43 protein-coding genes and 1 tRNA gene (1 of these 44 running past the window's edge) are annotated in these 57,671 nt (G+C 61.1%); 27 read left to right on the top strand and 17 right to left on the bottom strand.

Translation table 11 applies throughout. The annotated features are described in order from the left end of the window. Positions 1–525, top strand: partial view of an ABC transporter ATP-binding protein gene (locus ABD819_RS18100; RefSeq protein ID WP_345126533.1) — the 3' end only. The gene continues 1,359 nt to the left of window position 1, outside the view; 525 of the gene's 1,884 nt are visible here — the last part of the coding sequence; the start codon falls outside the window, past its left edge; its stop codon occupies positions 523–525. A gap of 264 nt (positions 526–789) precedes the next feature. On the opposite strand, the gene ABD819_RS18095 is transcribed toward ABD819_RS18100, so the two are convergent. Beyond that, positions 790–1,395, bottom strand: a complete 606-nt coding sequence (locus ABD819_RS18095; RefSeq protein ID WP_345126531.1) for a Uma2 family endonuclease — start codon at positions 1,393–1,395, stop codon at positions 790–792. 55 nt (positions 1,396–1,450) lie between these two features. Between ABD819_RS18095 and ABD819_RS18090 the strand changes: the two genes are divergently transcribed. Together ABD819_RS18090 and ABD819_RS18085 are read left to right on the top strand one after the other, a co-directional pair. After that, positions 1,451–1,573, top strand: coding sequence for a hypothetical protein (locus ABD819_RS18090; RefSeq protein ID WP_345126530.1), 123 nt, complete (start codon positions 1,451–1,453; stop codon positions 1,571–1,573). A 162-nt stretch (positions 1,574–1,735) separates the two neighbouring features. Continuing rightward, positions 1,736–2,350 carry a DUF4136 domain-containing protein gene (locus ABD819_RS18085; protein ID WP_345126529.1) on the top strand — a complete coding sequence of 205 codons (615 nt, stop codon included), beginning with the start codon at positions 1,736–1,738 and terminating at the stop codon, positions 2,348–2,350. A gap of 235 nt (positions 2,351–2,585) precedes the next feature. On the opposite strand, the gene ABD819_RS18080 is transcribed toward ABD819_RS18085, so the two are convergent. Both ABD819_RS18080 and pucL read right to left on the bottom strand, forming a co-directional pair. Continuing rightward, positions 2,586–3,626 carry an XdhC family protein gene (locus tag ABD819_RS18080; RefSeq protein ID WP_345126528.1) on the bottom strand — a complete coding sequence of 347 codons (1,041 nt, stop codon included), beginning with the start codon at positions 3,624–3,626 and terminating at the stop codon, positions 2,586–2,588. A gap of 8 nt (positions 3,627–3,634) precedes the next feature. Next, complete coding sequence (gene pucL, locus ABD819_RS18075; RefSeq protein ID WP_345126526.1) at positions 3,635–4,483, bottom strand: factor-independent urate hydroxylase; 849 nt, start codon at positions 4,481–4,483, stop codon at positions 3,635–3,637. 57 nt (positions 4,484–4,540) lie between these two features. On the opposite strand from pucL, the gene allB reads away from it, so the two are divergent. The 6 genes from allB to ABD819_RS18045 all read left to right on the top strand — a co-directional run bounded on the left by allB (position 4,541) and on the right by ABD819_RS18045 (position 10,537). After that, positions 4,541–5,875 carry an allantoinase AllB gene (allB, locus tag ABD819_RS18070; RefSeq protein ID WP_345126524.1) on the top strand — a complete coding sequence of 445 codons (1,335 nt, stop codon included), beginning with the start codon at positions 4,541–4,543 and terminating at the stop codon, positions 5,873–5,875. Positions 5,876–5,879: 4 nt separating this feature from the next. Next, positions 5,880–7,145 (top strand): Zn-dependent hydrolase, encoded by a 1,266-nt coding sequence (locus ABD819_RS18065; protein ID WP_345126523.1) that lies wholly within the window; start codon positions 5,880–5,882, stop codon positions 7,143–7,145. 65 nt (positions 7,146–7,210) lie between these two features. Beyond that, positions 7,211–7,957: a (S)-ureidoglycine aminohydrolase gene (allE, locus tag ABD819_RS18060; RefSeq protein ID WP_345126520.1), complete on the top strand. Its 747-nt coding sequence runs from the start codon at positions 7,211–7,213 to the stop codon at positions 7,955–7,957. Positions 7,958–8,092: 135 nt separating this feature from the next. Continuing rightward, a complete protein-coding gene (gene uraD, locus ABD819_RS18055; protein ID WP_345126518.1) occupies positions 8,093–8,602 on the top strand; it encodes a 2-oxo-4-hydroxy-4-carboxy-5-ureidoimidazoline decarboxylase in 510 nt (169 codons plus the stop codon). Next, on the top strand, positions 8,599–8,937 hold the full coding sequence (gene uraH, locus ABD819_RS18050) for a hydroxyisourate hydrolase (RefSeq protein WP_345126516.1): 339 nt from the start codon (positions 8,599–8,601) through the stop codon (positions 8,935–8,937). The genes uraD and uraH overlap by 4 nt, the downstream gene beginning before the upstream one ends. Before the next feature lie 169 nt (positions 8,938–9,106). Continuing rightward, positions 9,107–10,537 (top strand): DUF6986 family protein, encoded by a 1,431-nt coding sequence (locus ABD819_RS18045; protein WP_345126515.1) that lies wholly within the window; start codon positions 9,107–9,109, stop codon positions 10,535–10,537. Between the two features lie 121 nt (positions 10,538–10,658). Here the strand turns inward: ABD819_RS18045 and ABD819_RS18040 are convergent, their stop codons facing one another. The 4 genes from ABD819_RS18040 to ABD819_RS18025 all read right to left on the bottom strand — a co-directional run bounded on the left by ABD819_RS18040 (position 10,659) and on the right by ABD819_RS18025 (position 16,482). Continuing rightward, entirely contained in the window at positions 10,659–12,977 is a 2,319-nt protein-coding gene (locus tag ABD819_RS18040) for a xanthine dehydrogenase molybdopterin binding subunit (protein ID WP_345126514.1), read from the bottom strand. Between the two features lie 170 nt (positions 12,978–13,147). After that, positions 13,148–14,698, bottom strand: a complete 1,551-nt coding sequence (locus ABD819_RS18035; protein WP_345126512.1) for an FAD binding domain-containing protein — start codon at positions 14,696–14,698, stop codon at positions 13,148–13,150. 142 nt (positions 14,699–14,840) lie between these two features. Beyond that, positions 14,841–15,317 (bottom strand): nucleoside deaminase, encoded by a 477-nt coding sequence (locus ABD819_RS18030; RefSeq protein ID WP_345126511.1) that lies wholly within the window; start codon positions 15,315–15,317, stop codon positions 14,841–14,843. 232 nt (positions 15,318–15,549) lie between these two features. Then, entirely contained in the window at positions 15,550–16,482 is a 933-nt protein-coding gene (locus ABD819_RS18025) for a hypothetical protein (RefSeq protein ID WP_345126509.1), read from the bottom strand. A 228-nt stretch (positions 16,483–16,710) separates the two neighbouring features. Between ABD819_RS18025 and ABD819_RS18020 the strand changes: the two genes are divergently transcribed. Both ABD819_RS18020 and ABD819_RS18015 read left to right on the top strand, forming a co-directional pair. Beyond that, a complete protein-coding gene (locus tag ABD819_RS18020; protein ID WP_345126508.1) occupies positions 16,711–17,205 on the top strand; it encodes a redoxin domain-containing protein in 495 nt (164 codons plus the stop codon). Positions 17,206–17,430: 225 nt separating this feature from the next. Continuing rightward, complete coding sequence (locus ABD819_RS18015; RefSeq protein ID WP_345126505.1) at positions 17,431–19,008, top strand: T9SS type A sorting domain-containing protein; 1,578 nt, start codon at positions 17,431–17,433, stop codon at positions 19,006–19,008. Between the two features lie 10 nt (positions 19,009–19,018). Here ABD819_RS18015 and ABD819_RS18010 read toward each other — a convergent pair whose 3' ends face one another. Then, on the bottom strand, positions 19,019–19,396 hold the full coding sequence (locus ABD819_RS18010) for a hypothetical protein (RefSeq protein ID WP_345126504.1): 378 nt from the start codon (positions 19,394–19,396) through the stop codon (positions 19,019–19,021). A 22-nt stretch (positions 19,397–19,418) separates the two neighbouring features. Here ABD819_RS18010 and ABD819_RS18005 point away from each other — a divergent pair, with 22 nt between their 5' ends. The 4 genes from ABD819_RS18005 to ABD819_RS17990 all read left to right on the top strand — a co-directional run bounded on the left by ABD819_RS18005 (position 19,419) and on the right by ABD819_RS17990 (position 27,431). Continuing rightward, positions 19,419–20,528, top strand: a complete 1,110-nt coding sequence (locus tag ABD819_RS18005; RefSeq protein ID WP_345126503.1) for a glycosyltransferase family protein — start codon at positions 19,419–19,421, stop codon at positions 20,526–20,528. Positions 20,529–20,759: 231 nt separating this feature from the next. Beyond that, the gene (locus ABD819_RS18000) at positions 20,760–22,826 is read left to right on the top strand and encodes a peptidylprolyl isomerase (protein WP_345126501.1); all 2,067 of its coding nucleotides are present in this window, start codon (positions 20,760–20,762) and stop codon (positions 22,824–22,826) included. A gap of 392 nt (positions 22,827–23,218) precedes the next feature. Next, complete coding sequence (locus ABD819_RS17995) at positions 23,219–24,034, top strand: mechanosensitive ion channel family protein (protein ID WP_345126500.1); 816 nt, start codon at positions 23,219–23,221, stop codon at positions 24,032–24,034. Positions 24,035–24,236: 202 nt separating this feature from the next. Beyond that, on the top strand, positions 24,237–27,431 hold the full coding sequence (locus ABD819_RS17990) for a PAS domain S-box protein (protein WP_345126499.1): 3,195 nt from the start codon (positions 24,237–24,239) through the stop codon (positions 27,429–27,431). Between the two features lie 30 nt (positions 27,432–27,461). Here the strand turns inward: ABD819_RS17990 and ABD819_RS17985 are convergent, their stop codons facing one another. Together ABD819_RS17985 and ABD819_RS17980 are read right to left on the bottom strand one after the other, a co-directional pair. After that, positions 27,462–28,457: an aldo/keto reductase gene (locus ABD819_RS17985; protein ID WP_345126497.1), complete on the bottom strand. Its 996-nt coding sequence runs from the start codon at positions 28,455–28,457 to the stop codon at positions 27,462–27,464. A gap of 494 nt (positions 28,458–28,951) precedes the next feature. Continuing rightward, positions 28,952–29,293 carry a cupin domain-containing protein gene (locus ABD819_RS17980; RefSeq protein ID WP_345126496.1) on the bottom strand — a complete coding sequence of 114 codons (342 nt, stop codon included), beginning with the start codon at positions 29,291–29,293 and terminating at the stop codon, positions 28,952–28,954. A gap of 182 nt (positions 29,294–29,475) precedes the next feature. On the opposite strand from ABD819_RS17980, the gene ABD819_RS17975 reads away from it, so the two are divergent. Both ABD819_RS17975 and cysK read left to right on the top strand, forming a co-directional pair. Beyond that, positions 29,476–30,309, top strand: a complete 834-nt coding sequence (locus ABD819_RS17975; protein ID WP_345126495.1) for a serine O-acetyltransferase — start codon at positions 29,476–29,478, stop codon at positions 30,307–30,309. Between the two features lie 89 nt (positions 30,310–30,398). After that, on the top strand, positions 30,399–31,322 hold the full coding sequence (gene cysK, locus ABD819_RS17970; protein WP_345126492.1) for a cysteine synthase A: 924 nt from the start codon (positions 30,399–30,401) through the stop codon (positions 31,320–31,322). Between the two features lie 463 nt (positions 31,323–31,785). Here the strand turns inward: cysK and ABD819_RS17965 are convergent. The 5 genes from ABD819_RS17965 to ABD819_RS17945 form a co-directional block, all read right to left on the bottom strand. Continuing rightward, positions 31,786–31,859 (bottom strand) — tRNA-Ala (locus tag ABD819_RS17965). A gap of 185 nt (positions 31,860–32,044) precedes the next feature. Continuing rightward, positions 32,045–35,635, bottom strand: coding sequence for a TonB-dependent receptor (locus ABD819_RS17960; protein WP_345126490.1), 3,591 nt, complete (start codon positions 35,633–35,635; stop codon positions 32,045–32,047). Positions 35,636–35,857: 222 nt separating this feature from the next. Beyond that, positions 35,858–36,733: a hypothetical protein gene (locus tag ABD819_RS17955; protein WP_345126487.1), complete on the bottom strand. Its 876-nt coding sequence runs from the start codon at positions 36,731–36,733 to the stop codon at positions 35,858–35,860. 29 nt (positions 36,734–36,762) lie between these two features. Next, complete coding sequence (locus ABD819_RS17950) at positions 36,763–40,029, bottom strand: TonB-dependent receptor (RefSeq protein WP_345126486.1); 3,267 nt, start codon at positions 40,027–40,029, stop codon at positions 36,763–36,765. 148 nt (positions 40,030–40,177) lie between these two features. After that, positions 40,178–40,774: a C40 family peptidase gene (locus ABD819_RS17945; protein ID WP_345126484.1), complete on the bottom strand. Its 597-nt coding sequence runs from the start codon at positions 40,772–40,774 to the stop codon at positions 40,178–40,180. 82 nt (positions 40,775–40,856) lie between these two features. On the opposite strand from ABD819_RS17945, the gene ABD819_RS17940 reads away from it, so the two are divergent. Continuing rightward, positions 40,857–42,278, top strand: coding sequence for an FAD-binding oxidoreductase (locus ABD819_RS17940; RefSeq protein WP_345126483.1), 1,422 nt, complete (start codon positions 40,857–40,859; stop codon positions 42,276–42,278). Positions 42,279–42,499: 221 nt separating this feature from the next. Here the strand turns inward: ABD819_RS17940 and ABD819_RS17935 are convergent, their stop codons facing one another. Beyond that, positions 42,500–44,161: an amidase gene (locus tag ABD819_RS17935; protein WP_345126481.1), complete on the bottom strand. Its 1,662-nt coding sequence runs from the start codon at positions 44,159–44,161 to the stop codon at positions 42,500–42,502. 427 nt (positions 44,162–44,588) lie between these two features. Next, positions 44,589–45,020 (bottom strand): acyl-CoA-binding protein, encoded by a 432-nt coding sequence (locus tag ABD819_RS17930; protein ID WP_345126480.1) that lies wholly within the window; start codon positions 45,018–45,020, stop codon positions 44,589–44,591. Between the two features lie 189 nt (positions 45,021–45,209). Between ABD819_RS17930 and asnB the strand changes: the two genes are divergently transcribed. The 9 genes from asnB to ABD819_RS17885 all read left to right on the top strand — a co-directional run bounded on the left by asnB (position 45,210) and on the right by ABD819_RS17885 (position 57,552). Next, entirely contained in the window at positions 45,210–47,114 is a 1,905-nt protein-coding gene (asnB, locus tag ABD819_RS17925) for an asparagine synthase (glutamine-hydrolyzing) (protein WP_345126479.1), read from the top strand. A 95-nt stretch (positions 47,115–47,209) separates the two neighbouring features. Next, on the top strand, positions 47,210–48,760 hold the full coding sequence (locus tag ABD819_RS17920) for a glycosyltransferase family 39 protein (RefSeq protein ID WP_345126477.1): 1,551 nt from the start codon (positions 47,210–47,212) through the stop codon (positions 48,758–48,760). Positions 48,761–49,065: 305 nt separating this feature from the next. Next, positions 49,066–50,403: a UDP-glucose dehydrogenase family protein gene (locus ABD819_RS17915; RefSeq protein WP_345126476.1), complete on the top strand. Its 1,338-nt coding sequence runs from the start codon at positions 49,066–49,068 to the stop codon at positions 50,401–50,403. A gap of 133 nt (positions 50,404–50,536) precedes the next feature. Beyond that, complete coding sequence (locus tag ABD819_RS17910; protein WP_345126474.1) at positions 50,537–51,496, top strand: UDP-glucuronic acid decarboxylase family protein; 960 nt, start codon at positions 50,537–50,539, stop codon at positions 51,494–51,496. 740 nt (positions 51,497–52,236) lie between these two features. Continuing rightward, positions 52,237–52,644 (top strand): sugar 3,4-ketoisomerase, encoded by a 408-nt coding sequence (locus tag ABD819_RS17905; RefSeq protein WP_345126471.1) that lies wholly within the window; start codon positions 52,237–52,239, stop codon positions 52,642–52,644. Further along, positions 52,641–53,606 (top strand): hypothetical protein, encoded by a 966-nt coding sequence (locus ABD819_RS17900; RefSeq protein WP_345126470.1) that lies wholly within the window; start codon positions 52,641–52,643, stop codon positions 53,604–53,606. The genes ABD819_RS17905 and ABD819_RS17900 overlap by 4 nt, the downstream gene beginning before the upstream one ends. Positions 53,607–53,639: 33 nt before the next feature. Beyond that, on the top strand, positions 53,640–54,737 hold the full coding sequence (locus tag ABD819_RS17895; RefSeq protein ID WP_345126469.1) for a DegT/DnrJ/EryC1/StrS family aminotransferase: 1,098 nt from the start codon (positions 53,640–53,642) through the stop codon (positions 54,735–54,737). Positions 54,738–55,081: 344 nt separating this feature from the next. Then, the gene (locus tag ABD819_RS17890) at positions 55,082–56,011 is read left to right on the top strand and encodes a glycosyltransferase family 2 protein (RefSeq protein WP_345126467.1); all 930 of its coding nucleotides are present in this window, start codon (positions 55,082–55,084) and stop codon (positions 56,009–56,011) included. Then, positions 56,011–57,552: a DUF6056 family protein gene (locus tag ABD819_RS17885; RefSeq protein ID WP_345126466.1), complete on the top strand. Its 1,542-nt coding sequence runs from the start codon at positions 56,011–56,013 to the stop codon at positions 57,550–57,552. The genes ABD819_RS17890 and ABD819_RS17885 overlap by 1 nt, the downstream gene beginning before the upstream one ends. Positions 57,553–57,671 lie beyond the last annotated feature (119 nt).

Raw genomic sequence — 57,671 nt, 5'->3', positions numbered from 1 at the left:
CTGCGCCAGGAAATCGGCGTGATTTTCCAGGATTTCGTGCGCTTCCAGCTGCCGGCCGGCCAGAACCTGGCCGTGGGCCGCATCGAAGAGCGCCAGAACCAGCCCCGCATCGAAACCGCCGCCCACCAGAGCCTCGCCGACACGGTCATCGCCAAGCTGCCCGGCGGCTACGACCAGATGATTGGCCGCCGCTTCAACGGCGGCGTGGACCTGAGCGGCGGCGAGTGGCAGAAAATCGCCCTCGGCCGGGCCTACATGCGCGACGCCCAGCTGCTCATCCTCGACGAGCCCACGGCAGCACTAGACGCCCGCGCCGAGTACGAAGTCTTCCAGCGCTTCAAGGAGCTGACCCAGGGCAAAACCGCCGTCCTCATCAGCCACCGCTTCAGCACCGTGCGCATGGCCGACCGCATTCTGGTTATCGAAAACGGGCAGTTTGTGGAGATTGGCTCGCACGAGGCCCTGCTCGCCAATGGCGGCCGCTACGCCGAGCTGTTCGCCTTGCAGGCGGCGGGGTATCGGTAGGGAAAGAATAGGGGGAAAGAACGTCATGCTTCGGCAAGCGTCCGCTTGCCGAAGCATGACGTTCTTTATTCGATACGGTTACTGTTAAGTACTTGTGCAAAAATAATCGTATTCGAGTCGGGCCTGCCGGTCTGACCGCCCTAGGCGGTCTGACCGGTTGAAGCAACAACGATTTCGGTCCAACGACAACCGGTCAGACCGCCTAGGGCGGTCAGACCGGGGCATACGCTTACTTCTGCACGAGTACTTAACCGCCGGTAAACCCTATTCTGCTTCTCCCCAAAATCCGGCTTTCATGGGAGCCACGCCCACCTCCTCATAAATCTGCACCAAGGTCATCGTTAGATTGAGCTCCGGGATAACGACAGCGTCTTCTGCTTCGGCCAGGGCGGTGTGGCCCCACACGCCGTGCTCGCTCAGCTGGTACCACTCCACCAGCCAGGTTTTTTGCGACACCAGCAGGTAGTGCCGCAGCGAAGGTAGCTTCTTGTACTGGTTGAATTTCAGGCCCCGGTCGTAAGCTTCGGTGGAGGGCGAGAGCACTTCCACGATGAGTAGCGGGTGGTGCAGCCGCCGGCTCTCCTGCTGGTCCTGCGGGTCGCAGCTCACCACAATGTCGGGGTAGGTATAATGCCGGTTGGTTTCGACGGCCAGCTGGATGCCTTCTATCTGCACCCGGCACTGGTGGCCGCGCAATGCCTGGCGGCACGCCATTGCCACGTTCAGCGCAATGGTATTGTGCGCGATACTCTCGCCCGCCATAGCGAACACCTCGCCCTCAAAAAACTCGTGGCGCAAGTCACTTTGGGTTTCTAAAGCAAAATACTCCTCGGCCGTGTAGCGGCGCGGCGGTAGTTCAGGTTGTCCCATATAAGTCAAATATAGCAGCGTGGGAGGGAAGAAAATCACCGTTGGCCGGGCCTATATGCGCGCTGCCCAGCTGCTCATCTCCGACGAGCCCGCCGCCGCCCCCGATGCCCGCGCCGGGTACGAAGTCTTCCAGCGCTTCGCCGAACGGTTTGCCCTGCAAGCCGCCGGCTACCGGTAGCCGGCCCGTGCAAAACGCCCAAATGTGTGCCCAGCGGCCTCCTGAGCACCCTGGGCCGCAAGCCGTGAATTCACCATAATCTTTTCAGCACGTTTCAAGCCCTAAGTACCTTAGGTTTCGTAGATTAGTAATCCTGTTTCGCCCTGATAATTCCCCGCCGGTATGAAGTCCACGATTACGCTACTGCTGCTTGCCGGGCTGGCCCTGGCCGGTTGCATGACCACCCGCGAGGCCCGCGTGGACTCCGATTACAGCTACCGGGGCAATTTTCGGCATTACCGAACTTATGACTTCGTGACCGGCAGCGGCCTCACCGCCGACAGCAGCCGGCTGGGGCAGTCCCTGCGCGAAGCCATTCAGCAGCGCCTGCTGGCCCAGGGCTACCGCCTGGCCCGGCGGCGCCCCGATATGCTGGTCAACTTCCGGGTGTACGAGGGCGACATGAATTTCCACGGCTTTGCCCAGGAAGACCTCAGCGTGTGGATAAAGCGCAACATCGAGGAAAACGACGACACGCCTACCGACCAGCGCCAGGGCTACCAGCCCGTGCGCCTGCTGCTGGCCGAGGGCACACTGCTGGTCACGCTCATCGACGTGAAAACCAACCGCGCCGTCTGGAACGGCTACGCTTCGGGCGTGACCGTGCCCGAGGGCCCCATGGGCGAAATCGTGCTCCGGCGCTCCGTGCGCTCCATTCTGGACCGCTACCGCATTTTCACGGAGGAATTTGCCAAGGGCAATGTTCCGCAAAACGGAACCAGCGAAACGGAACGCTAGTCGGCAGTAGCGCGGACTTTTAGTCCGCGAGTGCGCAAAACGCCACGGATGACTCGCGGACCACTCTACCCTACTATTTTTTTGAGGCCCCTCGCGGCCGCTTATATCAACTTATATTTTCAGCCTTTAGAGGCATTTTTTGGGCGACCCGATGTCGAAGCACGAGTTGATTCAAAGTGGCTTCAGACGCTGCTGTGGCGCTCCCAAATTTTTAGTAGGGTAGAGTGCTCGCGGACTAAAAGTCCGCGCTACGCCGCACCTGAATCACTTCGGCGGCGATGCTGATGGCAATTTCCTCGGGGGTCTGGCTGTTGATGGGCAGGCCGATGGGGCCGCGTAGGGTGGCAATTTCTTCTGCTGAAAAACCGGCTTCCCGCAGGCCCCGGCGCAGCTCGGCTACTTTGGCCGCGCTGCCCATCACGCCCAGGTAGCGGTAGGGAAAGCCCTGCCGGGCACGGCCCTGCCGGGCACGGGCCTGCCGGGCACGGGCCAGCAGGAGGCGCAGCACCACGGCATCGGTGCGGTAGCCCACGGTCATCACCACCACGTACTGGTGCGGGGCGATGGGGATTTCGCTGGCCACATTTTCGTACTCGATGACGCGGCGATGGTGGGCGGCCTCGTTGGCCGTCAGCGTGGGCAGGTCGGGCCGGTCGTCGAGCACGGTCAGCTCGAAATCCAGCGCCGCCGCCACCTTCGATAACGCCAGGCTGACGTGCCCGCCGCCCACGATAAGGAGCTGGTCGCGAAAGCCCAGCCGTTCGCGGTAGAGCCATGCCGGTCCCGGCCGGTAGGTGTAAAAATCAGCTCCCGCGGCTTCTGAGGCAGCTTCGGTTTCGGCCGCATCAATCCGAAGCCCGGCGTCTGGGCTTAGTTCTAAAAAGCCACCGCTGAGCGTTTGCAAAGCATTTACGATGGCCGCCACGGTGGCCACATCAGCCGCCGTCAGGGGCCAGAGCAGCACGTCCTGCTCCCCCGAGCACATCATGCCGGAGCGGTCGGCCGGGGCTTCGCGCCGATGAACCTGGGGGCGCAGCAGGGGAGTGGGGTCGCCTTCGCGCAGGCGTTGCCGGGCCAGCTCCACGAATTTATGCTCCATGATGCCCCCGCCAATGGAGCCGGCCACTGCGGCTTCGGTCACGGCCATTTTGAAGCCCTGGCGGCCGGGGCTGCTGCCCGCACTGCGCAGCACGCACAGCAGGGCCACGGGCGTGCCGGCCCGCAGGCTGGTGGCCGCCAGGGTCCAGATGGGCAGGTCGCGGGGGGAGGCGGGCATGGCGGCGCTTATTCTTCCCGGGTCACGGTCCCGGTAATGTAGCCGAACGGGGCATCGGTAGCCACGAATATTTCGTTGGTATTGGCCATGCCGAAAGGCTCCAGATTAAATGGAATGTGGTGCTTGTTGGGCATTATCAGGCTGATTTCCTTCACCTCATCGTTTTCCTGAAGGATTTTCTCGCCGATGGCATACAGCGTGTGCTGCACCGAGAGGCTTTTGTGCTCCGAAAAAGTGCGCAGCAGCGACTGGCGGATTCGGTGGTGTAATACCTCAAAATCCAACCCGGCCGAAGTGTATTCCCAACTCGCCTCGCACTCCGTGGCCAGGATGCGGTCGGTGGTTTCGGGCAGCACCGTGAACTCGTCTTTGGGATAGCCCACGAAGGCCGAGTCGGTGGTTTTTAGCAGCATGAGCCCTTTCAGACCCGATACGACCGTGGTGCCGGCCGCCGTGCGCGTGACCACCGTGGTGCGCTTTTCGGAGCCCCCGCCGGTGAACGCGTGCGGGTGGGCCGCCCCATCGAAAGCCATGCGCTGCCAGAGGTGCTCCACCAGCTCGACGCGCACCTGGGAAACCTGCGGGTTGCGCGACAGAAAATGCTGGCTCAGCGTGAGCCCGAAGGCTTCGATGGGGCCCGTGAAATGCTCGCGGGCCAGGGCGTAAACCGTGTTTTTCTGGGTATCGGTGGGGAGGATGAGGGCATTGTCGCCCACGGTATGCGCGGTGTCGAAATCGCCCGTCAGGGCCACGCTCACCGATACTTGCCGAAATTCATGGTAATCTTCGTGGCGAATAATACGCGAGAGGTTGACCGCATTTTTGCCATACGTGTTGGCTCCTGGTTTTATACGCATCAGATTTAAAGAATTCCGGGCTGAAAAAGCCTCCAATTTAGCGCAAAATCCTGCCCCATGTTCGACCTCGCCCTGAGAAGCCGTCGCGTAGTCTGCCCCGATGGCATCCGCGAAGCTGTGGTAACCATCAAAAACGGCCAGATTGCCGACCTGCTGCCGTTTGACGCGCCGGTAGCTGGCCCCGTGCTCGACGTGGGTAACCACGCCGTTCTGCCCGGCGTGATTGACCCGCACGTCCACATCAACGAGCCCGGCCGCACCGACTGGGAGGGTTTCGACACCGCCACCCGGGCCGCGCTGGCGGGCGGCCTCACTTCACTGGTCGATATGCCGCTGAACTCGGCGCCCGTCACCACGTCGGTAGCCAACCTGGAGCTGAAGCGGGCCGCGACCAGGGGCCAGCTGCACACCAACATGGGTTTCTGGGGCGGCGTGGTGCCCGGCAACGCCGCCGAAATCGAGCCGCTGATTGCGGCCGGCGTGCTGGGTTTCAAAGCCTTTCTCACGCACTCCGGGATTGATGATTTTCCCAACTCCACGGAGGACGATTTGCGGCGGGTGATGCCGATACTGGCGCGGCACCGGTTGCCGCTGCTGGTGCATTGCGAATTATCCGAAGACAACGACGACTGGAAAAAAAACGACCACCGCTCGTACCCGAACTACCTGGCTTCGCGGCCCAAAAAGTGGGAGGATGATGCCATAGCCCTGATGATTCGCCTGTGCGAGGAGTTTGATTGCCCGGTGCACATCGTGCATCTGTCGTCGGCCAATTCCATCGCGCCCATCGCGGCTGCCAAGGCGAAAGGCCTGCCCCTGACCGTGGAAACCGGCCAGCATTATTTGTATTTCAATGCTGAAGATATTGCCGACGGCCAGACGCAGTTCAAGTGCGCGCCGCCCATCCGCGAGCGGGCCAATAACGACCAGCTGTGGGCCGCTTTGCAGGCCGGTATTATTGATTTCGTGGCCACCGACCACTCGCCCGCGCCGCCCGATTTGAAGCAGCTCGAAAGCGGCGACTTCACCACCGCCTGGGGCGGCATTGCCTCGCTGCAATTCGCGTTGCCGGTGCTGTGGACGGCCGCCCGCCAGCGCGGAGCTACCCTAAGCGACATCGTGAAATGGCTGAGCGAAAACCCCGCGAAGCTGGCGGGCCAGAGCCAGCGTAAAGGCCAAATCACGCCCGGCTTCGATGCCGACTTAATCGTATTCGATGCCGAAAGCACCTTCGTGGTGCAGGAAGACCTGATTCAGCATAAACACAAAGTGTCGCCTTACATTTGCCAGGAACTATGGGGAGTAGTGGAACAGACGTTTCTGCGGGGTGAACGGGTATATCAGCGCCCGAATTTCCTCCACCTCAACCACGGCCAACTCTTAACCCGGTAGCTGCATGCAGCAGGAATACACCATCCGCGCCGAGCGAATTATGCGGCGCATTCAGCAATTGGCGGCCATCAGCGAAGACGCGGATGGGGTGACGCGCACCTTCGGTACGCCGGCCTTTTTGCAGGGCCGCGCCCTCGTGCAGAGCTGGCTCGAAGCGGCCGGCTTGCCTATCCGCGTGGATGGCATCGGCAACCTGCGGGCCTGTCTGCTTAGTAAAAACCCCGAGGCCAAGACCTTCGTGCTGGCCTCGCACATCGACACGGTGGTGAACGCCGGCAAGTTCGACGGGCCGCTGGGCGTGCTCATGGGGCTCGATTTACTGGAGCATTTGCTGGCCCAGCAAGCCGAGCTACCCTTTCACATCGAGCTCATTGCCTTCAGCGATGAGGAAGGCGTGCGGTTTCATACCACGTACCTGGGCAGCGAGGTGGTGGCCGGCTCCTTCAACCCCAGCGTACTGGCGCGCACCGATGCCGGCGGCATCACCCTGGCCCGCGCCCTGGAAATAATGGAAGCCGACGCCACCCAGATTGCCGCCGATGCCATTCCGGCCGCCGACTGGCTGGGCTACTTCGAGATGCACATCGAGCAGGGCCCAGTGCTCTGGGAGCGGCAGATTCCGGTGGCGCTGGTCACGGCCATTGCCGGCCAGATGCGCGCCGAGCTCACGTTCCGGGGCATGGCCGGCCACGCCGGCACCGTGCCGATGGATATGCGCCAGGATGCGCTGTGCGCCGCCGCCGAGTTCGTCCTCATCGCCGAGCAGTTTGCCCTCCAGCACGACCAGGGCCTGGTAGCCACCGTGGGCAAGCTCAGTCTGAGCCACGCGGCCAGCAACGTCATTCCCGGCGAAGTAAGGTGCAGCCTCGACCTGCGCAGCCCCGATGCCATCCAACTGACCGACGCCTATCAGGCCCTGAAAACCTACACCGAAGCCCTGGCCATCCAGCGCAACGTGGCGCTGAGCTGGAACCTGATTCAGGAAACCGCGCCCGTAGCCTGCGCCGCCGAGCTGAACGAGTTGCTGGCCCAGGCCATCGCCGATGCCGGCCACGAAGTGCTGGCGCTGGTGAGCGGCGCGGGGCACGACGCCGTGCCAGTGTCGGCCGTGGCCCCGGCCACGATGCTGTTCATTCGGTGCTTCAAGGGTATCAGTCACAACCCGTTGGAGGACGTGGAGCTGGCTGATTTGGCCGCGGCGCTCGAAGTAGCCGACCGGTTTTTGATGGAATTAAAAATTAAGAATGAGGAATTGAAAATGCCCGCATAATCGCCGCATAATTAATTTCTCAAGCACCAATTTTTAATTCTTCATTTTTAATTTTTAATTCCAAAATGGAAATGTCCGCCCTGACCCGCTCGGTCGTGAAGCGTAATCACGCCATCATCGCCCCCGATGGCTACATCAACAGCAACGTGCCCGGCTGGACCGGCTGCACCACCAACGTCATCATCAACGAGCAGATGGGCGCGCGCCTGTGCCAGACACTTATCACCCTCACCGAGGCCGGTAATCTAAAGGGCGAAACCCAGGCTTCGCAGGTGTTTTTCTACGTGGTGCAGGGCGGCTGCACAGCCACGGTGGGCGGCGAAACCCGTGCGCTGACCGTGGGGCAGTACGTGTATATTCCAGTGGGTCAGGCATATGAATTCAGCCAGCCCGAAGCCGGCACGCAGCTGCTCACGTTTCATAAAGTGTATGAGCCGCTGGCGGACCACGCCACGCCGGGCATTTTCTGGGGCGAGCGCGACTACAGCAAAGCGCCCGTTTACATGAACGACGAGGCGCTGCGCATCCAGGAATTGCTGCCGAACGAGCCGGGCTTCGACATGGCCGTGAACATCTTCACCTACGGCATCGGCGGCAACCTGCCCATGGTGGAAACCCACATTATGGAGCATGGCCTGCTGTACCTCGAAGGCCAGGCCATCTATATGCTCGACCAGTGCTGGTACCCGGTGAAAAAAGGCGACTCTATCTGGATGGCCCCCTATTGCCAGCAGTGGGCCACGGCCATGGGCCAGGAGCCGTCGGTATACATCTATTACAAGAACGTGAACCGGTTTCCGACGGTGATATAACGCAAAACAGAAAAGAACGTCATGTCGAGCGCAGCCGAGACATCTCGCGTGCGGTAGTAAATCAATCGTAGGATTTAGTGAAGCGCGCGAGATGTCTCGGCTCCGCTCGACATGACGTTCGTTAATGTTTCTCAAATGACCCTGACCGAATTAAACAGCCTCTCCAAACCCGCCCTCGCCGAAGCCCTGCAAAAATGCTGCGGCTCCACGGCGTGGGTCGAAAATATGCTCACGGTATTCCCCACGGCCGACGTCGAAACCCTGATGGACGAGGCCAAAACCAACTGGAATAGCCTGCGCGAAGCCGACTGGCGCGAAGCTTTCACCCACCACCCCAAAATTGGGGGCGATGTGGACGCGTTGCGGGCGAAATTCGCCAGTACCAGCACCTGGGCCGAAGGGGAGCAGGCAGCCGTAAAAGAAGCCTCACAAGCCACATTAGAAGCTTTGGCGGCGGGCAATGAGGGCTACGAGCGCAAATTCGGCTGCATTTTTATCGTGTGCGCCACTGGCAAAACGGCCGAGCAAATGCTGGCTTTGCTGCAAGCACGCCTGCCGAATGAGCCGGAAGCGGAAATACTAATTGCTGCTGCCGAGCAGGATAAAATCACTCGAATTCGCCTCGAAAAATTACTTGCCACATGAGCCAGATAACCACCCATATTCTCGATACCACGAAGGGCAAGCCGGCGGCGAATGTCACTATTGCACTGTTACGGCAGGACGGTGATAATTGGCAGGAAATAGCGCGCGGCGCAACGAATTCTGACGGCCGAATCACAGATTTATTGCCCAAGGAAATGCAGGTGGAACTGGGCGTTTATAAAATGAAATTCTACACCCAGGAATATTTCGCGCAGGACGGCACGACTAATTTTTATCCCTTCGTAGAAATCGTGTTTAACGTGGCGGGTAATGAGCATTACCACGTCCCGCTGCTGCTGAATCCGTTCGGGTATTCCACCTATCGCGGCTCGTGATGAAGTAGTGATGGCAGAATCCAAGAACGTCATGCTGAGCTTGCCGAAGCATCTCTACCGCGTAAGTAATCAAGTTTACTATTGCGGTAGAGATGCTTCGGCAAGCTCAGCATGACGTTCTGGTTAAACCGTCTGACAACGAACAACCAATTCATCATCAATTCCCACCATGAAACTCAGCTTACCCGAATCCGACAAAGCCGCCCTGCTCGACCAACTGGGCGCGGCCAACCTCAAGTTCCAGCACACCTACCCCGGCGACCGGCCCGACCGCCAGCCCGTGCACACCGTGTACGGCGGAGCCAACCTCTTTAAGGCCGATACCTGCGTGCGGATGGGCGAAATAGCCCTGAACAACCTGCTCACCTACGCCCCCAACTTCGTGGAGCTGGCTCGGGCGCTGCAGTTCAAAAACCACGAGCACCTGCCGCACCTCGAAGCCGACGTGGCCGCCCTCACCGCCCGGCTCGATGCGATGAGTCCGGAGGACCGCAAGCAGGAGCCCGCCTGGCTGGCTTACTCGGTGTACAACAAAATCGTGGCGAAGCTGAAGCGCGAGGCCGTGGAAGACTTCCGCGTCGATTTCGAAGACGGCTTCGGCAACCGGCCCGATGCCGAGGAGGACGAAACCGCCGTGCGCGCCGCCAAGGAAGTAGCCAAAGGCATGCAGCAGGGCACGCTGTCGCCGTTTATCGGCATTCGCATCAAACCCTTCACCGAAGACCTGAAGCAGCGCGGCGTGCGCACGCTCGATATTTTCCTGACCGCGCTGCTGGCCGAAACCGGCGGCCAGCTGCCCGACAACTTCGTGGTGATGCTGCCCAAAGTGACTATCCCCGAGCAGATGACGACGATGGTGCGCCTGTTTGAGCTGCTGGAAAAGGCCAACGGTCTGGCCCCCGGCACCCTCAAAATGGAGACGATGGTGGAAGCCACCCAGATTATTATGGACGAGGAGGGACGTAATCCGCTCCTGCGCATTATCCGGGCCAGTGAGGGGCGCTGCGTCGCGGCCCACTTCGGCACCTACGACTACACCGCGAGCTGCGGCATCACGGCCAAGTATCAGACCATGGGCCACCCCGTGAACGATTTCGCCCACCACATGACCAAAGTGGCCCTGGGCGGCACCGGCATCTTCCTTTCGGATGGAGCCACCAACGTGATGCCCATTGGCCCGCACCGGGGCGACAACCTGAGCTTCGCCCAGCTGCGCGAAAACCGCGAGTCGGTGCATAATGCGTGGCGGCAAGCCTACCACCACAGCACCCACTCGCTCATCAACGGCTTCTACCAGGGCTGGGATTTGAACCCCGCGCAGCTGCCGATGCGCTACGCCGCCACCTACAACTTCTTCCTCGGGAGCTACGACGATGCCTTGCTCCGCCTGAAAACCTTCGTGGAGCGGGCGGCCATTTCCACCCTCACCGGCGATATTTTCGACGATGCCGCCACCGGCCAGGGCCTGCTCAATTTCTTCCTCAAAGCCCTGAACTGCGGCGCGATTTCGGAAGAGGAGATTCTGGCCACGGGTTTGACCTTGGAAGAGGTGCAGACTCGTTCGTTCTTCCGGATTTTGGAGGGACGGCGCGGACGGTAAACCTCACGGGACCCTTCCGGGGCGGCCCTTCTCCTGCGGAGAGGGGAGCCTGACGGATTTTAACGTAAAAAGAGCCCATTGCGCAAGACAGTGGGCTCTTTTTATTTTCGATAAACTGGTTTTAGCTCGGAACTGGCTCCTCTCTCCTCGGGAGAAGGGCCGCCCCGGAGGGGTCCCGTGAGGTTACGCCAGTCGGATACAAGCTCACCAGCACTTTCTCCGGCGTCATCGGAGCCGAGAAGGGCAGGGCCGTGTGGCCCTGAAACGCCCGCACCGCGTCGCGCAGGGCGAAGTAGGTGCCGATGCCGTACATCAGCGGCGGCTCGCCCACGGCCTTGGAGCGCAGGATGGCCCTGGGGTGGCCCGGCGTGTCGAGGAAATGCACGTCGAGCACGGCGGGCGCGGCGTAGATGTCTGGGATTTTGTAGCTGTTGAGCGAGTTGCTGAGCAGGCGACCTTCTTCGTTGTAGGCGATTTCTTCCATCGTCATCCAGCCGATGCCCTGCACCGCGCCGCCCTCAATCTGGCCCCGGTCGATGACGGGGTTGAAGCTCTGGCCGAAGTCGTGGGCGATTTGCAGGGCATCCACGGTGTAGGTGCCGCGCAGGCAGTCCACCGTCACGCTGGTCAGGGCCGTGCCGTAGACGTGGTAGGCAAAGGGGTGGCCTTGGTTGACACTGGCATCGAAATGCAGGCCGGGTGTGGCGTAGTGGGCGTTTTCGGTGAGGGCCACGCGCTTCCAGAACGCTGATGACACCAGTTTTTCCCAGTCGGTTTCGGCGGGCACGCCGGCGGCCAGCACTTGCTCGTCGTGGATTTCGAGACCCTCGTAATTCAGCGTGTATTCGAGGCAGGCATGCCGAAGCAGGCGCTCGCGCAGGGCGGCGCAGGCCATTTCGGTGGCCTTGCCGTTGAGGTCGGCGGTGGCGCTGGCGGCGCTGGGGGAAGTATTGGCGACGCGGGTGGTGTTGGTGGTTTCGATTTTGATGCGCGAAATCGAAATGCCCAGCGTGCGGGCCGCTACCTGCGCGATTTTCGTGTTCACGCCCTGGCCCATTTCCACCGCGCCGGTGCTGATGCCCACCGAGCCGTCGGAGTAGATGTGCACCAGCGCGCGGGTCTGGTTCATGGGCGTTTTGGTGAACGAGATGCCGAAGCAGATTGGCATCACCGCGAAGCCCTTTTTCTTCAGCTTGTTGGTCTGGTTAAACTGCTCGACTTCGGCCCGAATCCCGGCCAAATCGAACTCCTGCGCGGCCGTATCCCAGGCCTGCTCAGCGTGGCACATTTCGGCCGGCTGCCGGTAGGAAAACAGGTCGCCCTCACGCAGCAGATTTCGGCGCTGAATCTCGGAAGTTGGTACGCCCAATTCCTCGGCTGCTTTGGCAATGGCTGATTCTACTACAAACATGCCCTGCGGCCCACCAAAGCCCCGGAAGGCCGTATTCGGTGGTAGGTTCGTGCGACACGAAAAGGCCGTAGCCGTCACGTTGGGGATGAAATACGCGTTGGTGGCGTGGAAAAGCGTGCGCTCCAGCACGGCCGGCGAGAGGTCGGCGGCCGCGCCGGCATTCTGGAAGAACGTGACTTCGTAAGCCGTGATTTTCAGGTTCGCGTCAAGGCCGATTTTGAAGTCGGACGAGTAGGGGTGGCGCTTGCCGGTCATGCGCATATCGGCCATGCGGTCGAGCACCAGCTTCACCGGCTTTTTGGTGAGGAACGCGCCCAGCGCGGCCAGTGCGGCCCAGGGCGTGGCCTGGTCCTCTTTGCCGCCAAACCCGCCGCCCAGGCGCGTCACGTCCACTTCTATTTGGTGCATTCCCAGGCCCAGCACATGCGCCGTGTGGCGCTGCACGGCCGTGGGGCCCTGCGTGGACGAAATCAGCCGTACGCCGCCCATCTCCGTGGGGAAGGCGTACGCACCCTGCGTTTCGATGTACAGATGCTCCTGCCCGCCGCTCTCGGCCACGCCCTCAAAAACGTGCGCGCACGAAGCCCAGGTGTCAGCCGAGTCGCCGATTTTGAAGGTGCGCGGCGGCACAATCAGCTCGCCCTGCGCGGCCGCCACCCGTGGGTCGGTGATGATGGGCAACGGGTCGATTTCGACTTTGATGAGCTTGAGCGCGGCGTGGGCCTGCGCCTCGGTGCGGGCCAGCACCAGCGCCACCGGCTGCCCCCGGAAATGCACGTGCCCCTCGGCCAGCAGCGGCTCATCGGCCACGATGCCACCAATCTGGTTGTGCCCCGGAATATCGGTCGCCGTGAATATGCGCGCCACGCCGGGCGCGGCCAGGGCGGCGCTGAAATCCAGGCTTTTGAGCACGCCGTGGGCCAGCGGGCTTTCAAACACGGCCGCGTACAGCGTGCCTTGCTGCGTGGGCACGTCGTCGAGATACTGCGATTCGCCGCGCACGTGGCGGTGGGGGTCGAGGTGGTTCATGGGAAATTGTTTTTTCAAGAGAACGTCATGCCGAGCATTCTGCGCATCAAGCAGAGACCGAGGCATCTCGCGTGCTGCACTAACTCAATCGTTGAACGATGCGAGCGAGATGCCTCGGTCTCTGCTTGATGCGCAGAATGCTCGGCATGACGTTCTATTCTCTCCGTTTCTTAAATCAATGCATCCACCATCAGCTCCGGCGCAAACTCCAAAAAATGCGCCCACAGCAGCTGTCGCAGCAATAGCCGCTTGTAGTCACTTGTGCCACGCACGTCCGAAATCGGGCTGATTTCCGCCTGCATCACCTCATTCGCCGCACTTACGGTTTCTGGCGACAGCTCGCGACCGGCCAGGAACTCACTGGTGCGGGCCAGGTACAACGGTACCGGCCCCACGCCGCCCGCCGAAACGCGGGCCGCCTGAATAACGCCGTTTTCGACCCGCAGCCAGGCGGCGGAGTTCACGCTGGCAATGTCGAGGTGGGTGCGTTTAGATACTTTCTCGAAGTGGAAGAAGTCGCCGGCCAGCGGGGCGGGGAAGCTGATTTCGACCACCTGCTCATCGGCCGCTTTCGCCAGCTTTTTATAGCCGAGGTAGAGGTCGGGCAGGGTCAGCTCGCGGGTGCGGCCGGCCACGTCGAGCAGCGTGATGGACGCGCCCAGGGCCAGGAACATAATGGTCAAATCGCCAATCGGCGAGCCGTTGATGAAGTTGCCGGCCACCGTGCCCATGTTGCGGATGGGCGTGCTCGACACCAGCTTCAGGTACTGCGGCAGCCGAGGAATCAGGCTTCGCATGAGGTCCGATTCGAGCAGGTGGCTGGCCGTGGTAGCGGCCCCGAGCACCACGCGGCCGGCAGGCTCCTGGCGGATGCCGCGCCGGCCGGTTTGGTCGAATAACAGGCGCACGCCCGGCTGCTCGCGCAGCTCTTCGAGGCGCTGCACCAGCAGGTCGGTGCCTCCTCCAAGGAGTGAATGGGCGAATGGGTGACTGAGTGAATGGTGGCCGTGGTCGTTCTGGCTCTGGGCGTGGCCGTTGGGCGAGGTCGAAACGGCCATGCCGCCGTTGGCGTGGGGCGTGGCGGCAGCGGCTACTGAAGCGGCTGAAGAAGCTTCGGTTGCTTTTATTTCGGCGGGCCGCAGACTTGCCAGTTTGGCCGGAATCCCGGCGAAATAGCCGGGTACGAACTGCTGCTCGCTGAGCCAGGCCAGCGCGTTTTCGGCGGGACGCTGGGCCAGCTGCGCGGTGAGGGTGGCAGCGGCGCGCTCCAGCGATTTGTAGCCCGTGCAGCGGCAAATATTGCCGTCAATGGCCGCAATCGTGCTTTTATCCGTAGCGGGCTCCCCGCTTAGGCTGTGGCCCGTCAGCGACATCACGAAGCCCACCGTGCAGAAGCCGCACTGCGAGCCGCCCTCGTCCACGATGGCCTGCTGCACGGGCGTGAGCTGGCTGCCGGCCGCGTTGATGCCTTCCACCGTCACGATGTGCTTGCCGTGGGCGTTGCCCAGCGGCGTGATGCAGCTGGTCATGCTCTGGTAGCGCACGGTCTGGCCGTCGGCGTTCAGCTCGCCCACCAGCACGGTGCAGGCCCCGCAGTCGCCCTCGCGGCAGCCGATTTTGGTGCCCTTCAGCTGCTCGTGGTAGCGCACGAAATCGAGCAGGGCGCTGGCCGGGGCCTCGCCGGTGCGAATGGGCTGGTCGTTGAGGTAAAATTCTATCATTGGGGGACCTCCTGCATTAAAAAGAACGTCATGTCGAGCGCAGCCGAGACATCTCGCGCGCAGCAGTAACTAAATCGTTCAACAAGACGGGCGAGATGTCTCGGCTGCGCTCGACATGACGTGCTGAATTTGTAGCTCACAGCTAATAATCCATTCGGCCTTCTTTCTGTTCCCAGGCTTTAAACCCGGCCAGCGCCTCGTCGCGCAGCAGCTGCGTCATGGGCAATTTACGGCCTTCCATGGGCCGGTCCAACTCTTCGTAGATGAATTGGTCATCGAAGCCGATGGCGGCCGCGTCGGCCTTGGTGTTACCGTAAAAAACCCGCGCCGGGCGGGCCCAGTAAATAGCTCCCAGGCACATGGGGCAGGGCTCGCAGCTGGTGTAGAGGTCGCAGCCGTCGAGCTGGAAAGTGCCGAGCTCCTTGCAGGCTTTGCGGATGGCATCGACCTCGGCGTGGCAGGTGGGGTCGTGGGTGCTGGTTACCTGGTTGAAGCCGCGGGCAATGATGTGGCCGTCCTTCACCACCACCGCGCCGAAGGGGCCGCCGTGGCCCGCCTGCATTTTTTCGATGGACAGGCGAATGGCTTCGCGCATGAATTCGGGGTTGGGGGCTTCCATGGGTGGGGCGGGAAAATGAGGCGACGGGGGGCGCGTAAAGTTTTGAAAAACGGGCAACAAAGAAAGTCATTTAAGCACGAAGCACCAGGGCGCGTACTCTCAGCGTTGGAGCTGAGAGAGAAGAGTTAAAAGTTGAGAGTTAAGAGTTGAGAGTTAAAAATCCTGTCAGACGATTCAGACAGGATTTTTAACTCTCAACTCTTAACTCTCAACTCTCAACTCAATCCCCGCGCTACTTCGTGAAATTGGGAATTCGCAGCTGGAAACCCAGCGAAGGCACCACCGTGATGCCGCTCAGCGACGTGCTCTGGCCGTTCAGCAGGGCGTAATTGCCATAGTTCTGGTAGAAGAGCGACACGGCCGGGATGACGTAGAAGTAGCGGTAGCCCAGCTTGAGGTTGACGAAGCCGCCGAACGAGGAGAAGTTGCGCGACTGCAGCGGCAGCTCCGGCACTTTCACCGCGCCGTTATAGATTTTTTCGGGCGCAAAACCGTAGCTCACCCAGCTGTGGGCATACACGAGGCCGTAGCTGATGGCCCCGATTTCCTCCTCCGGCCCAAACGACTGGCTGAAGGTGAGCGGAATGAGCAGGTCGTTGCGGTTGGCCCGGAAATTCAGCACCGAGTTGATGTCCGACAGGAAGGGGATGCTGGGCAGCTTGGCCCGCTGGGTGGCAAACTGCAGGCCGATGCTGGCGTAGGTAGTGCCCGACGCCGCGCCCTGGCCGGGGTTTTCGGGCGTGCCGGTGGGGCCCAGCAGCTGGTACTGGGCATCGAAAACGTGCGAGCCGAAGGCGTATTTGTAGCCGGCATCGAGGCGCGGCACGATGCCGTAGCGGATGCTCAGGTCGGCGGTGGGCTGCACCGGGTCGAGGATGTAGGCCAGGGCGGCGGCCTGCAGCTGAGTGGTGGCTTCGGAGTAGTCTACCCGGTCTTGGCTGGCGGCCTGGCTGGCGGCGGCTTTCACGGCGCTGCCGGCTTTGTCGAGGGGCGCGGTGGCCAGGTTGAAGCCCTGGTTGTAGCCCACCCGGAACTCGCCCTGAGGCGTGACTTTGCCCGTGGCCACAATGGCGCGCGGAGCCGTGCATGAGCCAGCCAGCAGCGCCGAAGCGGCCAAAAAAGCCAGCAATGGCCGGCGGAAAGTGCGAGAAGAAAGAAAAGTCATAAGCACAAAGCAAGAGGTTTTGAAGCAAGCAAACGAAAACCGGGCCGAAAAACCGTCCTTGGATTGGGCCCGCGCTGCGCTGTCGGACCCCGAGTTAGAACATTGCCAGCAGGAAATGTAAACTTTGGGATGAGTCGGCAATCCAACGGTCCTAACCGGAACGAACCGGCGGCCAGTTTCCTTACGGTCACTACAGAAAACACGTCGAACAACCTCCCTGCCCCCTTTATGCCGCTATTGCTACTCTTGTTGCTTCGGCTATTCAGTGCCGGCCCGGCCATGGCGCCCCGGGCCACGGTGTACGTGTTTCTGGCCGATACCTGCCCCATCAGCCAGGCCGCCACGCTGCCGCTGCGGGCGTTGCAGGCGCAATATGCCGCGCAGGGCGTGCGCTTCGTGGGCGTATTTCCGGCCAGGGAAACCACGCCGGCCAGCCTGGCCGCTTTCGCCAAAACTTACCAATTGACCTTTGCGCTGCAGGCTGATAAAGGCCACCGGCTCACCCGGCGGCTACACGCCCGCGTCACGCCCGAGGCGGTGGTGGTGGGGGCCGACGGCCGCACCACGCTCTACCAGGGGCGTCTGAACGATGCTTACGCCGGCCTGGGCCAGCACCGCCCCGTGGTGCGCCACCACGAGCTGGCCGATGCCCTGGCCGATGTTGTGGCCGGCCGGCCCGTAGCCGTGTCACGCACCGAGCCCGTGGGCTGTTTTATTGAGTAAATTTGAAAACTGCCCTGCGGCTTTCAGTAACGAAAGAACGTCATGCCTCATCTGGCGTCCGCGCAGCCGAAGCATCTCTACCTCAGTAGTAAATCAACCGTTGCGACGAAGCGGTAGAGATGCTTCGACTGCGCGGACGCCAGATGAGGCATGACAGGCGAAACGTTCAGCTGCGCGGACGCCAGATGAGCACAATGCTCTAAATTGCCTGTAAATCCATTCCATATGAAACACTACTTCTCCTCACTTCTCCTGTTGCTCGCCTTGCTGCTGGTACCCCGCGCCCAGGCCCAAACCGGGCAGCAGGTTACGTTCAGCCAGCACATTGCGCCGCTGGTGTTCCAGCACTGCACTAGCTGCCACCGGGTGGGGGAGGTGGCCCCGTTTCCGCTCACGACCTATGCCGAGGTGGCGAGCCACGGCCAAACCATTAAGTACGTGACTGGTACGCGCTACATGCCGCCGTGGAAGGCCGACCCCAGCTACCGCCACTACCTCGACGAAAACACGCTGAGCACCGCCGAAATCCAGCAGCTCAAGGACTGGGTGGACAACGGCATGCCGCAGGGCAACCCCGCGCTCACGCCGCCGGTGCCCACGTTCCCCAGCGGCTCGCAGCTGGGCACCCCCGATTTGGTGATACCCATGGCTCAGGCCTTCACCCACCAGGGCAATGGCCAGGATTTGTACCGCGTGTTTGTGCTGCCGGTGAATATCCCGGCCAACCGCGACATCGCGGCCATCGAATTCCGGGCCGGCAACAAGCGCATCGTGCACCACGCCATCATCGGCCTCGACACCACGCAGCAGGCCCAGGCCCTCGACGCGGCCGACCCCGGCTACGGCTACACGCAGTTTGGCGGCTTTGGCTTCAACCCCATCGAGGCCATGTGGGCGGGCTGGGTGTCGGGCACGCAGTCCCGGTTTTTTCCGGCCGGCATGGGCAAGAAGCTCTACCGCCGGGCCAGCATCCTGCTCCAGCTGCACTACGGCCCCAGCTTCACCACCCAGAAAGACTCTTCGGTCGTCAATATTTTCTACGCCCGGCAGCCGGTGACCCGCTACGTGCAAACCGTGCCCGTGATTTCGCCCGCCACGCTCAGCAATGGCCCGTTTGTGATTCCGGCCAATCAGGTCAAAACCTTCCACGCCCAGCTCACGGTACCCGTTGATGTGACGCTGCTCAGCGTGGTGCCGCACGCGCACTTCATCAACAAAAACTGGAAAATATGGGCCGTAAAGCCCAACGGTGACACCATCCGGCTGGTAAAAATCAACGACTGGGACTTCCGCTGGCAGGGCACTTACCGCTTCACCAGCCTGCAGCGGGTGCCGGCCGGCTCGCGCATCATGGCCGATGTCACGTACGACAACACGGCCGGCAACCCGCGCAACCCCTTCAGCCCGCCCCAGCAGATGCAGTGGGGCGAAAGCACACTGGCCGAAATGCTGCTGGCCTACTTCGAGGTGCTGCCCTACCAGGCCGGCGACGAAAACGTGGTGCTGAGCACCGTGCCGGGCACGGCCACCGCGCCGGGCACCGTGCAAATGGCCGTGTACCCCAATCCCGCCGGCATGAGCGGCTCCAGCGTCAACTTCCAGCTGGAGCGGCCCGGCCCCGTCACGGTGTCGCTGCTCGACGAAACCGGCCGTTTGGTGCGCGCCGTGGTGCGCGATAAGATGTACCCGGCGGGCCCGCAGCAACTGCCGCTGCCGCTGACGGGCGTGAGCCCCGGCCTGTATTTCGTGCGGCTGCAATCGAACGAAGGCACCCGCCACGAAAAGCTGGTGCTGAATCGCTGATTACTACTGATTAACCGTGATTTCGCTGATTACAAAAGCCCTGAACTCGTTGAGTCAGGGCTTTTCTCAAATCTGCGGTCGTTGCTCCGGCCTGACCGCCCTGGGCGGTCTGACCGGTTGCAGAACCACCGATTTCGCCCTCACGACAACCGGTCAGACCGCCTAGAGCGGTCAGACCGGAGCAACGGCTCCATATTTGGGTAAGGGCAAAAACTCTCATAGTCAGGGCTTTTTGTTGGCGCAAGTTCACTTCCTCAACAGCATCTTTGCTTCTGGTTGTCATTTCCATAGTGCCCCAGCTACGGCCGATAGCGGCGAAAAACGCAGGAATGATGGTTATTTGCCAACCAATCGACCCATTCGCTTCATCCACAATCAGCGAAATCACGGTTAATCAGCCCTAATCAGCGATGAATATTTTATACGGAGTGCCCGGCGAGGGCTTGGGGCACGCCACCCGCAGCAAGGTGGTCATCGGCCACTTGCTGGCGCAGGGCCACGAGGTGTGCGTGGTGAGCAGCAGCCGCGCCTACACCATGCTGGCGGCGGCCTTTCCCGGCCGGGTACACGAAATTCGGGGCTTCCACTTGGCCTATAATGGTCTGGCGGTGAGCAAGCTGCGCACGGCCGCCCTCACCCTGCGCACCGCCCCGGCCGACCTGCGCATCAACTTCGCCAAGTACCGCGAAATGCTCTGCGATTTTGAGCCGGAAATCGTTATTTCTGATTTTGAGTCGTTCAGCTATTTGTTTGCGAAAGTGCGGCGGCTGCCCATTATCAGCATTGATAACATGCAGATTATCAGCCGGGCCAGGCTGAACGTGCCGGTGCCCGGCGCCGAGCGCGGAAATTACACGCTCGCCAAAAGCATTGTGCGCGCCAAGCTACCGCACAGCCGGCATTACTTCGTCACCACGTTCTTCGACCTGCCGCTGGCCAAGGACGATACCACGCTGGTGCCGCCCATCATTAGGCCCGAAATTGTGGCGGCCCGGCCCACCAAAGGTTCGCACGTTCTGGTGTATCAGTCGGCCACTACGCAGCAGAATCTGGTGCCGCTGCTGCAGCAGCTGCCCGACCAGGAGTTCCGCGTCTACGGCTTCAACAAGCAGGAAAACCACGGTAACGTGCAGCTCTGCGCTTTCTCCGAAGCGGGCTTCATCGCCGACCTGGCCAGCTGCCGGGCGGTGGTCACCAACGGCGGCTTCTCGCTGATTTCGGAGGCGGTATTTCTGCACAAGCCCATTTGCGCCATTCCCATTCCGGCGCAGTTTGAGCAATGGCTGAACGCCGCCGAAGTAGAAAAAATGGGCTACGGCCGGCATTTTGAAGCCATCACGGCCGATAATCTGCGGGCGTTTTTGTACGGGTTGGTAACTTTCGAAACCACGCTGGCCAGCTACCGGCAGCAGGGCAACGACGTGCTGTTTGCCCAGCTCGACCAAATGCTGAAGGAAATCGGCACGGCGTATTTGCCGGGCGAGGTGGTGCCGCAGGAGGCTTCATGGGGCGGCGAGTAGCCGGGCGGTAGCGCCAGATTTGGTTGGGGCCGGGCAGCAGCCAAATTAGCCATTGATACGTAAGGGCCAAAATAAAACAGTTTCCAAGTTCATTTGAACAGTTAAAAGTTGAGAGTTAAAAGTTAAAATTCAAGATGTCTGATTTTTAACTTTTAACTCTCAACTTTTAACTGTTTTCAAAAACATACACTGATTCGGAAACTGCGCTAAAGTCCGCGCTACATTTACCTTATGCCCATCCGTTCCTTTCGTTTCTGGCCGTTGCTGCTGTTGCTGGGTGCCTGTGCCCGCACCCCGCGCCCCAGCGCCGGCCCCGCCAATAAGTACGCCGACGCCACCATTCGCCAAATAGGTACCGCGCAGGACGAGCGCAACACGGCCGCCATCCTGCCCTTTCTCACCAACGCCAATGCAATCTACCGGCGCGAGGCGGCTCTGGCCCTGGCCTCGGTGCAGGCCCCGGCTGCCGTGCCCGGCCTGCTGCCGCTGCTGCGCGACCCGGAACCCAGCGTGCGCCGCGCCGCCGCCTACGCCCTGGGCCAAACCGGCGACAGCACCGCCGTGGACAGCCTGCGCGTGCGCGTCCTAAAGGAAAACGACGACCAGGTGCGCCGCTATGTTCACGAGGCCCTGGGCCGCACCGTGACCCGCCACAGCCTGCCCGAGCTCTGGCGCGTGGAAACCCTGACCGATACGGCCCGCGCCGCCGCCCTGGCCTGGGGCCTGAGCCGCGCCGCCCTGCGCGGCTTCACCTCGCCCGAAAGCATCCGGCGCACGGTGCTGGTGCTGAACTCGCCCAAGCTGCCCACGCGGGGCCGGCTGGCAGCCGTAACCGGCCTCTCGCGCACCCGGGGGCTCGACGCTGACCTGGCCCGCCTGGCCGAAACCACCTTGCTGCGCGTGGCGGTGAAGGACCGTTCCTACGCCGTGCGGGCGGCGGCGGCCGCCACGCTCGGCAAGCTGGCCGCCCTGGCCCCGGCCACGCCCGCGAGCCCGCCACTTACTGCCACCGCCACCACTGCGCCCGCGCCGGCCACCCGGAAAGTCACCACCGGCCCGGCCGCCGTACTGGCCCGCTTAGCTACCAAAGACCCCGATTATCGGGTGCGGCTCAGCGCCATTCGGGCGTTGCCGTTTGGGCTTGAAACCTACGCGGCCAGCCGCAAGGCCGTGTTCTACGCTTTGAGCCACGACCGGGCCCCGGTAGCCCTCACGGCAGCCGAGTGGCTGCTGGCCCACGCCAGGGGCGAGTCGGGCGCGTCGCTCGCCGCGCTGGCCGATGGCAACAAGCAAGCCTCGGTGCGGGTGCGGGCGGCGCTGCTGCGGGCGGCCGTGCGCCACGCCAGCCCGGCCGCCCGGCCCAGCCTGGTCGAGACCATTGAGAAACGCTACCCCACCGCGCCCACGGTGTACGAAAAAGGCTTTTTGCTGGAAGCATTGAGCGAAGACCCCACTGCGTTCGACTTTGTGCGCACCGAGGCGTTTGCGGCGGGCCAGTCGCCGGTGGTGGCTGGCTACGCATTGGCCGCGCTGCTGACAATGCGCCGCGAGGCCGATTTCCCGGTAGCCCGGCAGGCCGATTTTGCCGCCGCCATGCGCCAGGCGCTGGCTGGTGGTGACGTGGCCCAGCTCGGAATCGCCGCCGAGGCCCTGGCCGATGCCAAGCTCTATCCCGAAACTCAGGCTGCTGACGTGGCCGCTTTGCGTCAGGCGCAGGCCAAGCTGCAGCTGCCGCGGGAAATTGAGGCCTGGCAGGGGATTCAACAGGCGCTGGATAAGCTGGAGAAAGCGCCCAAGCCGACGCCCACGCCCCTGGCTAGGGCTCAGCAGCACCCCATCGACTGGGCCGTGGTGCAGGGCGTGCCGCTGGGCCAGCAGGTGCGGTTGCGAACCTCCAAGGGGATTATTCTGCTGGAGCTGAAGCCCAACGAAGCGCCCGGCGCGGTGGCCAGCTTCGTCACGCTTATCAACCAGAGATTCTACGATAAGCTGTATTTCCACCGCGTGGTGCCCAACTTTGTGGCCCAGGGCGGCGACCCGCGCGGCGATGGCAACGGCAGCGTCCCCTATAACCTGCGCTCCGAATTCGGCGACCTGCGCTACGAGGAAGGCAGCGTGGGTCTGGCCTCGGCCGGGAAAGACACCGAGAGCTGTCAGTTCTTCATTACCCACACGGCCACCCCGCACCTGGATGGCCGCTACCCCATCTTCGCCCAGGTAGTGGGCGGCATGGACGTGGTGCACAAGCTCGAAATCGGGGACCAGATTCTGAGCGTGGAGCTGGTGCCGGTACTGTAACGAAAAGAGCTATTCCTGAATTAAGAAGAACGTCATGCAGAGCGCAGCGAAGCATCTTTACCGGGGAAGTAAGTAGGTCCTGGGAATTAGTTTGATTTATCAGCACGTCATGCTGAGCCCGTCGAAGCATCTCTACCGCTTCGCTGAACGGCCCTGCTGAAGCGGTAGAGATGCTTCGACTGCGCGGACGCCAGATAGGCATGACGTTCTTTTTTATTGCAAAGTGATTCCTCCGACCTACTTACCTCATTTACTATTGCGGTAAAGATGCTTCGCTGCGCTCTGCATGACGTTCTTTTATACTAAGCTTCGTTTAGGAATAAGTCTAAACATCCCATAACCAGCGCGAAATTACCTTTCTGTTGCAAACCCTTTCCAGTCAATCCTTATCGATGAATCAGATTACCACCTACGGCCAGCAGTTTCAGGCGCTGGCGATGCTTTATCTGCCCCGGGTGCTCATGGCCGGGCTGGCGCTAATGGTGGGGTGGTGGGCAGTTGGGTGGGTTAGCCGGCTGATTGCGGCGGCGGCCCGACGGCTTGATGTCTCGCTGGCCTCGTTCCTGACCAGCGTGGTCAACATCGTGCTCAAAGTGCTGCTGCTGATAACCGTGGCCGGCATGATAGGCTTCGAAACCACGTCGTTTGTAGCAATTCTGGGGGCGGCGGGCCTGGCGGTGGGCCTGGCGTTGCAGGGTACGCTGGCCAACTTCGCGGGCGGGGTGCTCATCCTCATTTTCAAGCCCTACATAGTGGGTGATACCATCGAATCGCAGGGTAAAACGGGCGAAGTACGGGATATTCAAATTTTCAATACCATCCTCGTTACGCCCCAGGGCGATACCGTTATTCTGCCCAACGGGGCTACGTCCAACAACGTCATCGTTAATAAGACAGCCCAAAACAAAGCTGTGGTTGAGATTCCGGCCGAATTGGACAACCGCACCGACCTGAGCGCCCTGCGCGGCTGGGCGATTCCGCTGATGCAAGCCGATGCCGACGTGCTGGCCACGCCCGCGCCGCAGGTGATAGTTACGGCCCTGCGGCCGGGCGGCATGGCGGTGGTTTTCCGGGCCTATACCCTGGCCGGCCTCAATGTGCCCGCGCAGGCCCGGCTCATCGAGCAGCTGCAGCAGGCGCTGGCCCAGCACGGCGTGGCTGGCCCGGTGCCGGTGTCGCACAGCTATGTGCGCACGCTGCCTGATTAGCAACTGACTAGGGGGTGGCATACGCGGGCCATTATCCGGTCTGCTAAGTCCGGATTATAGAAATTTTCGTAATCTTTGTCCGCGGCATGCCAGTCTTTTTGCCGAATTGTCTGACAATTAGCGGCGGTGGCTGGCCTGCCTAAGGCGGACATGACCGGAACAATACCGGTACCAATAAACAGAAAATACACCCAAAGATGCTATGACCCGTGCGGAGCTAGAAGCGGCCCTGGAACAGCAGCGCACTGAAAATGCCACGCTACGGGCCGAACTGGCCGAGCAACGCCGTTCCGACGGAGTGCCTGTAGCGCAGGTGCCCGCCAGCCTGTGGACTTACCTGCTGGAGGAAACCCATACGGCGGTAATCCTGTGCGGCCCCGATGGCTCCGTGCAATGGATAAACAAGGGCTTTACCGCGCTGTGCGGGCTGGAACTCGCCGAGGTACAGGGGCGTAATCCGGCCTCGTTTCTGCGGCCCAACCTGCGCGACCCGGTCATTCTGGCCCTCATTCAGGACGGCATAGACCGGAAGGTGCCCTTTCAGTACGAGGTGCGCAACCCGCGGCCGGGTTCCGAGGGCTGGCTGCGGGTGCGGGTGCAGCCCGTGGCCGCCGCGGCTGGTGGGCCGGCGAGCTTCGTGGGCCTGCTGGAGGATATTACGGGGTGGAAGCAGGCGCAAATTGGGCTGGTTGAAAGCGAACAGCGCTTCCGCGACCTTACTGAAAATGTGCCCGGCGTGCTCTACGAATGGCGGATGAACGACGATGGGACATTCCATTTCGACTACGCGAGCCCGAAACTGGTGGAGCTGTTCGGCATTCACCCCCGGACGCTGGACCGCATGATGGAGTTTATTCATCCCGACGACCTGGCGGGCTTCAGGCAGTCGTTGGATACGGCGACCAGCAACCGGGCACCCTGGCTACACGAATTCCGCATTGTGGCCCCAGGCCAGCCCGTGCGCTGGATGCGCGGCAGCTCCATCCTGACCAGCTCCGGGCCGTCGTGGCTGGGGTATAGTGGCATTCTTCTCGATATCACGCCGCTCAGGCAAGCGCAGGCCGCGATGCGAGAGAGCGACATCCGCTGGCGCCTGGCCGTGGATGGTTTTGGCGACGGTGCCTGGGAACTCAACCTGCAGACGAAGGATATCTACTATTCGGCCGACTACAAGGCCATGCTCGGGTATCAGGATGATGAGTTTTCGAATGACTACGGTACCTGGCTGGGGCATGTGCACCCCGATGATTTGAGGCCGGTGCTGGCCATTGCGCGGGCTTACCTGCGAGGGAAGTCGCCGCAGGCAGCGGCCGAATACCGCATTCAATGCAAAGACGGGACGTATAAGTGGGTAATGGGCCGGGGCCAGGTTACGGCCCGCGATACCGCCGGGGAGCCCCTCATCCTCACGGGACTACAAACCGACATCACCGAGCTGAAAAAAGCCAAAGAGGCCCTCGACGCTTCCAGCCAGCGCCTGTCCACGGTCATTGCCAACTTCCAGGAAGGCCTGGTGCTCGAAGATGAAAACCGCAGCATCGTGCTGGCCAACGAAGCCTTCAGCCGCCTGCTGGAGGTGCCTTTGGCCCCCGCGCAGCTCATTGGCAAAGCCGGAGCCGCGCTGGCCGAGGGCTCCCGGAAATTTGTCAAAAACCCCACCCAATACGTGGCGCGCATCAATGCGCTGCTGCAACGCCGCCTGCCCGTGGCAGGCGACCGCGTGAGCCTGCGCGACGGGCGCATTCTGCAGCGGGACTTCGTGCCGATATTCGACCAGGACCGCCACCTCGGCCACCTCTGGAAGTACGCCGACATCACGGCCCGCACCAAGGCCGAGGCCGACCTGCGCCAGCGCGAAGAAAAATACCGCGGCATCATCGAGAACATGTCGCTCGGCCTGGTGGAAGCCGACCTGAACGACCACCTGCTCTACGCCAACCAAAGCTTTTGCGATATGACCGGCTTCTCCAGCACTGAGCTGGCTGGCCAGCGCCTCTCGCCATTGCTGCTCACCGGCGACGACCTGGAACTTGTAGAAACCAAGCTGCACAGCCGACAGCAAGGCATTGCCGACTCCTACGAAATTGCCGTAACCACCAAAACCGGGGCCCTGAAGTGGCTGCTGGTGAGCGGGGCCCCGCTCTACGACGACCACCGCCAGCACGTGGGCTCCATCGGCATTTTCCTTGACGTGACGCCCCAGAAACTGCTCGAGGCCAGCCTGCGCGAGGCCAAGGGCCTGGCCGAAATCAGCACCCGGACCAAGCAGGATTTTCTGGCCAATATGAGCCATGAGATTCGCACGCCCATGAATGCCATTCTGGGCATGAGCCAGCTGCTGTCCAAAACCAGCCTCATCGGCCCCCAGACCAGCTACCTGCACGCCATTACCTCATCGGCCGAAAACCTGCTCGTTATCATCAACGACATTCTCGACCTGTCGAAAATCGAAGCCGGGCACCTGGCCGTTGAGCACATTGGCTTCAGTCCCGCCCAGGTGTGCGGCCAGGTCGAAAAAACCCTGCATTTCAAAGCCGAAGAGAAGGGCCTGAACTTCGTGACCCACTTGGGCCCCGGCCTGCCCGACGTGTTGCTCGGCGACCCCTACCGCATTACCCAAGTGCTGCTTAATCTGGCGGGTAATGCAGTGAAATTCACTGAGAAAGGAACGGTGGACGTGCGCTGCACGCTGGTGGCCGAGACGCACGAGGCCGGCCTGGTCGTGGTAGAGTTTGCCATCCAGGACACGGGCATCGGCATTGAGGCGGGGTTTCTGGCCCAGGTTTTCGACGATTTCAGTCAGGAAGATTCTTCCGTTACCCGGCAGTTTGGCGGCACGGGCCTGGGCCTGGGCATCAGCAAAAAGCTGGTGGAGCTGATGGGCGGTGAACTGCGGATTGAAAGCCAGAAAAATCAGGGCACCACCAGTCGCTTCACCCTGCGTCTGCCCATCGGCACGGGACAGGATGTGCCCCACAGGGAAGGCTCCGACTTTACCGGCCTGCCCCATCTGCTGCGCGGTAAACGCATTCTGCTGGTAGAGGATAATGCGTTCAACCGCATGCTGGCCGCCATCTTTCTAACCAATTCGGAGTTGGTGGTCACGGAAGCCCTCAACGGACAAGTAGCCGTGGAGCTGGCCCGGGCGCAGGAGTTCGACCTGATTCTGATGGACGTGCAAATGCCCGTGATGAACGGCTACCAGGCCACGGCCGTGCTCCGCGAGCAGCTGGGGCTGGCCGTGCCCATCATCGCCCTCACGGCCAATGCCATTACCGGCGAGCGCGAAAAGTGCCTGGCCGCGGGCATGAACGACTATTTGACCAAGCCATTTGAGGAAGCCTCGCTGATGAAAATGGTGTACGACTGGGTTACCGTAGCCCAGGCTGCCGGATAACAGGCCGCCTGCCTGGCCGCGTCAACGACGCTAGCGGTTCACGAGGCGCAGGGCTCCTTCGCCGTAGCGGGCCCCGGCCACGGGGTGGGCCGCCAGCAGCTCCTGCAGCTGCTGCGTTTCGGCACCCGTCAGCGCTACCCCGGCCGCGCCGGCATTTTCCTCCAGGTATTTCCGGCGCTTGGTGCCCGGTATCGGGATGAGGTGCTCATCCTGCCGCAGCAGCCAGGCCAGCGCCAACTGCGCCGTGCTGATGCCTTTAGCCTGCGCCAGCGCATGCAGGCCCGCTACCAGCGGCGCGTTGGCATCGCCCACTTCCTCCCCAAAGCGGGGCATGGTGCGCCGCAAATCCTGCTCGGCCAGCTGGGGGCCGGGGTTGGTAAGCAACCCCCGGCCGAGGGGCGAAAATGCGACCAGACTGACACCCAATTCGCGGCAGGCGGGCAGGATTTCCGCCTCCACGTCGCGGGTAAACAGGGAGTATTCTGATTGCAGCGCCGCTATCGGGTGCGTGGCCGCCGCTCGCCGCAGCGACGCCGCCGATGCCTCCGAAAGGCCCAGAAACCGCACTTTGCCGGCCGTTACCAGGTCGGCCATCGCGCCCACCATTTCTTCCACGGGCACGGCCGGGTCGATGCGGTGGGCGTAATACAGGTCGATGGTGTCGATGCCCAGCCGTTGCAGGCTGGCGTCGCAGGCGGCGGCCACGCGCTCGGGGCGCACATCCAGGCGGGTGCCGCCCTGCCCATCGGCCACGAAGCCGAACTTGGTAGCCAGAAACACCCGCTGACGCTGCGTGGCCAGCACCGGCCGCAGCAGGGTTTCGTTGGCCCCGAAGCCATATACATCGGCCGTATCCCAGAACGTGATGCCCAGGTCCAGCGCACGGTGCAGGGTGGCCACGGCTTCGCGCTCATCGCTGGGCCCATAGGCGTAGTCCGAGGCCATCGACATGCAGCCCAGCCCCAGGGCCGAAACCTGCTGGCCGGTGTGGCCCAATTCACGGGTGTTCATCAAGTAGTCGTTCAAAAGTAAACGAGTTGTCAGTTGCTCGTTGTTGGTTGTCAGTCAGGTGATTGTCGTCCTGAAAACAACTGACAGCTACTGACTAATAAGTAGGTCGGGTAAATTACTTTGCAATAAAAAAGAACGTCATGCCTATCTGGCGTCCGCGCAGTCGAAGCATCTCTACCGCTTCAGCAGGGCCGTTCAGTGAAGCGGTAGAGATGCTTCGACGGGCTCAGCATGACGTGCTGATAAGTCAAACTAATTCCCACGACCTACTTAACGTAGAGCAATTTTCAAGTTAGTGTACGGGCTTCGCAGTAGCGCCCTTACACCAACCCGAGAACTGCCCTAGAGGCTATCCGAATAGGCCGTCATGCCGAGCGCAGCCGAGGCATCTCACCCGCTTTGTTGAGGTGGCGGCTGCTTACTGCTGCACGCAAGATGCCTCGGCTGCGCTCGGCATGACCGTTCTTTTCTTGCCTTTTCGGATAGCCCCTTAGTAGGCAACTACTGTTTTATTCGCCATCGCGCCCGTGTACCTGCGCCGGGGGCGAAGTCGCTTCCACTGCCGAGAAGCTTTCCAGAATCTTGTAGGTATGCTCCGCGTTCTGAGGCACTACCCACGAATTGCCGGCTTCCAGAATAACGACCTGGCCGGCCAGGTGCAGCTCGGCGCGGCCGCTGAGCACGTAGCCCACCGTTTCGTAGGGCCGCGTAGCGGGCGTTTTGGGCTCACCGGGCTGCTCGTTTTCCCACATGCGCATGGCTACGTGCTTGCCCGAGGCCAGGTATTTCTCGCCATCGGGGCCGGTAGGAGAGTAGTGCGAATCAACTTTGGTGATGGTGGTATCAGACATGATGAAGGAGTTGGAGAAAGTGAAATATGGAAGTACCTTGTTCGTCAGGGCCTGTAGTAATGCCCCTTTTGGCTTTTGCTAAACGACGAAAGCCACCGGGGCGTTGCCGCCGATATCCGAAACCTTTGGGCAGCGGAGTGGTTACAGGCCCCGGTTATTTCGGCTACCTTTTTCCCGCTTTCGTGTCTCCACATTCTTTTATTGAACAGCTGGCCCAGGCCCATGCCGTAGCCCCGGACGCCCTGCCCGGTGCCGCTTTCTGCGCCCTCGCCGATGGCCTGCTGGCCCTGCTTTTCCCCCAGCGCGCCGAACGGCCCCTGCCTACGGCCGACGCCGTGGCCGCCGAGCTGCACCACTTCCGGGCCGAGCTGGCCGTGCTGCTGGCCCAGGTGCCGGCCCTGCCCGCCCCGGCCGCCGAGCTGGCCGGGGAGTTTACCGCGCAGTTACCAGTCCTGCGGGCCGCCCTGCTGCGCGATGCCTCCGCCATCCTGGCCAGCGACCCGGCCGCGCAGGGCCTGGCCGAAATCATCAGCTCGTACCCCGGCTTCTACGCCACGGCGCTGTATCGGCTGGCGCACGCCCTGTACCAGCGCGGCCTGCCCCGCCTGCCGCGCCTGCTCAGCGAATACGCCCACCAGCGTACGGGCATCGATATTCACCCCGGCGCGCAGATTGGCCCGGCCTTTTGCATCGACCACGGCACGGGCATCGTCATCGGCGAAACGGCCGTTATCGGGGCCAACGTGCAGATATACCAGGGCGTCACGTTGGGGGCGCTTAGCGTCACCAAGGGCCTGCAGGGCACCAAGCGCCACCCCACTATCGAAGACTACGCCGTGATTTATGCCGGTGCCACCATTCTGGGGGGCAGCACGGTAATCGGAGCCTACAGCATCATCGGGGGCAACGTCTGGCTGACCGAAAGCGTACCCTCGCATTCGCGCGTATACCACCGCGCCCACATCAACATCTCCCGCAGCGTGGACCCGGCCGCCGAGCTGGTTTTTTCAATTTGAATGTAGCGCGGACTCTGTAGTCCGCGTGCGAACGATGCAAACGCGGACTACAAAGCCCGCGCTACAACCCCGAAAACCAATCAACTCTCATGAAAGCCAATTCCATTCTTGAAACCATTGGCAGCACGCCGCTGGTACGTATCAACCGCCTGTTTGCCGCTACCCGCCCCGATGTGGAGGTGTGGATGAAGCTGGAACGCGCCAACCCCGGCGGCTCCATCAAGGACCGGATTGCCCTATCCATGGTAGAGCAGGCCGAGCAGGATGGCCTCATCACGAAGAGCAGCCTGATTGTGGAGCCCACCTCCGGCAACACGGGCGTGGGCCTGGCCCTGGTGGCCGCCGTGAAGGGCTACAAGCTCACCCTCGTCATGCCCGAGAGCATGAGCATCGAGCGCCGCCGCCTGATGGCAGCCTACGGAGCCAACCTGGAACTCACGCCCCGCGAAAAAGGCATGAAAGGAGCCATCGAGAAGGCTCAGGAAATTGTGAAGAACACGCCCGGCGCCTGGATGCCTATGCAGTTTTCCAACCCCGCCAACCCGCGTATTCACGCCGAGACTACGGCCCAGGAAATTCTGCGCGATGCCCCCGAGGGCTTCGATTTCCACATCACCGGCGTGGGCACCGGCGGCCACATCACGGCCGTTACCGAAGTGCTGAAGCCGCATTTTCCCAACATGAAAACCTTTGCCGTGGAGCCGGAGGCCTCGCCCGTTATCAGCGGTGGCGCACCGGGGCCGCACCCCATCCAAGGCATCGGAGCCGGCTTCATTCCCGAGAACCTGCACGTCAACATCCTCGACGGCGTGATTCAGGTGTCGCAGGCAGAGGCGTACGAAATGACCCGCCGCGCCGCTCGCGAAGAAGGCATTTTCGTGGGCGTATCGTCGGGAGCTTCCCTGGCCGCCATTGCCAAGAAGCTGGTCGACGTGCCGCAGAATGCCCGCATCCTCACCTTCTGCTACGATACCGGCGAGCGGTACCTGTCAGTCGACGGCCTGTTCGTGTAGGGCGCGGGACCAGGAAATCAGTGAACGGAAAACTCCTCTCCTTGGAAAAGGAGGGGAGTTTTTGCGTAGCAAAAACGGGGGTGGTTCGATTCGTTGCACGACACCCGAACGATAATTACCGCGTCGGTCTGGTCCAATTGCCCGGATGCCGTGCAATGCCCTCCTCCGGTGGCACCACCCCCGTTTCAGCGAAGCTGAAACATCCCCTCCTTGGTAAGGGAGGGGAGTTGGTTGTTTTGGTAACTGCTGTTACGCACTCTCCTTGTTAAAGCGCCTCGGGGGATGTAGCGCGGACTTTGTAGTCCGCAAGTCTGCGCCGCTACAACCACTACACGGCGCAGACTCGCGGACTACAAAGTCCGCGCTACATTCTGCTGCGTAACAGCAGCTGGTAAATTCCAATTCAAACAAAAAGCCCGACCAGTTTCCTGGTCGGGCTTTTTATCTTCATTCACATCTTCAGTGGAGAATATCGGAGTCGAACCGATGACCTCTTGCATGCCATGCAAGCGCTCTAGCCAACTGAGCTAATCCCCCTGATTTGTTGTTTACCGCCGTGCCATTTGCGCTTTGGTTCGACAAAAGTACAGCCGTTTTGCGGTTTGGCAAGCCGTGGGCATACTTTTTTTGCTGAAATGCCGCAATTGCCAAGCAATCAGCCACAAAAAAAGCGGGCAGGAATTGCTTCCTGCCCGCTTCGAGGCTTCAGTTAGCCGAAAGACTTAGTTGAAGATGTAGCGAATGCCAACCTGCGCCTGCCACCGCGAACCAAGGCCGCCGGTCTCATTGCGGAAGGTTTGGGTGAGCGGAACGCCGGGCGCGAGCACTGCCGGCACGGCGGGGTCGCTACCGGTGGCCGGAATGGCCGGGGTAACGATGCGCTGATTGGTCAGGTAAGGGAAGGTGAAATTGGGCCGGCCCTGCAGGTCGTAGCCGGCAAAAGACAACGGGTTGGACACGTTGGCCGTGCGGAAGGTGCCCCAGCTGCTGTTGAGCAGGTTGCCGATATTGAACACGTCGATGCTCAGCTGCAAGGTGTTCTTGTTATCGCCGATGGAAGTGAAAAGGTCCTGCAGCAGGCGCACGTCCAGGCGGTTCTGCCAGGGACGTACGGCCCCGTTGCGCTCGGCATACTCACCGCGCCGCGTTTTCAGGTAGTCGTCCTGGTCAATATACTTGTTGAGGTCCGTCCACTGCTGGGCGGCCGAGTAGGTACCGCCGCCCTGCGCGCTTGAAATGGTGATGTCGCGCAGCATAATCTCGCTTTGATTCCGGGGAATGTACATCAGGTCATTGCCCGCGCCACCTGAGTTGTCGCCGTTCATGTCGCCGGCGTAGGTGTAGGAGAAGCGGCCCGCCGGAGCGGCCTCGTAAAACAGCGAGAACGTGGTGCCGAGGTGATTGAGGTATTCGCGGCGGTACGAGAGCGAGGCAATGACGCGGTGCTGCTGCAGGAAGTTAGAATAGCTCAGCACGTTGGCGTTCGGGTCGCCCGACACCTGGCGGTCGCGCCAGTTGGTCTGGGCAATGCTGCCGCCGTCGTTCACCGAGCGGGAATCGGTGTAGGTGTAGGCCGCCATGGCGTAGAGGCCATTGCTGAAGGATTTCTGGAGCTGCCCCGTTACCGAGTAGGAGTATCCCTTGTTGGTATTCTTCATCAGGATGGCATCGGTGATGACGGGATTGGTGGCCGACGCGCCGCCCTGACCGTTGTAGAGACGGTTATTCTGAATCAGGCTGGGCTGGGTGTTGGGGGCAGTGCCCACCGGGGCCAGCGTGTAGAGGCCCGCGTTTGGCCCCGTGGTATTGGGCACGCCAAAGGAGTAGAAAATGGGTCGGGTGTCAGGACCATTGGCGCGGCCAATGGGCTGGGGCAGGTTCACATTCTGGAAGTACACGGCATTCAGGTCCTTCGTGTAGAGGGCCTCCAGGGTGGCTATCACGCCGCCGGGCAGCTCCTGGTCTACGGCCAGGTTGGTGCGCCACACCTGCGGAAACTTAAAGTCGCGGGCTGTGACGGCCAGGTTGTACTGGGTGTTGGCGGCCGCGCCGGCGGGACGGTAGCGGTCTGGGTTCGGGTCGAAGTAGTTGCCTGCCGGACCCGTCGGGTCATTTGGGTTCACCGCCGCCGACACCTGCGGCCCGGTGCGCGAGAACGAGCCAAACTGCACGCCGTTGTTGCCGGCCTGGTTCGACAGCCACACGAACGGAATGCGGCCCGTGAACACGCCCGTGCCGCCGCGCAACTGGGTTTTGCGGTCGTCGTTCACGTCCCAGTTGAAACCGATGCGCGGCGAGAGCAGCACTTTGGTGTCGGGCAGCTTGTTGGTTTCCAGCTTCACGCCGTTGCGGAAGGTCAGGTTGGCCGCGTTTTCGTTGCGGGCAATTTCCGAGAAAATAATCGGCACATCGCCGCGCAGGCCCACGGTCACTTTCAGGTTGCTCCGGGGGCTCCATTCATCCTGCGCGTACAGGCCAATCTGCGCGGCCTCGGTTACGGCAAAGGGAAACGAGCCATCGGGGAGCGCCGAGTAGGAGAGGTTGTAGCGCTGCGGAAAGGCCAGCGTGCCCGTGGTGTTAGCCGTGAGCACCCCGGTAGCACCGTTGCGGGTGTAGCCCAGGGGCGCGGCGGTGGTGCGGGCAGCGGCGTAAAAATCGTCGAGCCCGTTGAAGGTGTACGCACCGTTGTAGTTGGGGGAGAAGCCGTTGGTGAACTTATACAGCTCGTTATAGGTGCCCAACGTCAGGTTGTGCTTGCCCAGAAAGGCCGTGAAGTTGTTGCCCAGCTGGTACACGTCCGAGTTCAGCACGTTGAAAGCCGTGAAGGGCTCGTAGCCGAAGGTCGTGTAGCTGTTGGCGGCGGAAACCCCGCCGCCGGCCGCCGTGCGTGCGGTAGCCGTTCCGATATCAACCAACGGAAACCGGCTGCCGCCCAGGCTCTCGCGCTCGTCGCGGAAGGCGGAATAACCGGCGGTCAGGTTGTTGGCAAACCGGCTGCCAAAGGTGCTGTTCAACTCGGCAATGACGGAGTTGAGGTTGTTGTTGATGACGTAGTACGAAGAGGCGAAAGGCAGACCAAACTGCGACTGCGAACGGCCAATGTTGGCCGGCCCGATGGCTCCCGAGCCGCTGGGCGGCACATCGCGGTACGAGCGCAGGTAGTTGTACTTCACGCTGAAGCGGTGGTTGCTGCTGATGTTCCAGTCGAGCTTGGCAGTGGCTTTGCGGCTGAACGAGCGCAGGTCATAATCCTGGTACGCCCCGGCATCGTAGCCGTAGTTGTCCTTGAGGAAGTTTTTCAGAATATCAAGGTCGCGTACCGAAGCCGCCGAGGTGGTGGAGTTCGGGCCGGGGGCCGGGGCCCCGTCGCGGTTGGCGATGTAGCTGCCCGCGGGCGGGTCGATGCGGTCTTCCTGCTCGGCATTGACAAAAAAGAACAGCTTGTCTTTGATGATGGGGCCGCCGGCGCGAAAACCGAAGTTCTTCAGGTTGAAGTTGGGGAAGTCGCGCTCAAAGTCGCCTACCTTACTGCCCACGAAGTTCTGGTTGCGGTAGAAGCCGTAGACCGAACCCGTGAACTTGTTCGAGCCCGAGCGGGTCACGGCGTTGATGCCGGCCCCCGTAAACGAGCCCTGGCGCACGTCGTAAGGGGCGATGCTCACCTGAATCTGGTCGATGGCATCGAGCGAAATCGGCTGGGCGTTGGCCTGGCCACCCACCGTCGGAGACAGGCCGAAGGAGTTGTTGAAGATGGCTCCGTCGATGGTGATGTTGTTGTAGCCGCCGCTCCGCCCGCCGAAGCTCTGGCCATTGGCCTGGGGCGTGAGGCGGGTGAAGTCATCGAATGAGCGGCTGATAGTGGGCAGACGCTCAATGGTTTCGCGCTGAATCGTGGTACTGGCCCCGGTGTGGTCGGCGTTCATCACCGGGTCGCGGCGGCCGCTCACGGTCACTTCCGTCAGCTCGGTGCTGGCGTCGTTCAGCTTCTGGTCGAAGCGCAGGTTCTGGCCCAGCGTCAGGTTGATGTCGTTGCGAACTACGTCTTTGTAGCCCACAAAAGTCACCTTCACCGTGTAGGGTCCCACCCGCATGTTCTGGATGTTGAAGCGGCCTTCCGAGTTGGTGGGCACTACGTACTGCGTGTTGGTTGGCGTATGAACGGCAATAACGGTGGCCCCGGGCAGGCCCGCGCCGGTCTTGTCGGCGATGGTGCCACTCATGGCAGCCGTAGTAGCGCCCTGGCTCCAGCCCAAACGGGCGGTGAAGAGCATCAGCGTCAACAGAAACAGGTGGCGTAAACGTTTATTATTCATACAGAAGAAATTGGTGAGAGTTGAAAAAGCACCTGCCAAAAATCGAGCACAAAAGTACGGCTAATACACGTGGGCCTGTGTTATGGAATAATTACGATTGCTGCTGCCCGACTACTCAGCTGCATTGCTAAGCCCGCTCACGTTGAATGACAGTGCTATGGCACAAAAAAAGACGGCTGGATTTACATCCAGCCGTCTTCTAAAACTCAGCGCCTGAGCTGATTAATTGTGCGTGACCACCGAAATACCCAACGGGGTAGTCGTATTGCCGGCTATACCTCGGGTGTACAAGGTGTATATTTTACCGGCCACGAAAGTAGTTGGGAACAGCGTACCGGGGAGTGGGGTAGTAGCGACGCTGCGAACATCCAGCGTGTAAGTGCCAGCCGCTACCTCGGTGAAGTTGGCGAAGGTGGTCGTAACGGGTGGGGTAGCCGTCGACGTGTTGGTGGTTGCCCGATAGGCACGGATAGGCACTGCCGAGAACAGCGGAGCTTGCGTCAGGGAGTTGAAAATGCCGTAAGTGGTACTACCGCCCGTGGCTGTCGGTGCCAGGTTCACAAAGCGAATCTTGGCATTCGTCGCCACTGCGGGCGGGGCCAGGTTATCGGTCAGCGTCACGAGCCGGATGCCGCCCTGGTCGGAAGTAGCCGTCACGGGGGCGGCATAGGCCCGGGTGGGCAGGTCGGTAATAAAAGTGGTGTAGTTGGTACCACCCAAAAAGGCAGCGCGCGACACGACGGGCCGCGCCACCGTTACGACGGGCAGCGGGATAGTGGGCGGGGGCGTAACCACCGGCGTAGCCGGAATATTGGTCGGCTCATTGTAGATGAACAGGCGCAGGCCGGCCGCCACCGAAGTTGCCGTCGAAACCCCCAGATAGGGCAGGGCGGAGCCAAAGGCAGCGTTGTCGAGGGTAATGCTGGTGCCCGTAGTGCCCGGCGCGGCGTTCACGACCAACACCTGGGCCTGGCCCACGCTGGACGTGGTAACGGGAGTCGGAGTAGGATAAGTAGGGTCATCGCAGCCAACCAGCGCGCCGGCTACTGAGGTAGCCAGCGTGAGTTTGGTGACAAGCGAAACAAAAGAAAATTTCATACGAAAGTGCGATTAGCTAAACTGACTGATTAAAACAAGTAACGAGCGCCAAACTGGGCCTGCCAGCGCGAAGCCAGCTGGCTAATCTGGTAGGCCTCAGTGGGGGTAGCAGCGGTACCCGTGCCGTAGCTGAACGTGGGGCGGCCGGTGGTGCCGTTTTCGAGCCCCTGGTAGCGCAGCAGGCCAAAGTTCTGGTTGGCTACGAAGTAGTCGCGGCCCCACTCATTGTTCAGCAGGTTGCCAAAGTTGGTGACGTCAGCCGTGAGCTGGAAGGTGTGGGTTTTGCTGCCTACCTGCACGTAGATGTCCTGCATCAAGCGCACATCGACGCGGTGCTGCCAGGGGGTGCGGGCTCCGTTGCGGGCCGCGTACTCGCCGCGGTGCTTGCTGAGGTAGTCATCGTTCTCGATGAAGGCGTTCAGCTCGCTCCACGCCTGGGCCGGCGTGCGGCGGTCGTTGTTGCTGGCCGTTACCAGCACAATTTCGTTCTGGCTGCGCGGGATGTAAATCAGGTCATTCGAGTTGCTCTGGAACGCGCCGCCGTCGCCGTTGATGTCGCCGCCAAAGTAGCTGTAGGAGAAAGGCGAGCCCGACTGGCCATTGTAGAAGGCCGAAAACGTGGTAGCAAAGTGCTTCGCATACGCCTTGCGGTAGGAGAGCGAGCCAATCACGCGGTGGCGCAGGTCGAAGTTGGAGTATGACAGGGGCAGGTTATTCGGGTCGGCCGCGTGGGGGTTAAACTCCCAAATCGATACGGCCGTGGAGCTGGAGCCCGAGTACAGGTCGCGCGACTGGCCGTAGGTGTAGGCCGTGGAGGCAAACAGGCCGTTGTTCAGCTGCTTCTTCAATTCGCCGGTTACGCTGTACTGGTAGCCCTGGCTGGTGTTGGAAAGCAGAATTACGTTGTTGAAGTCGGCGCTGTTGCGGAAGCGGCCGGCACCCGTCGCGTACACGGGGCGGCCATCGCCCTGCAGCGTGCGCGGCGTTCCATCAGCGTTGGTAAGAGGGGCTGCCAGGTTGATATCCAGCGGCAGCACGTCGTTCAGCGTCTTGGAGTAGATACCTTCGGCCGTGGCCACGATGCCGTAAGGCAGGAGGTAATCAAACGCGATGTTGGTACGAAGCAGCTGCGGGTTGCGGAAGTCTTTATCCGTGACGGCAATGCTGCCGCGGGCGGCGGTGGCCGGCGTATTGCGAACTTGGTCGCGCGTAACGGTGTAGTTCGAGTTCAGAGCCAGGCCGTTGGCAGGCAGGGGGCTGGACGTATTGTTCGAGTCGAAGGTGGCGAAGTCGACGCCGGTGTTGCCGTACTGGTTAGAAATCCACACGTAGGCCGGGCGGCCGGTGAAGACGCCTACCCCACCGCGAACCTGAAAGGACTGGTCTTTGCGCACGTCCCAGTTGAAGCCGATACGCGGCGACACCTGCAGGCGGCTCTTGGGGGTTCGGTCGGTTTGCACGTCGTAGGCGGGGCCCTGGGCGTTCGCATCGGCGAAGGCCGCCTGCACCTTGGGATTGCTCGAAGGCTTGTCGAAGTACACCGGCAGGTCGAAGCGCAGCCCACCCGTTACGCGCAGGTTGTCGAGCAAGCTGAATTCGTCCTGGGCGTAGAGGCCGAACTGGGCCGCGCCAAACTTCGCCGTGGGCTTGCCGCTGGGCAGGGCAAAGTTCTGGCGGTAGCGGAAGCCGGTGCCCGACACCGTGTTGGCCAGGAAGGCATCAACACTGGGGAAATCGTAGCGGCCTTCGGTGCTTTGTACGAACAGGTTATCGAAACGGAAAATTTCGTTGTTCGTGCCGATGGTGATGACGTGCTTACCGGCGAAGATGTTGAAGTTGTCGTTGATTTCCAGAATGTCCTGGTCGAGGCGGTTGGCCACCGAGCTGAATTCCGAGCCGGCGTTGATGGTGCCGTTGCCCGCCGTGATGGTGATGGAGGGAAACAGGCCGCCCCGCGTGGTGCGGCTATCGCGGATAGTAGAGTAGCCCACCAGCAGGTTGTTGGCGAAGCGGTTGCCGAAGCGGCTCTTCAATTCCGCTACCGTCGAGTTGGTCTTGCTCAGGAACTGGTAGCCGTTGTTGCCGAAGCGGAAGTTGGTCTGGCTCCGGCTGATGTTGTCGTCCGATGCATCCACGAAGTTGTGGCGCAGTGTGAGCTGGTGGTTCTGGTTGATGTTCCAGTCCAGGCGGGCAAAGGCCTTGTTGCTACGGGTCTCCGCGTTGATTTCACCAAACGAGCCGGCGTCGTAGCCGTAGTCGCGCAGCTTGTTCGAAATCGACTGCAATTGGTCATTGTTCACGAAGCCCACAACGTTCGAGCCTGTTTCGCCAACACCACCGGCGCGGAAGAGCAGCGGCGCGCTGCGGCGGGTAACTTCCCCGTTCACGAAGAAGAACAGCTTATCCTTAATGACCGGGCCACCGAGGCGGAAACCCGTCTGATAATCATAGAACTCGGCCAGTTTGCTGCGCTCCCCGGTTACGGGGTCAGCCGTGGGGCTTTTGCCCGCCGTGTTCTGGTTGCGGCCGAAAACGAAGGCCGAGCCCGAGAATTCGTTGGTGCCGGAACGGGTCACGGCATTCACGCCGCCGCCGCTGAAACGGCCCTGCCGCACGTCGTACGGGGCAATAACTACCTGAAGCTCCTGGATGGCGTCGAGCGAGATAGGGTTGGTGCCCGCCTGGCCGCCCGGCGCGCCCGAGCCCCCGAGGCCGAACAAGTCGTTGTTGGAAGCGCCGTCAATCTGAATGTTATTGAAGCGGCCGTTACGGCCGGACAGCGAGTTGCCGTTGGCCTGGGGCGTGAGGCGGGTAAAGTCCTGAAAGCTACGCGAGATAGTGGGCAGGCGTTCAATTTGTTCGCGCTGCACGGTGGTAGCAGCCCCGGTGCGGCCGGCGTTCATCACCGGGTCGCGGCGGCCGCTCACGGACACTTCCGCCAGCTCGGTGCTGCTGTCATCCAGCTTCTGGTCGACGCGCAGGTTCTGGCCCAGCGTCAGGTTGATGCCTTCGCGCGTGACATCCTTAAAGCCGACGAAGGTGATTTTAACCGTGTAAGGCCCACCCACCCGCATGTTCTGAATGTTGAAGCGGCCTTCCGAGTTGGTGGGCGCCACGTACTGCGTGTTGGTTGGGGTATGAATGGCAATAACGGTGGCCCCGGGCAGGCCCGTACCAGTCTTGTCGGCGATAGTGCCACTCATGGCAGCCGTAGTAGCGCCCTGGCTCCAGCCCAGCCGGGCCGTGAAGAGCATTAACGCCAACAAAAATACGTGGCGTAAGCGTAGAGTATTCATACAAAAAAGGTTGGTGAAAATTATGAGCTTGTTTGAAAAGCGGAACAAAGGTAAGCCCTTCCCTGAGCCGTTAACATTACGATAAATTTACCATTTGTCGATGACGGCATACTGGTCCATTTTCAAGGTAAAGGTAGCAGGCAGCAGGTTAGAGCCGCGGGCGCACGGCCCGGATAAATCGACTGAGGTAATAGTCCGATTCCAGGCTGTTTTCGACCACGCCGAGCGACGTTGAGGCGTGAATAAAATCCACGCCCTCGTCGTCGACCACCGTCACCAGTCCCACGTGCGTGATGGTGCGGCTGCCGGGCGAACCGCCAAAAAAAACCAAATCGCCGGGCCGTAAGTCACTGGTCTTCACGTTTTCGCCCCACACGGCCTGCTCGTTGGACGAGCGCGGAATGCTCACACCAGCCTCGCCGAAGGACAATTGCAGCAGCCCCGAGCAATCGAGTCCCAGCCGCGTGGTGCCGCCGTAGAGGTAGGGCACGCCCTGGTAGGAGCGGGCCGCGTCAACCACCGAAGCCAGCGTGCCGGTGGCGCTGCCCAGGCGCGGGGCGCGCCGGGTTACCACCTTGGCTTTGCTGCCGCCGGGCGTCACGCCCACCGTTTTGGTTTTCCCCGTAGGCCGGGCGCTCACGCGGCTGCCGCCTTTTTTCAGGCGCACCATCTCGCGGGCCGAACGGTACTGCCCGTCGCGGTAATTGAGCTTGCGGTGGCAGCCGGCCAGGGCAAGCAAAGCCAACAGCAACCCCGGTAGTATATTCGTTGTTACCCTACCCATTGGCCGCAAAGATAGTTTACGCGGCCGTCTAGTTTCTCCGCTGATGCTTTTCAACGCCCTGACCCCCGAATTAATTGTTGCCTTTGAGGCCATTGTTGGCCCCGCGCACGTGCTCACGGCCCAGCGCGCCGAAGCCACCGCTACTGCCGACGCGTATGCCGACTACGGCCGCGACCACACCGAGGACCTGCATTTCGCCCCCGATGTGGTGCTGCGCCCCGCTGATGCCGACGAAATCAGCCAGATAATGCGGCTCTGCCACGCGCACCGCATCCCTGTTACGCCCCGGGGCGCGGGCACGGGTCTGAGCGGCGGCGCGCTGCCCATTCACCACGGCGTGGTGCTGAGCACCGACCGGCTCAATAAAATCGTGCAGATTGACGAGCGCAACCTGCAGGCCACCGTGGAGCCCGGCGTGGTGAACGAGGCGTTCCAGAACGCGGTGAAGGAAGTGGGCCTGTTTTATCCGCCCGACCCGGCCAGCAAGGGCAGCTGCTCGCTGGGCGGCAACCTGGCCCACAGCAGTGGCGGCCCCAAAGCCGTGAAATACGGCACCACCCGCGACTACGTCCTGAACCTGCAAGTGGTGCTGCCCACCGGCGAAATCATCTGGACGGCCGCCAACACCCTCAAAAACTCCACTGGCTACAACCTCACCCAACTCCTGGTGGGCTCGGAGGGTACGCTGGGCATCATCACCAAAGTAGTGTTTCGGCTGTTGCCGTTTCCGCAGCAGAATATTCTGATGCTGGTGCCCTTTCGGCAGGTAGCGCAGGCCGCCGAAGCCGTTTCGGCCGTGTTTCGGGCCGGGATTATTCCGTCGGGTATGGAATTTATGGAGCGTGAGGCCATTGCCTGGTCTTCGGATTACCTGAAAATCCCGCTCACGCTGCCCGAGGATATCACGGCGCATTTGCTCATCGAGCTCGATGGCCAGGACCTGGACCAGCTTTATAAGGAAGCTGAGCAAGTGTACGAGGTGCTGGAGAAGTACGACGTGGGCGAAATCCTGCTCGCCGACAACGCGACCCAGAAGGACGAGCTCTGGAAAATCCGCCGCAACATCGGCAATTCAGTACGCTACAATTCCGTCTATAAGGAAGAGGACACCGTGGTACCCCGCGCTGAGCTGCCCGCGCTGCTCAGCGGTGTGAAGGAAATAGGAGCCCGCTGGGGGTTCAAAAGCGTGTGCTACGGCCACGCCGGCGACGGCAACCTGCACGTCAACATCATCCGCGGCGAGCTGGACGACGAGATGTGGAACGTGGGCCTGCGCCAGCCCATTTCCGAAATTTTCGAGCTCTGCGTGAAGCTGGGCGGTACCATTTCGGGCGAGCACGGCATCGGGCTGGTGCAGAAAGGCTACATCGGCATCGCGCTGAAAGAAGCTAATCTGAACCTGATGCGGGGGATAAAGGACGTGTTCGACCCAAATGGGATTTTGAATCCGGGGAAGATTTTCTAGCTGTCATTGCGAGGAGGCACGACATTCCGCGCATCAAGCGGCGTCAATCCATCCTCTCGAAGCGACAAGTATACTAATGTGAAAAGCCCTGATTCCATGCGGATTCAGGGCTTTCTGCTGGTAAGTTATTACAAAAAGGCTTGTCACATCTCAAGGCTTAGTCGCATCGAGGGGACGGATTGCCGCGTTCCGCTGTGCTCCACTCGCAATGACAGGCGGGCTTACGCCTGCACCGTGGGTAAAAACTTCGGGGCTTCCCGCTTGTGCGTGGCCTGCTCGTAGGCATAGCCCATTCCCAGCAAAAGGCCTTCCTGATAAGCACTTGCCACAAACGAAAGGCCCACCGGCAGCCCGAGCACCTGCCCCATGGGCACGGTGAGGTGCGGGTAGCCCGATACGGCGGCCGGCGTTGAAAAATCGGTGCCCGTGGAGTAGTCGCCGTTCACCCAATCGATGCACCAAGCCGGGCCGGTCGTCGCGCCCACGATGGCCGTGAGCTGGTTGGTGCGCAGCATGGTGTCGATGATTTTGCGCGATTCCGTCACCGTTTTCAGCACGGCGGCCTTGTATTTGGCATTGTTCAGCCCGTTGGTAGCCTCGGCCTGAATCAGGGTTTCCTGCTGGAAAAACGGCATCGCCTCGGCTGCGTGGGCCTTGTTGTAGGCAATGACATCGGCCAGGGTGCGCACGCTGGCCCCGGCACTGGCCAGGTACTTGTTCACACCTTCCTTGAACTCATAAAGCAATACATCGAATTCAGCCTCGCCAAGCGGATTTATCAGCTTGTTGAGCTCAACCTCCACTACAGTCGCCCCCTGCGCTTTGAGCGCCGCCACCGCTTCTTTGAGCAGCGCGGCCACGGCGGGCGGGCCGTTTAGGTGCGCTTTTTCCACGCCCAGCCGCTGGCCCTTTAGCGCATCGGTTTTGAGGAAGCTGGTGTAATCGGTGGGCGTATTGGCTGGGATGGGCAGCCGGGCCGGGTCGGCTGGGTCGGGGCCGGCCAGCGCGGCCAGCAGCAGGGCCGCGTCGCGCACGGTGCGGGCCATGGGGCCGGCCGTGTCCTGGGTGCTGGAAATGGGAATAATGCCCCCGCGGCTCAACAGGCCCACCGTGGGCTTGAGGCCGACGAGCCCGTTGCAGGACGCGGGCGATACCACCGAGCCATCCGTTTCGGTGCCAATGGCCACGGCGCATAAGTTGGCCGACGCCGCCGCGCCCGACCCCGAACTGGAACCACTGGTGCTGCGGTCGAGCGCGTAGGGGTTGCGACTCTGGCGGCCCCGGCTGCTCCAGCCGCTCACCGAGTGCGAAGAGCGGAAGTTGGCCCACTCGCTCAGGTTGGTTTTGCCCAGCAGCACGGCCCCGGCGGCCCGCAGCTTCTGCACAATGAAGGCATCCTGCTTAGCCTTGTGGCCGATGAGTGCCGCCGCGCCGGCCGTGGTCATCATCTGGTCGCCGCTGTCGATGTTGTCCTTAATGAGTACCGGAATGCCGTGCAGCGGGCCGCGCAGCTTGCCGGCCTTCCGCTCCCGGTCCAGGCCATCGGCAATGGTGAGCGCATCGGGGTTGGTTTCGATAACGGCGCGCAGCATGGGTCCGGCTTCGTTCAGCGCTTTGATGCGGGCCAGGTATTTCTCACTCAGGCTGCGGGCGGTTTCGGTGCCTTTGGCCATGCGCTCCTGCAAATCGGCCACGGTGGCTTCGTGCAGGGCAAAGGGTTCGTTCTCGCCAGCTGCCGCGCCTGAAGCGGCGGGAGGGCCAGCGGCTTCAGCGGCGGCCTCCGTCATTTTCTTGTCGGTGGTCGATTGGCAGGCTACGGCGGGCAGCAGGGCGGCGGTGAGGGCCACGCGGGTACCATGATTCAGGAAAAGGCGACGGTCCATTAAGAACAGGTTGAGTAGGAGATGGGAGCAATGATACGGCGGTCTTTGTTCTGGTCGTAACCTTACCCCCTGACCCCAGAGTTGATAAGTTCTGGCTCGCCGCCCGTTAACCCCACCCCCTAGCCCCCTCCCCGATGGGGAGAGGGGACTAATTCTAGTCCTTATTTCTAGCTTTTAGAGCTAAAAACTAGTTCCCCCTCCCCATCGGGGAGAGGACTAGGGGGTGGCGAGCGGCGACCCAGAACTTATCAACTCTGCCCCCTGACCCCCTCTCCAAAAAACGGGGGCACCAGCTTTGCGCAGACAAAACCCTGAAAACAAACAAGCCTACTTTTCAGCAGGCTTGTTTCGAAATAATGGCCAGAAGCAAACCCGGTTCCCCCTCTTTTTTGGAGAGGGGGTCATGCCCCACAGGGGTCCCGTAAGGTTAGGCTTGCTGGTCTTTGAGCTTGTCCTCGCCACCGTAGGGCGCGCCGGCGGTGATGTCGCCGCGCAGGCCGCCGTGGTCGGTGGGAGTGGGGGCGCCGGTCTGGCCGTCGGTGGGCACGGGGCTGGGCGTGGTGCTGCCGCTGCCGCCGCCCGTTATTTCGGCCACCCGGGCCACGTAGCGCTGCTTGGCTTCGTCTTCGGGCACCCCCTTAAACTGATTCCAGGAGTCCCACTGAGCCTGCGAGAGGCCGGCGGGGCCGCTGGCTTGGTCCGCCTCAGTGGGGGCTACTTCGTCGCCTTTCATGTTCACATCGCCTTCAGTCGCCTGCTTGTAGAGGCCGTAAAGCTCGGTCATGTGCTTGGCGGCCATGTCGCCGGGCAGGTTGTTTACCTGGTCGGCCGCAGCCCGAAATTGGTCGTTGGTATTCATAAAAAGGCAGGGAATAAAAATGGATTGAAGAATAAGCGGCACCAGAACACAGGGCCGAGGCAGGGCAGCCAGTACGGTCAAAAATTCGTATCAGGCGGGCTGCAGCGACCGAATTCCTCGGCCAATCCGCTGCTGTCAATACCCCAAGGCCGGGCTTTAGGTTGCGGGGTCGTACTTTTGCCTGCTATTATGTGCGGAATAACCGGAGTATTTGCCTTTACCGAAACAGGTCGTCAATCATTGGCCAACCTGCAAGCATCCACCGATGCCATCATTCGCCGCGGGCCCGACTCGCAGGGTCACTTTGTGTATGACCAGTGCGGTCTGGGCTTTCGGCGGCTGGCTATTCTCGACCTCTCGACCGACGGCAACCAGCCGATGACCGATGCGTCGGGGCGCTACACCATCGTCTTCAACGGCGAGATATTTAACTATCGCGAGCTGCGCGAAAAGCTGCTTAAGCGCGGCTGTAAATTTCATTCGCAGACGGATACGGAGGTTATTCTCCAGCTCTACATCACCGAGGGCCGCAGCTTCATTAAAAAGCTGAACGGCTTTTTCGCGTTTGCCATTTACGACAAGGAGGAAAACTCGCTGCTCATTGCCCGCGACCGGTTTGGCGTGAAACCCTTGCTGATTTACCGCGACGAAGACAAGCTGTTTCTGGCTTCGGAAATGAAGTCCATCATGGCCCTGGGCGTGCCGCGCAAGATTGATTACGTGGCCCTGAGTCAGTATTTGCAGCTCAACTACATTCCCGGCCCTGCCAGCATTTTCAAGGGTGTGAAGAAGATGCTGCCCGGCCACTACCTCTATATCAAGGACGGCAAGGTGGTGGGCAAGGCGTGGTATAAAATCCCCTACGACCCCAAGAAAGTCGCCAAAAACAAGCTCAGCTACGAGCAGCAGCAACGCAAGCTGGTCGAGCTGATGGACGGGGCTGTGCAGCGCCGCCTCGTGGCCGACGTGCCCCTCGGCTGCTTCCTCAGCGGCGGCATCGACTCCAGCGTCATCGCCGCGCTGGCCGCCCGCCACACGCCCCACCTGAGCACGTTCAGCATCGGCTTCAAAGACGAGCCATTCTTTGACGAAACCAAGTACGCCAACCTCGTGGCCGCCCGCCACAAGACCAACCACACGGTTTTCTCGCTGACCAACGATGACCTCTACGAGCACATCCATGACATGCTGGACTACCTCGACGAGCCGTTTGCCGACTCCTCGGCCCTGGCTGTGTACATCCTCAGCCAGCGCACCCGCCAGAAAGTGACCGTGGCGCTGAGCGGCGACGGAGCCGACGAAATGTTCGGCGGCTACAACAAGCACATGGGCGAGTTCAAGGTGCGGCAGGGTGGGGTGAAGGCCGAAGCCGTAACGGCCCTGGGTTTCCTCTGGGATGTGTTGCCCAAGTCGCGCAACGGCTTCATTGGCAACCGGGTACGACAGCTGCAGCGCTTCTCGCGCGGCATGACAGCCGGCGTGAAAGACCGATACTGGGACTGGGCCAGCTTCGCTTCCGCTGCCGATGCGCGCAACCTGCTCAGCCCCGCCAGCCGGGCCAAAGTAGGCAAAAAAGCCGCCGCCAAGCGCCGCAAAGATATTCTGGAGCACCTGCACGCCGACGGCGACCTCAACGAGGTACTGCTCACCGACATGAATCTGGTGCTGCCCTACGACATGCTCACAAAAGTGGACCTGATGAGCATGGCCAACTCGCTGGAAGTGCGCACGCCCTTCCTCGATTACAAGGTGGTTGACTTCGCCTTCTCCATCCCCGTGAGCAGCAAAGTGGACGCGACCATGAAGAAGCGCATCGTGCAGGATGCCTTCCGTTCCGAGCTGCCCGTGGAGCTCTACGACCGGCCCAAGCACGGCTTCGAAGTGCCTCTGCTCAAGTGGATGCGCGGCGAGCTGCGCTCCCTGATTGAGGACGACCTGTTGCGCGATGACTTTATCGAAGCGCAGGGCATTTTTGATGTTACGGCCATTCGCGCGCTCAAAACCCAGCTGTTTTCGCGCAGCCCCGGTGACGTGCACGCCCGCATCTGGGGCCTCATCGTGTTCCAGACCTGGTGGAAGCAGTACATGGCTTGAGTAGAATTCTTAATTAATAATTAAAAATTAAGAATTAAAAATTTTGGGTTCGGAGGTTCGGCTGCGCTGGGCCGCCTGCTGGTTCCTCCTTTGTTATGCGGCAATTTTCGATTCCCAGGTTGGCGCTGTTGGGGGTCGTGCTGGCCATTACGGCGGTGCGTATCAGTCTGATTGGTAAGGGCACCATGGCGTTTGTGGACGAGCAGCGCTATGTCACCGCGATGTTGGGCCTGCGCGCTCTGGGCGAGGGCCACGGGCTGGAGTTTTTGCGGGCCATCAACTCGATGGGGGCCCGGCCCGGCGACGGCCTGTGGCGCGCCATTCCCGGCCTTGGGCAAGCGGTGCTGCTGCTGGCCACCGGGCTAAACCCCAACTCCCCGCCGTCGCTGCAAGTACCGCAACTGTTTAATGTGCTTATTATGAGCCTGAACATGCTGCTGCTCTACAAGATATACCGGCAGTTTTTCCGGGCCAGTATGGCCCTGCTCGGTATGGTGCTGTATTCGAGTCTGATAAATACCAACCTCTACCTGCGCCACCTGCTGCCCTACGACCACGCGCTGTTCTTCTTCCTGCTGGCGCTGTGGCTGCTGCTACGGCTTGCGGCTCGCCCGGCGGGGTGGAAATACGGCTTGGTGGGGGCGCTGGCTGCGTTCAGCTACGCGGTTTATCCGGGTTATTTCATGGGCCCGGCGGTACTGCTGGCGCTGGGCATAGTGCTGGCGCTGGCCTCCCCGGTCGACGGTAGCTATGGACCGAGTGTGGGGCGCCTGGTCCCGGTGGGGTGGCAGCTGGCGGGCCTGCTCGTGGTGCTGGGTGGGTTGCAGCTTGTATCGCGGTTGGCAGACACTTCCTACCTGGCCAGTAGCCGCTACATTTCCACCACCGTCACCCAGGGCAGCTTCGATGAAGGCCTCAGCTTCATTGGCAGCTACTATTGGCAGGTTGAAGGCGGGCTGGGACTTGGGCTGTTGCTACTGTTTGGCATCGGGCTGCTGGTGAGCTTGCGCGCTATTGGGCAGCGGCAAGGCCGGTATACCACCTTGCCACTGGCAGCACTGCTGAGTATCGCCTTTCTCGCCTGGCTGGGCTATGCCGGGGCCGTGCTGGCGCACAAGCTGGTATTCTACGGCCGGATTCTGCATTTCTTCGGCCCATTCGTGGTGCTGGGGGCTTTGGTGGCGCTGAATGCAGGAGCGCAGGCCTGGCCGAAGGGAAGTAAGCTGGTGCTCACCCTGGCCTGGGGTCTGGCAGTATGGCATTTCGGGGCTTTCGCCCGAACTTATCAAGCCATCGACTATCCCTGCGACGTGGCCTACCACTACGGTATCCATAACCAGAACCAGATTGCCGCCAACGAAACCAGCGTGTGCGATAAGAATATTGTATTTTACCGATTGTTCGGTCCGCGCCTCCGCCCCGGGCAGCCGATGTTATTGGAAACTGCTCGCTACCAGCTGCTTAATTTCGCCTATCTCTATCCCATCACCTGCTACAAAACGCCTGAGCGGCAGGCCGGAACCGTAGTCGCCTCAGTGCCTTACTTCATGAAATACCGGGCTTACCAGTTCGAAGGCCACAATCAGGCCCAACGGACTATTCTGCAGGTGAATGAAGTTGATTTTAGGATTGTGAAAAGGGACTGATACGACGTAAGTTATTGTAAAACAACAGTATTAAATTGGTAGTGCCTTTGCCGGGCACACTGAATTTTGCCCTTGCATCCGTGCTAACGCGCGCCGAATGCCTAAATTTGCAGCGTTGAATGGTCAAGAAGCTCCTGTGTTTGAGTTAGCAGTCGGAGTACCCCGAATCTTTAATTCGGCCCGTTCGCCCGATTCAGAACCGGGTTTCCTATCGCTCAGACGGGCCGAATTAAAAATTTGGGATACTCCGTCAACTTCCTTCAACTAGCACAAACAGCTTTTAATCTCTGCGCCTAACGCATCTTATGAAAATAGCAATTGTAGGTACCGGCTACGTCGGTTTAGTAACAGGAACGTGTTTTGCCGAAGTCGGCATTGATGTAACCTGCATTGATATCGACCAGAAAAAGATTGACAACCTGCACAAGGGCATTTTGCCGATTTATGAGCCGGGTCTGGAAGAAATGGTGACCCGCAACGTGGAAAAAGGGCGGCTGCACTTCTCTACCAACTTGGCCGAAGCTATTAAAGAGTGCGACGTGGCGTTCATCGCCGTAGGCACCCCGCCCGGCGAAGACGGCTCGGCCGACCTGAAGTACGTGCTGGCCGTGGCCCGCGGCATTGGCGAGCACATGAACGACTACGGGGTCATCGTGACCAAAAGCACCGTGCCCGTGGGCACGGCTGCCAAGGTGCGCGCCGAAATCGAGCAGGCCCTGGCCAAACGCAACGCCAATGTCGAGTTCGATGTCGCTTCCAACCCCGAATTCCTGAAAGAAGGCGCAGCTATTGACGACTTTCTCAAGCCCGACCGCATTGTAGTAGGCATCGCCTCCGACCGCGCCGAGGAAGTAATGCGCCGCCTCTACAAGCCCTTTTTGCTCAACGGCCACCCGATTATCTTCATGGATATTCCGTCGGCCGAGATGACCAAATATGCGGCCAACTCCATGCTGGCCACCAAAATCAGCTTCATGAACGACGTGGCCAACCTGTGCGAAATCATGGGGGCCGACGTGAACATGGTGCGCCGGGGCATTGGCTCTGATGCCCGTATCGGGACCAAATTCATTTACCCCGGCATCGGCTACGGCGGCTCCTGCTTCCCGAAGGATGTGAAGGCGCTGATTAAAACAGCCCAGGAACATGGCTACGATATGCAGGTGCTGCGCGCCGTGGAAGGCGTGAACGAGCAGCAGAAATCGGTGCTCTTCAACAAGGTGAGCAAGCACTTCGACGGTGATTTGCGCGGCCTGAAAATCGCCGTGTGGGGTCTGTCCTTCAAACCCAAAACCGACGATATGCGCGAGGCTCCCTCGTTAGTTATAATCGAGAAGCTGCTGGCCGCCGGCTGCACCGTGACAGCCTACGACCCCGTGGCCATGCCCGAGGCCCGGCACTCCCTCGGTGATACCATTACCTACGCCAAGGACGAATTCGAAGCCCTCATTGATGCCGACGCGCTGTTGGTGGTAACCGAATGGCCCGATTTCCGGGCTCCCAACTTTGAAGTAGTGGGCCGCCTGATGAAGCAGAAGAACATCTTCGACGGCCGCAACATCTACGATGCCAGCGAGTTGAAGGTCCTTGGTTTCGCGTATCACTGCATCGGCATCAAAACCGACCACAAGGAGCCGGCGTAGTTTTTTGCATCCTATTTAAATACGGTCATTCTGAACTTGCCGAAGCATCTCTACCGCCAATAGTAAACTTGATTACTTACGCGAACGAGATGCTTCGGCTACGCTCAGCATGACGTTCCAATCAACAAGCATTATGACTGACAACAATACCACCGATAAAAAACGCGTCCTGATTACCGGTGGAGCCGGTTTTCTGGGCTCCCACCTCTGCGACCGGTTTCTGGCCGAGGGCTACCACGTCATTGCCATGGACAACCTGATTACGGGTTCGCTCCAGAATATCGAGCATTTGTTCGGCAACAAGGATTTTGAGTTCCACCACGCCGACGTGAGCAAGTTCGTCTTCGTGCCCGGCAAGCTCGATTACATCCTGCACTTTGCCTCGCCGGCCTCGCCGATTGACTACCTCAAGATACCGATTCAAACCCTGAAAGTGGGCTCGCTCGGCACGCACAATCTGCTGGGCCTGGCCCGCGTGAAAGGTGCGCGCATGCTGATTGCCAGCACCTCGGAGGTGTACGGCGACCCCGAAATCCACCCGCAGGTGGAAGAGTATTTCGGCAACGTGAACCCGGTGGGCCCGCGTGGCTGCTACGATGAAGCCAAGCGTTTCCAGGAAGCCATCACCATGGCCTACCACAACCACCACGGTTTGGAAACGCGCATTATCCGCATTTTCAATACCTACGGCCCGCGCATGCGCCTTGATGACGGCCGCGTATTGCCGGCTTTCCTCTCGCAGGCCCTGCGCGGCGAGAACCTGACCGTGTTTGGCGACGGCTCGCAAACCCGTTCGTTCTGCTACGTGGATGACCTGGTAGAAGGCATTTACTGCCTCCTGCTCAGCGACTACGCCTTGCCCGTGAACATCGGCAACCCCGATGAAATCACCATCAAGGAGTTCGGCGAAGAAATTGCCCGCCTCACCGGCGTCGAGTTCAAACCCACGTTCCAGGCCCTGCCCGAAAACGACCCCATGAAACGCAAGCCGGACATCACCAAAGCCCGGGAAATCCTGGGCTGGGAGCCCAAGGTGGACCGCGCCGAGGGCCTGCGTCGTACGCTGGAGTATTTCAAGGAGCACGTGAAGTAGGGGCTGGCGAAACCTCTCCCTGCCGGGCACGGCCCCAGCCCACATCTGCTTCATGCGCAGAGTCCTCAGGAGAGGGGAGCCGAGCACCAGGCAAGCGTTGCAGTATATCAGGGCTGGCTTGCTATCTTTACAGCGGAGCAATGCCAAGGTTCCTGCGGGGATAGACCAGAAAAAAGCAAGCAGCGGCCCGGCAAAATCATAGATTCTGCCGGGCCGCTGCTTGCTTTATTTTAGGATAAAACCCAGCCAGGGCACTGAAGTTGCTCGTACTACGAGTACGGGCGAGACTGGCTCCGTCTACGGTCCGACTACGGTGGAGCTATGGCGCAGCCAAGATGTACTCCGCCACTATGCATCATGAGAGGAGCACGGAAGGGTTATCCGAAAAATGCAAGAAGGATGGTTTGAGCCCGTGAATATCACCAAGACACAGTCGACTCATATTCGACCTGTAACTTCTGTTACGCAGTTAGTCAGGGCTGGCGCGCGTCTGCGACGCGCTGCTGCTTGGCTTCGAGCCTGCGGCCCGGGCAGGAAGGCCATTTTAGCGCCCTCTCGCGAGTTATGCGACCCCGAGCCGCAAGGCGGCAGCGCGTCGCAGGCGCGCGCCAGCCTAGCAGTGCGTAACAGCAGTACTTAATTCTCTGCTGTTACGCCGTTAATTCTGACTGCCTACTTCAGAAATATCGCGTTCTTGAGGCACTCGGCCTAACTTTGCCCCCGTATTAGCATTTTAGCGCATGGAGAATCCTTTTCTCATCAATTTCCCCAAGCTCGGCGCGCCGGAGATTGGCTACATCTCCGTGACGGAACAGCAGCAGCTGGTGCCTTTTGAAGTGAAGCGCATTTTCTGGACGTATTACACGCCGGAGAGCATTGTAAGGGGCCGCCACGCGCATCACATCACGGAGCAGGTGCTCATCGCTGCTGCCGGACGCCTGACCGTCACGACTGAACTGGCCGATGGGGCCATTCAGACCTTTCGGCTCGAAGACCCGCACGTGGGGTTGTACGTGCCGCCGCACGCCTGGCACACCATGCAATATTCGCACTCGGCCGTTCAGCTGGTGCTGGCCTCGGCTCCTTACGATGAGCAGGATTACATCCGGAATTATGATGACTTCAGGCAGATATGGCAGGGGAAGTGATAACAAATATTCCCACCGCGGGCTTGGTGGACGGCGCGCTGGTGACGGCTCGCGCGGCTAAGCTGGCCTTACAGTCGCCTTATCATATTTTGCGGGAATTAGCGGTTACACCGCAGCAGGAACGGTTCGGAACAGGAGCAGCCCTGCGTTTTGCCGCCGAAAGCCAAGGTGAGGTCCTGTCCATGGCCAGTGGCCACGGGCAGTGGCTGCTTCAGGGCCTGCCCTGGGATTCAGACTATTTTGGTACGCCGACCTACCGGCTGTTTACCGGCCTTTTTGGGGCCGATGCTGAAGCGGGGCAACTGGAAGCGTCGGCGGCCGCGCTGCGCTGGGAGCTTGCGGGGCGGGGCCCGTTTTACGCTTTCAGCGTGGTGCCGGCCGAGGATGTGGCCCTGCTTCAGGCCCTGACGGGTGGCGGGTGGCGACTCGTGGAAACCCGGCTGAATTTTTATTGCCCTACGGCCGCCGCTACGCTGCCAGCCCCGGCTCCGGTGCGGCTGGCTCTACCGGAGGAAGCGGCAGCGATTGGCCAGATAGCCGCCGCCGCGCGCAATAGCTACGACCGGTTTCACGCCGACCCCTGGTTTGGGGAGGAGCGGGCGGATGCCTTTCTGGAGCGGTACGCGGCATCGGCGGTAGCGGGTGCCACTGCCGATGCCGTGCTGCTGCCCGATGAGCCGGGGCTGCCCGTTGATTCATTTCTGGCTATCAGCGACACCCCGGCCGCGCCCGATTTGCCGGGTAGCGCGTTTTCGCGGGTGCTGCTCACGGCTGTGGGGCCGCGCAACCGCGGCTGGCACGTGAAGCTGGTGGCCGAAACCGTGCGCCGCGCCGCTGGACTAGGTTTTCCCTACATACTGATGACTACGCAAGCCACCAACGGGGCCGTGTTTCGCACCTGCGAGAAATTAGGATTCCGGCTTGGCAGCACCAGTCATGTTCTCGCTTGTTATACAGCGTAATACATCATTCAAAACCCTTTTGTCGCGCGCCATATGAATGTTCCGTTTCTTGCTTTTCAGCCCCAGCACGTACCCGTGCGGGAGGAGATAATGGCCGCAATTGGCCGCGTATACGATTCGTACTGGTACGTGCTGGGCGACGAGGTGAAGAATTTTGAGAAAGCCTACTCGGCCTTCAACCACGTGCCGCACACGGTGGGAGTGGCCAATGGTCTGGACGCGCTGGTGCTGGCTCTGCGGGTGCTGGAAATCGGCCCCGGCGACGAGGTCATCGTGCCGTCCAATACCTACATCGCCACCTGGCTGGCCGTGACGCAGGTGGGGGCCACTCCTGTACCCGTGGAGCCCGACCCGGCCACCAGCAACCTCGACCCGGCCCTGATTGAGGCGGCCATTACGCCTCGGACCCGCGCTATTATGCCGGTGCACTTGTATGGGCAGGCGTGCCGGATGACCGAAATCATGGCCATCGCCCGGCAACATGACCTACATGTGGTAGAAGACAACGCGCAGGCGCAGGGTGCAGCCTTCGATGGCCAAATTACCGGCAGCTTCGGGGCGGTGAACGGGACCAGCTTTTACCCCGGCAAGAATCTGGGGGCCCTCGGCGATGCCGGAGCCGTGACGACGACCAGTGCCGAGCTGGACCAGAAAGTGCGCGTATTGCGCAACTACGGCTCCCAGCAAAAATATTACAACGAAGTAGTGGGCTATAATTCCCGCCTCGACGAGCTGCAGGCCGCCGTGCTGAGCGTGAAGCTGCAACACCTGCCCGACTGGACCCGCCAACGCCAGCAGGTGGCGACCTGGTACGGGCAGCACCTGACTGACATCGCGGGGCTGCGCCTGCCCACGGTGGCGAACGGGGCCACCCATGTGTACCATCTCTACGTGGTGCAAACGCCTGCGCGTGAAGCGCTCCAGCAACACCTCACGGCCCAGGGCATCGGCACGCTGATTCACTATCCCGTGCCGCCCCACCGCCAGCAAGCCTACCAGGCCATGGGACTGGGGCCCGGCAGCTTTCCCATTGCCGAAGCGCTGGCCGCGACCTGCCTGAGCCTGCCCATGTGGCCGGGCATGACCGAGGCCCACGTGGCGGCCGTCGCCGCCGCTATTCGGAGCTTTTGATAGAGGTACCCCGGTCTGATAAGGCAGTTTTTAGATAATTATACTCGTTATGAAGTGGTTTGTGAAAATGGGGAGATGCAACATTTTGCGTCTCCTCGTTGAACATCACCGTTGAACGACTATAACGCGAGCCGTTCAACGACGAGACGTAAAATGTTGCGTCTCTACATTCGTAGACTACTTCGCGACGAGTATAGAACACCATAATGAGCGCAGCCCATCTCTACAGCCTTCGTTGAACGGTGCAGACGAAGGCTGTAGAGATGCCTCGGCTGCGCTCAGCATGACCTTCCTGACGTGACGTTCCCGACAGCATACAACCTGCAATCAATTGAACCCAACTAATGCCCAAGCTCTCCGTCATTGTTCCCTGCTACTTCAACGAGGATAATATCCCGGTGACGGCCCGTGAGCTGGTGGCGAACGAGGTTAATTTTTCGCCCGAAGTCACATTCGAGTACGTTTTCGTGAACGACGGCTCCGGCGACGACACGCTCGGGGCGCTGCGCCGGGCGCAAGCACTGTACCCCGGCCGAATTCGCATCGTGGACCTGGCCGGCAACGTGGGCTCCTACAATGCCATTGTAGCCGGCATGGCGTATGCCACCGGCGACTGCCTGGCCGTTATTACGGCCGACATGCAGGACCCCCCCGAACTGATGGTGCAGATGTACGACTATTGGCAGCAGGGCATTAAGCTGGTCATCGGCAACCGCCAGAACCGCGAGGAAACCGGCCTTTCTCAAACGCTGGCTAAGGTCTTTCATTGGCTGATGAAAAACCTGGCTTTGCGCAATATCCCCGACGGGGGCTTCGACTTTGTGTTCTTCGACCGCCAGGTAGCCACCGAGGTGCTGAAGCTGCACGAGCGCAACTCCAACGTATTCTACCTCATGGTGTGGCTGGGATTTGCCTACGTCAACATTCCCTATACTCGCCGCAAGCGCGAGATTGGCAAGTCGCGCTGGACGTTGAGCAAAAAAATCAAGCTCCTGGTTGATTCGCTGCTGGCTTTTTCCTTCGTGCCCATCCGGGCCATCTCGGTGCTGGGCCTCAGCCTCGGGGCCACGGCGCTGGTGTACGGTCTCTACGTCATTGCTCTCAAAATTGCCCGCCCCGACGAGCCCGCCGGCTGGACCACCCTCATGGTTGTGCTGCTCTTCGTGTCGGCCTTCCAGATGATAGCCCTCGGGGTGATTGGCGAGTACGTGTGGCGCGGGCTCGATGCCGCCCGGCAGCGGCCGCTGTACGTGGTGCGCGAAACGTACGGGTAATGACGAGGTTATTCCCCATATCCATACGGTTTACCCAAAAACGTCTGGCTGTGCTGCTGGTGCTGCTGGTGCTGCTGCCCTTTGTGGTGCTGTGCTTCTATAGCCACCCCGGGGCCGATGACTATTCCGACGCCGTTCAGCGGCGCGAGCTCGGATTCTGGGTGGTACAGCGCGACTTATACCTGCACTTTACGGGTCGCCTTTTTACCTCCGTTATCCTCACCGAAGCAAGCCCCCTGGTGCGGGGGCTGCTCGATGTGTACTGGCTGGTGCCGCTGCTCACCCTGAATCTGGTTCTCGGGAGTTTGTACACCTTGCTCACGGTGCTGGTGGGAGTAGTGTGGACCCGCCCTGTCCGCCTGCTGGCCGCTGCTATCGTGTTGGCCCTGTGGCTGCTGCAAAATCCCAGCGTGGCCGAATCGGTGTATTGGTTCAATGGGCTGGCGGTATACACCGTGCCCACGGCGGTTCTGATTTTTTGGCTGGCCGCGCTGGTGCGCTACTGGCAGGCCGACTGCTCCCGCGCCCGGGCCGGCTGGCTGGGCCTGGGCCTGCTACTCGGCACCGCCGTGCTGTGGTCGAATGAAATAATTGCCCTGCCGCTACTGGCCGCCGTGGGCGGTCTGTGGGGGTGGGAGTGGTGGCGGGGCGGCCCCCGGCGCGCATCATTAGCCTTGGCCGTGGGGTGGTATGGTCTGGCCCTGGCCGTGTCACTGCTCGCGCCCGGCAATATGGCGCGGGCAAATATCATCGCAGTACCCGTGTCGTGGAGCTGGGTGATTGGGGGCTCGTTGGCGAGCTCGGCTTATTTGCTGCTGAACTGGGCCAGCAGTGGCGTGCTCTTATTCGGGACGGCGCTGGCGCTGCCGGCACTGGCCCGGGTGGTTGCGGCCGCGCCGCAGCCGCTGCGCCGGCTTGCCACGCTCCGGCCGTCCCAACTGCTGGTAGCTGCGGGGGGGCTACTGGCCCTGCTGCCCCTGGCCGCCCTGCCCAACTACTGGGCCACAGGCGGGCTGATGCCTCCCCGCGCCCGCGCCAGCATGTACCTGCTTTTTTTGCTAGGGTGGTTTGCGGCCGTGCTGGCGGGCTTACTGGTGGCCCGGGCCGCTACTTGGTGGCCGGTGCTGGTAGCATACCCGGGGCGCTGGCCGTTGGGCGCTGCGGCGCTGCTATGGGCGGGTATGCTGCTCAATCTCGTCACCGACCACAACCAGCGCGTAGCTCACCGCGACCTTGGCCGGGCCAGCAACAGTGCCGTGCTGGCCTACCGCGACTGGCTGAGTGGTAGTGCCGCCCGCTACGATGCCAGTTTGCGAGCGCGCTATCGCCTCATGCGCACCGCCTACCCCGCTCGATGGCTGCAAGTAGCCCCTCTGTCGCGTACAGCCCGCCCCGTTAGCCTGCTTTACTACGATATTACCACGGACAGCGCCTTTACTTTCAATCGGGATTACGCCCGATATTTCCACCAAAAGGCCGTCTGGACTGGCCCCGGTGGGCAAGGGCATCCCCCCAAATTCTACCAGCCCACCCCAGACTAACCGCACTATGCGAGTTGGTGGCAAATCTGGGTCAGCAGCTCTTCCAAATAGGCATCGTTCCATCCGAGCCGCTTTCGTTTTTTCTTGATGCTGACCCGTGTGGGGTCCTGTTGCAGCAG

It is taken from the genome of Hymenobacter antarcticus, assembly GCF_039539545.1.
GTDB classification, from domain to species: domain Bacteria; phylum Bacteroidota; class Bacteroidia; order Cytophagales; family Hymenobacteraceae; genus Hymenobacter; species Hymenobacter antarcticus.
Note: the sequence above shows the minus strand (reverse complement) of the source record. Positions and strands in the feature narration are given on the sequence as shown.

Bases quoted from the DNA above. Each gene is read 5' to 3' on its own strand.
- ABD819_RS17885 (WP_345126466.1), top strand. From the start codon at position 56,011: ATGACGAGGTTATTCCCCATATCCATACGGTTTACCCAAAAACGTCTG.
- allE (WP_345126520.1), top strand. From the start codon at position 7,211: ATGGAAATGTCCGCCCTGACCCGCTCGGTCGTGAAGCGTAATCACGCC.
- ABD819_RS17960 (WP_345126490.1), bottom strand. From the start codon at position 35,635: ATGAATAATAAACGTTTACGCCACCTGTTTCTGTTGACGCTGATGCTC.
- ABD819_RS18080 (WP_345126528.1), bottom strand. From the start codon at position 3,626: ATGCCCGCCTCCCCCCGCGACCTGCCCATCTGGACCCTGGCGGCCACC.
- ABD819_RS18095 (WP_345126531.1), bottom strand. From the start codon at position 1,395: ATGGGACAACCTGAACTACCGCCGCGCCGCTACACGGCCGAGGAGTAT.
- ABD819_RS18040 (WP_345126514.1), bottom strand. From the start codon at position 12,977: ATGAACCACCTCGACCCCCACCGCCACGTGCGCGGCGAATCGCAGTAT.
- pucL (WP_345126526.1), bottom strand. From the start codon at position 4,483: ATGCGTATAAAACCAGGAGCCAACACGTATGGCAAAAATGCGGTCAAC.
- ABD819_RS17905 (WP_345126471.1), top strand. From the start codon at position 52,237: ATGGAGAATCCTTTTCTCATCAATTTCCCCAAGCTCGGCGCGCCGGAG.
- ABD819_RS18025 (WP_345126509.1), bottom strand. From the start codon at position 16,482: ATGACTTTTCTTTCTTCTCGCACTTTCCGCCGGCCATTGCTGGCTTTT.
- ABD819_RS18090 (WP_345126530.1), top strand. From the start codon at position 1,451: ATGCGCGCTGCCCAGCTGCTCATCTCCGACGAGCCCGCCGCCGCCCCC.
- ABD819_RS17935 (WP_345126481.1), bottom strand. From the start codon at position 44,161: ATGGACCGTCGCCTTTTCCTGAATCATGGTACCCGCGTGGCCCTCACC.
- ABD819_RS17890 (WP_345126467.1), top strand. From the start codon at position 55,082: ATGCCCAAGCTCTCCGTCATTGTTCCCTGCTACTTCAACGAGGATAAT.
- ABD819_RS18000 (WP_345126501.1), top strand. From the start codon at position 20,760: ATGCCCATCCGTTCCTTTCGTTTCTGGCCGTTGCTGCTGTTGCTGGGT.
- ABD819_RS17910 (WP_345126474.1), top strand. From the start codon at position 50,537: ATGACTGACAACAATACCACCGATAAAAAACGCGTCCTGATTACCGGT.
- ABD819_RS17980 (WP_345126496.1), bottom strand. From the start codon at position 29,293: ATGTCTGATACCACCATCACCAAAGTTGATTCGCACTACTCTCCTACC.
- allB (WP_345126524.1), top strand. From the start codon at position 4,541: ATGTTCGACCTCGCCCTGAGAAGCCGTCGCGTAGTCTGCCCCGATGGC.
- asnB (WP_345126479.1), top strand. From the start codon at position 45,210: ATGTGCGGAATAACCGGAGTATTTGCCTTTACCGAAACAGGTCGTCAA.
- cysK (WP_345126492.1), top strand. From the start codon at position 30,399: ATGAAAGCCAATTCCATTCTTGAAACCATTGGCAGCACGCCGCTGGTA.
- ABD819_RS18030 (WP_345126511.1), bottom strand. From the start codon at position 15,317: ATGGAAGCCCCCAACCCCGAATTCATGCGCGAAGCCATTCGCCTGTCC.
- ABD819_RS18045 (WP_345126515.1), top strand. From the start codon at position 9,107: ATGAAACTCAGCTTACCCGAATCCGACAAAGCCGCCCTGCTCGACCAA.
- ABD819_RS18065 (WP_345126523.1), top strand. From the start codon at position 5,880: ATGCAGCAGGAATACACCATCCGCGCCGAGCGAATTATGCGGCGCATT.
- ABD819_RS17920 (WP_345126477.1), top strand. From the start codon at position 47,210: ATGCGGCAATTTTCGATTCCCAGGTTGGCGCTGTTGGGGGTCGTGCTG.
- ABD819_RS18005 (WP_345126503.1), top strand. From the start codon at position 19,419: ATGAATATTTTATACGGAGTGCCCGGCGAGGGCTTGGGGCACGCCACC.
- ABD819_RS17990 (WP_345126499.1), top strand. From the start codon at position 24,237: ATGACCCGTGCGGAGCTAGAAGCGGCCCTGGAACAGCAGCGCACTGAA.
- ABD819_RS18015 (WP_345126505.1), top strand. From the start codon at position 17,431: ATGAAACACTACTTCTCCTCACTTCTCCTGTTGCTCGCCTTGCTGCTG.
- uraD (WP_345126518.1), top strand. From the start codon at position 8,093: ATGACCCTGACCGAATTAAACAGCCTCTCCAAACCCGCCCTCGCCGAA.
- ABD819_RS17895 (WP_345126469.1), top strand. From the start codon at position 53,640: ATGAATGTTCCGTTTCTTGCTTTTCAGCCCCAGCACGTACCCGTGCGG.
- uraH (WP_345126516.1), top strand. From the start codon at position 8,599: ATGAGCCAGATAACCACCCATATTCTCGATACCACGAAGGGCAAGCCG.
- ABD819_RS17955 (WP_345126487.1), bottom strand. From the start codon at position 36,733: ATGAAATTTTCTTTTGTTTCGCTTGTCACCAAACTCACGCTGGCTACC.
- ABD819_RS17915 (WP_345126476.1), top strand. From the start codon at position 49,066: ATGAAAATAGCAATTGTAGGTACCGGCTACGTCGGTTTAGTAACAGGA.
- ABD819_RS17940 (WP_345126483.1), top strand. From the start codon at position 40,857: ATGCTTTTCAACGCCCTGACCCCCGAATTAATTGTTGCCTTTGAGGCC.
- ABD819_RS17995 (WP_345126500.1), top strand. From the start codon at position 23,219: ATGAATCAGATTACCACCTACGGCCAGCAGTTTCAGGCGCTGGCGATG.
- ABD819_RS18035 (WP_345126512.1), bottom strand. From the start codon at position 14,698: ATGATAGAATTTTACCTCAACGACCAGCCCATTCGCACCGGCGAGGCC.
- ABD819_RS17950 (WP_345126486.1), bottom strand. From the start codon at position 40,029: ATGAATACTCTACGCTTACGCCACGTATTTTTGTTGGCGTTAATGCTC.
- ABD819_RS18085 (WP_345126529.1), top strand. From the start codon at position 1,736: ATGAAGTCCACGATTACGCTACTGCTGCTTGCCGGGCTGGCCCTGGCC.
- ABD819_RS17930 (WP_345126480.1), bottom strand. From the start codon at position 45,020: ATGAATACCAACGACCAATTTCGGGCTGCGGCCGACCAGGTAAACAAC.
- ABD819_RS18020 (WP_345126508.1), top strand. From the start codon at position 16,711: ATGCCGCTATTGCTACTCTTGTTGCTTCGGCTATTCAGTGCCGGCCCG.